This is a genomic window from Amycolatopsis orientalis DSM 43388 (assembly GCF_000411975.1).
Lineage (GTDB): Bacteria > Actinomycetota > Actinomycetes > Mycobacteriales > Pseudonocardiaceae > Amycolatopsis > Amycolatopsis orientalis_D.
In genome coordinates, this window is sequence record NZ_ASXG01000080.1 from 1 (window position 1) to 57,388 (window position 57,388).

The 57,388-nt window shown below is 69.6% G+C and carries 52 protein-coding genes; 30 read left to right on the plus strand and 22 right to left on the minus strand.

Features of this window, described 5'->3' with window-relative positions; translation table 11 throughout:
• Nucleotides 1–122: 122 nt before the first annotated feature.
• Nucleotides 123–893 carry an SGNH/GDSL hydrolase family protein gene (locus L942_RS16445; protein WP_037361137.1) on the minus strand — a complete coding sequence of 257 codons (771 nt, stop codon included), beginning with the start codon at nt 891–893 and terminating at the stop codon, nt 123–125.
• A gap of 195 nt (nt 894–1,088) precedes the next feature.
• Between L942_RS16445 and L942_RS16450 the strand changes: the two genes are divergently transcribed.
• From L942_RS16450 to L942_RS16490, 9 genes are all read left to right on the plus strand, one after another.
• Nucleotides 1,089–1,679, plus strand: coding sequence for an SACE_7040 family transcriptional regulator (locus tag L942_RS16450; protein WP_037361267.1), 591 nt, complete (start codon nt 1,089–1,091; stop codon nt 1,677–1,679).
• 52 nt (nt 1,680–1,731) lie between these two features.
• A complete protein-coding gene (locus tag L942_RS16455) occupies nt 1,732–2,229 on the plus strand; it encodes a hypothetical protein (protein ID WP_106964916.1) in 498 nt (165 codons plus the stop codon).
• Between the two features lie 120 nt (nt 2,230–2,349).
• The gene (locus L942_RS16460) at nt 2,350–3,963 is read left to right on the plus strand and encodes a carboxyl transferase domain-containing protein (RefSeq protein ID WP_037361139.1); all 1,614 of its coding nucleotides are present in this window, start codon (nt 2,350–2,352) and stop codon (nt 3,961–3,963) included.
• A 5-nt stretch (nt 3,964–3,968) separates the two neighbouring features.
• Nucleotides 3,969–5,954, plus strand: a complete 1,986-nt coding sequence (locus L942_RS16465) for an acetyl/propionyl/methylcrotonyl-CoA carboxylase subunit alpha (protein WP_037361271.1) — start codon at nt 3,969–3,971, stop codon at nt 5,952–5,954.
• The gene (locus tag L942_RS16470; protein WP_037361141.1) at nt 5,951–7,108 is read left to right on the plus strand and encodes an acyl-CoA dehydrogenase family protein; all 1,158 of its coding nucleotides are present in this window, start codon (nt 5,951–5,953) and stop codon (nt 7,106–7,108) included. Before L942_RS16465 ends, L942_RS16470 begins: the two co-directional genes overlap by 4 nt.
• A gap of 115 nt (nt 7,109–7,223) precedes the next feature.
• Nucleotides 7,224–7,349: a hypothetical protein gene (locus L942_RS45880; RefSeq protein WP_268745725.1), complete on the plus strand. Its 126-nt coding sequence runs from the start codon at nt 7,224–7,226 to the stop codon at nt 7,347–7,349.
• 60 nt (nt 7,350–7,409) lie between these two features.
• Entirely contained in the window at nt 7,410–8,276 is an 867-nt protein-coding gene (locus L942_RS16480; protein WP_037361143.1) for an SDR family oxidoreductase, read from the plus strand.
• Nucleotides 8,277–8,377: 101 nt separating this feature from the next.
• Entirely contained in the window at nt 8,378–9,433 is a 1,056-nt protein-coding gene (locus L942_RS16485; protein ID WP_037361146.1) for an alpha/beta fold hydrolase, read from the plus strand.
• A gap of 65 nt (nt 9,434–9,498) precedes the next feature.
• Nucleotides 9,499–10,446 (plus strand): NADPH:quinone reductase, encoded by a 948-nt coding sequence (locus L942_RS16490; protein WP_037361148.1) that lies wholly within the window; start codon nt 9,499–9,501, stop codon nt 10,444–10,446.
• Here the strand turns inward: L942_RS16490 and L942_RS16495 are convergent.
• Nucleotides 10,443–11,372, minus strand: a complete 930-nt coding sequence (locus tag L942_RS16495) for an NADP-dependent oxidoreductase (RefSeq protein WP_037361151.1) — start codon at nt 11,370–11,372, stop codon at nt 10,443–10,445. The genes L942_RS16490 and L942_RS16495 overlap by 4 nt on opposite strands.
• 75 nt (nt 11,373–11,447) lie before the next feature.
• Here L942_RS16495 and L942_RS16500 point away from each other — a divergent pair, with 75 nt between their 5' ends.
• A complete protein-coding gene (locus L942_RS16500; protein WP_051166034.1) occupies nt 11,448–11,864 on the plus strand; it encodes a winged helix-turn-helix transcriptional regulator in 417 nt (138 codons plus the stop codon).
• Between the two features lie 119 nt (nt 11,865–11,983).
• Here L942_RS16500 and L942_RS16505 read toward each other — a convergent pair whose 3' ends face one another.
• From L942_RS16505 to L942_RS16520, 4 genes are all read right to left on the minus strand, one after another.
• Entirely contained in the window at nt 11,984–13,198 is a 1,215-nt protein-coding gene (locus L942_RS16505; RefSeq protein ID WP_037361154.1) for an acyl-CoA dehydrogenase family protein, read from the minus strand.
• A 68-nt stretch (nt 13,199–13,266) separates the two neighbouring features.
• Complete coding sequence (locus L942_RS16510) at nt 13,267–14,562, minus strand: acyl-CoA dehydrogenase family protein (protein ID WP_037361156.1); 1,296 nt, start codon at nt 14,560–14,562, stop codon at nt 13,267–13,269.
• A 101-nt stretch (nt 14,563–14,663) separates the two neighbouring features.
• On the minus strand, nt 14,664–15,842 hold the full coding sequence (locus tag L942_RS16515; protein ID WP_037361159.1) for a low temperature requirement protein A: 1,179 nt from the start codon (nt 15,840–15,842) through the stop codon (nt 14,664–14,666).
• Between the two features lie 54 nt (nt 15,843–15,896).
• Entirely contained in the window at nt 15,897–17,078 is a 1,182-nt protein-coding gene (locus tag L942_RS16520; RefSeq protein ID WP_037361161.1) for a TetR/AcrR family transcriptional regulator, read from the minus strand.
• Nucleotides 17,079–17,237: 159 nt separating this feature from the next.
• On the opposite strand from L942_RS16520, the gene L942_RS16525 reads away from it, so the two are divergent.
• The 6 genes from L942_RS16525 to L942_RS16550 all read left to right on the plus strand — a co-directional run bounded on the left by L942_RS16525 (nt 17,238) and on the right by L942_RS16550 (nt 26,242).
• The gene (locus L942_RS16525; protein WP_037361163.1) at nt 17,238–18,449 is read left to right on the plus strand and encodes an acetyl-CoA C-acetyltransferase; all 1,212 of its coding nucleotides are present in this window, start codon (nt 17,238–17,240) and stop codon (nt 18,447–18,449) included.
• 8 nt (nt 18,450–18,457) lie between these two features.
• Nucleotides 18,458–20,629 (plus strand): 3-hydroxyacyl-CoA dehydrogenase NAD-binding domain-containing protein, encoded by a 2,172-nt coding sequence (locus tag L942_RS16530; protein ID WP_037361166.1) that lies wholly within the window; start codon nt 18,458–18,460, stop codon nt 20,627–20,629.
• A 74-nt stretch (nt 20,630–20,703) separates the two neighbouring features.
• Nucleotides 20,704–21,153: a DUF2867 domain-containing protein gene (locus L942_RS16535; RefSeq protein ID WP_037361168.1), complete on the plus strand. Its 450-nt coding sequence runs from the start codon at nt 20,704–20,706 to the stop codon at nt 21,151–21,153.
• A gap of 182 nt (nt 21,154–21,335) precedes the next feature.
• The gene (locus L942_RS16540; protein WP_037361171.1) at nt 21,336–24,149 is read left to right on the plus strand and encodes an ABC transporter substrate-binding protein; all 2,814 of its coding nucleotides are present in this window, start codon (nt 21,336–21,338) and stop codon (nt 24,147–24,149) included.
• Nucleotides 24,150–24,212: 63 nt separating this feature from the next.
• Nucleotides 24,213–24,716, plus strand: a complete 504-nt coding sequence (locus L942_RS16545) for a DUF3761 domain-containing protein (protein WP_037361174.1) — start codon at nt 24,213–24,215, stop codon at nt 24,714–24,716.
• Between the two features lie 119 nt (nt 24,717–24,835).
• The gene (locus L942_RS16550; protein ID WP_037361177.1) at nt 24,836–26,242 is read left to right on the plus strand and encodes an MFS transporter; all 1,407 of its coding nucleotides are present in this window, start codon (nt 24,836–24,838) and stop codon (nt 26,240–26,242) included.
• Here L942_RS16550 and L942_RS16555 read toward each other — a convergent pair.
• The 4 genes from L942_RS16555 to L942_RS16570 all read right to left on the minus strand — a co-directional run bounded on the left by L942_RS16555 (nt 26,239) and on the right by L942_RS16570 (nt 31,736).
• Nucleotides 26,239–27,801, minus strand: a complete 1,563-nt coding sequence (locus tag L942_RS16555) for an acetolactate synthase large subunit (protein WP_037361181.1) — start codon at nt 27,799–27,801, stop codon at nt 26,239–26,241. The two genes, L942_RS16550 and L942_RS16555, sit on opposite strands and share 4 nt — an antisense overlap.
• A gap of 5 nt (nt 27,802–27,806) precedes the next feature.
• On the minus strand, nt 27,807–29,192 hold the full coding sequence (locus tag L942_RS16560) for an FAD-binding oxidoreductase (protein WP_037361183.1): 1,386 nt from the start codon (nt 29,190–29,192) through the stop codon (nt 27,807–27,809).
• Between the two features lie 783 nt (nt 29,193–29,975).
• A complete protein-coding gene (locus tag L942_RS16565) occupies nt 29,976–30,476 on the minus strand; it encodes a DUF3830 family protein (RefSeq protein WP_037361187.1) in 501 nt (166 codons plus the stop codon).
• 3 nt (nt 30,477–30,479) lie between these two features.
• A complete protein-coding gene (locus L942_RS16570) occupies nt 30,480–31,736 on the minus strand; it encodes an aspartate aminotransferase family protein (RefSeq protein WP_037361189.1) in 1,257 nt (418 codons plus the stop codon).
• A 94-nt stretch (nt 31,737–31,830) separates the two neighbouring features.
• On the opposite strand from L942_RS16570, the gene L942_RS16575 reads away from it, so the two are divergent.
• From L942_RS16575 to L942_RS16590, 4 genes are all read left to right on the plus strand, one after another.
• Complete coding sequence (locus L942_RS16575) at nt 31,831–33,294, plus strand: NAD-dependent succinate-semialdehyde dehydrogenase (RefSeq protein WP_037361192.1); 1,464 nt, start codon at nt 31,831–31,833, stop codon at nt 33,292–33,294.
• Nucleotides 33,291–34,346 (plus strand): tartrate dehydrogenase, encoded by a 1,056-nt coding sequence (locus tag L942_RS16580; RefSeq protein ID WP_037361195.1) that lies wholly within the window; start codon nt 33,291–33,293, stop codon nt 34,344–34,346. Before L942_RS16575 ends, L942_RS16580 begins: the two co-directional genes overlap by 4 nt.
• Nucleotides 34,347–34,416: 70 nt before the next feature.
• Complete coding sequence (locus tag L942_RS16585) at nt 34,417–34,884, plus strand: DUF4262 domain-containing protein (protein WP_037361198.1); 468 nt, start codon at nt 34,417–34,419, stop codon at nt 34,882–34,884.
• Between the two features lie 53 nt (nt 34,885–34,937).
• Nucleotides 34,938–35,432, plus strand: a complete 495-nt coding sequence (locus tag L942_RS16590; protein WP_037361202.1) for a GNAT family N-acetyltransferase — start codon at nt 34,938–34,940, stop codon at nt 35,430–35,432.
• Nucleotides 35,433–35,782: 350 nt separating this feature from the next.
• On the opposite strand, the gene L942_RS16595 is transcribed toward L942_RS16590, so the two are convergent.
• The 3 genes from L942_RS16595 to L942_RS16605 are packed head-to-tail and all read right to left on the minus strand — an operon-like array spanning nt 35,783 to nt 37,994.
• Nucleotides 35,783–36,469 (minus strand): GntR family transcriptional regulator, encoded by a 687-nt coding sequence (locus L942_RS16595; RefSeq protein WP_037361204.1) that lies wholly within the window; start codon nt 36,467–36,469, stop codon nt 35,783–35,785.
• Nucleotides 36,470–36,472: 3 nt separating this feature from the next.
• Nucleotides 36,473–37,207, minus strand: a complete 735-nt coding sequence (locus tag L942_RS16600) for a maleate cis-trans isomerase family protein (RefSeq protein WP_037361207.1) — start codon at nt 37,205–37,207, stop codon at nt 36,473–36,475.
• Nucleotides 37,208–37,253: 46 nt separating this feature from the next.
• Nucleotides 37,254–37,994 (minus strand): maleate cis-trans isomerase family protein, encoded by a 741-nt coding sequence (locus L942_RS16605; protein WP_037361210.1) that lies wholly within the window; start codon nt 37,992–37,994, stop codon nt 37,254–37,256.
• 162 nt (nt 37,995–38,156) lie between these two features.
• Here L942_RS16605 and L942_RS16610 point away from each other — a divergent pair, with 162 nt between their 5' ends.
• The 3 genes from L942_RS16610 to L942_RS16620 are packed head-to-tail and all read left to right on the plus strand — an operon-like array spanning nt 38,157 to nt 40,979.
• The gene (locus L942_RS16610) at nt 38,157–39,104 is read left to right on the plus strand and encodes a D-2-hydroxyacid dehydrogenase (RefSeq protein ID WP_051166035.1); all 948 of its coding nucleotides are present in this window, start codon (nt 38,157–38,159) and stop codon (nt 39,102–39,104) included.
• Entirely contained in the window at nt 39,086–40,468 is a 1,383-nt protein-coding gene (locus L942_RS16615; protein ID WP_037361214.1) for an amidase, read from the plus strand. The genes L942_RS16610 and L942_RS16615 overlap by 19 nt, the downstream gene beginning before the upstream one ends.
• Before the next feature lie 34 nt (nt 40,469–40,502).
• A complete protein-coding gene (locus tag L942_RS16620; protein WP_037361217.1) occupies nt 40,503–40,979 on the plus strand; it encodes a MaoC family dehydratase in 477 nt (158 codons plus the stop codon).
• Here the strand turns inward: L942_RS16620 and L942_RS16625 are convergent.
• On the minus strand, nt 40,945–41,718 hold the full coding sequence (locus L942_RS16625) for a hypothetical protein (RefSeq protein ID WP_440201321.1): 774 nt from the start codon (nt 41,716–41,718) through the stop codon (nt 40,945–40,947). The two genes, L942_RS16620 and L942_RS16625, sit on opposite strands and share 35 nt — an antisense overlap.
• 468 nt (nt 41,719–42,186) lie before the next feature.
• Here L942_RS16625 and L942_RS16630 point away from each other — a divergent pair, with 468 nt between their 5' ends.
• The gene (locus L942_RS16630; RefSeq protein ID WP_037361219.1) at nt 42,187–43,137 is read left to right on the plus strand and encodes an aldo/keto reductase; all 951 of its coding nucleotides are present in this window, start codon (nt 42,187–42,189) and stop codon (nt 43,135–43,137) included.
• Between the two features lies 1 nt (nt 43,138).
• Here L942_RS16630 and L942_RS16635 read toward each other — a convergent pair whose 3' ends face one another.
• Complete coding sequence (locus tag L942_RS16635; protein WP_037361222.1) at nt 43,139–44,473, minus strand: WS/DGAT/MGAT family O-acyltransferase; 1,335 nt, start codon at nt 44,471–44,473, stop codon at nt 43,139–43,141.
• 183 nt (nt 44,474–44,656) lie between these two features.
• On the opposite strand from L942_RS16635, the gene L942_RS16640 reads away from it, so the two are divergent.
• From L942_RS16640 to L942_RS16650, 3 genes are all read left to right on the plus strand, one after another.
• Nucleotides 44,657–46,303: a thiamine pyrophosphate-binding protein gene (locus tag L942_RS16640; RefSeq protein ID WP_051166036.1), complete on the plus strand. Its 1,647-nt coding sequence runs from the start codon at nt 44,657–44,659 to the stop codon at nt 46,301–46,303.
• A 160-nt stretch (nt 46,304–46,463) separates the two neighbouring features.
• Nucleotides 46,464–46,832 (plus strand): VOC family protein, encoded by a 369-nt coding sequence (locus tag L942_RS16645; protein WP_037361225.1) that lies wholly within the window; start codon nt 46,464–46,466, stop codon nt 46,830–46,832.
• A gap of 44 nt (nt 46,833–46,876) precedes the next feature.
• Nucleotides 46,877–47,344, plus strand: a complete 468-nt coding sequence (locus L942_RS16650) for an EVE domain-containing protein (protein WP_037361227.1) — start codon at nt 46,877–46,879, stop codon at nt 47,342–47,344.
• Here L942_RS16650 and L942_RS16655 read toward each other — a convergent pair.
• On the minus strand, nt 47,313–47,990 hold the full coding sequence (locus L942_RS16655) for a GntR family transcriptional regulator (protein WP_037361230.1): 678 nt from the start codon (nt 47,988–47,990) through the stop codon (nt 47,313–47,315). The two genes, L942_RS16650 and L942_RS16655, sit on opposite strands and share 32 nt — an antisense overlap.
• Before the next feature lie 237 nt (nt 47,991–48,227).
• On the opposite strand from L942_RS16655, the gene L942_RS16660 reads away from it, so the two are divergent.
• The 3 genes from L942_RS16660 to L942_RS16670 all read left to right on the plus strand — a co-directional run bounded on the left by L942_RS16660 (nt 48,228) and on the right by L942_RS16670 (nt 51,186).
• The gene (locus L942_RS16660) at nt 48,228–49,556 is read left to right on the plus strand and encodes an MFS transporter (protein WP_037361232.1); all 1,329 of its coding nucleotides are present in this window, start codon (nt 48,228–48,230) and stop codon (nt 49,554–49,556) included.
• A gap of 13 nt (nt 49,557–49,569) precedes the next feature.
• Nucleotides 49,570–49,845, plus strand: a complete 276-nt coding sequence (locus L942_RS16665) for a hypothetical protein (RefSeq protein ID WP_037361235.1) — start codon at nt 49,570–49,572, stop codon at nt 49,843–49,845.
• A 69-nt stretch (nt 49,846–49,914) separates the two neighbouring features.
• The gene (locus L942_RS16670) at nt 49,915–51,186 is read left to right on the plus strand and encodes an aminotransferase family protein (protein ID WP_037361238.1); all 1,272 of its coding nucleotides are present in this window, start codon (nt 49,915–49,917) and stop codon (nt 51,184–51,186) included.
• Nucleotides 51,187–51,239: 53 nt separating this feature from the next.
• On the opposite strand, the gene L942_RS16675 is transcribed toward L942_RS16670, so the two are convergent.
• The 6 genes from L942_RS16675 to L942_RS16705 all read right to left on the minus strand — a co-directional run bounded on the left by L942_RS16675 (nt 51,240) and on the right by L942_RS16705 (nt 57,289).
• Entirely contained in the window at nt 51,240–52,217 is a 978-nt protein-coding gene (locus L942_RS16675; protein WP_235079187.1) for an esterase-like activity of phytase family protein, read from the minus strand.
• 700 nt (nt 52,218–52,917) lie between these two features.
• Entirely contained in the window at nt 52,918–53,115 is a 198-nt protein-coding gene (locus tag L942_RS16680; RefSeq protein WP_037361241.1) for a hypothetical protein, read from the minus strand.
• Nucleotides 53,116–53,872: 757 nt separating this feature from the next.
• Nucleotides 53,873–54,373 (minus strand): GNAT family N-acetyltransferase, encoded by a 501-nt coding sequence (locus L942_RS16690; RefSeq protein ID WP_037361245.1) that lies wholly within the window; start codon nt 54,371–54,373, stop codon nt 53,873–53,875.
• 16 nt (nt 54,374–54,389) lie between these two features.
• On the minus strand, nt 54,390–55,094 hold the full coding sequence (locus L942_RS16695; protein ID WP_235079190.1) for an IclR family transcriptional regulator: 705 nt from the start codon (nt 55,092–55,094) through the stop codon (nt 54,390–54,392).
• An 84-nt stretch (nt 55,095–55,178) separates the two neighbouring features.
• Nucleotides 55,179–56,660: a PH domain-containing protein gene (locus L942_RS16700; protein ID WP_200862838.1), complete on the minus strand. Its 1,482-nt coding sequence runs from the start codon at nt 56,658–56,660 to the stop codon at nt 55,179–55,181.
• A gap of 74 nt (nt 56,661–56,734) precedes the next feature.
• Nucleotides 56,735–57,289 (minus strand): PH domain-containing protein, encoded by a 555-nt coding sequence (locus tag L942_RS16705; protein ID WP_037361250.1) that lies wholly within the window; start codon nt 57,287–57,289, stop codon nt 56,735–56,737.
• Between the last annotated feature and the right edge of the window lie 99 nt (nt 57,290–57,388).

Genomic DNA, 57,388 nt, shown 5'->3' on the forward strand with positions numbered 1-57,388 from the left:
ACGACTACTCTCACACCAACAAACACCAGGTGTTGCAACCACCACGTGAATCCGCCGCTCCTTGAGGGAATCAGATTCCCTCAAGGAGCCCTTCACGGACTTCGATCCGGCCCTGCGAAGCGTCAGCCGATCGCCGAGGTCAGCGGCGCGTAGTAGCCGCCCCGCTGCCCGGCGGCAGTCGGGTGGTACGACTCGTCCACCGGCCAGGTCAAGCTGTGCAGATAGTCGCTGGCCGCCGAGCAGATGTTGTGCCCGACGAACGCCTGGCGGACGTCCACGAACTTCCCGCCGGCGGCGGAAACCCGGGACGAAATCACCGAAGCGAGCGTGTCCGCGCCGGAGTTGATCGCCGACCGCTTCGTGTCGCTCAGCCCGACGCTGCACGAACCGGGCACGGTGTAGAAGCGCGGATAGGACAGCACCACCAGCTGCGCCCCCGGGGCCTTGCTCCTGGCCGCCGAGTACACCTTGTCCAGCAGCCCGGGCAGGGTGTTCTGGACGTAGGTCTTGGCGGTGTTGACCCGGTCCACGCAGGTCTGGTCGCTTCCCAGCGTGCAGGTCTTGATCACGTCGGTGAACCCGGCGTCGTTGCCGCCGACGGTGAGCGTGATCAAGGTGGCGTCGGACGGCATCGAGCTGATCTGGGTCAGCACGTCGCTGGTCTTCGCGCCCGAGCAGGCGAGGAAGGTGAAGTTGGTGCCGGAGTGGGCGTTGGCCCACAGCTGGCCGTATGCGTTGGCGCTGCGTTTGCAGCTGCCGGAATCTCCGTAGCTCCCGGCGCCCACCCCGGAGGAGTAGGAGTCGCCGAGCGCGACGTAGTTTTGCGACGCAGCGCTCGCACCGGTGGCGAAGCCGAGCGAGGCAGCGAGAGCGACCCCCAGGGCCGCGCACATCCGAAAGATGCGTCGTGATGGTTGACGGGTGTTTGCAGCCATAGGTCACTCCTGTCGTGACAGCTTGACGCGGTAAAGCTTTACCAGGTGCAATCCCCACGAGACACCCCTGAAATCCGGGTGCGTCCACTTGGCTCAAGCAGGAAGTAGGACCGGAAGTTAGCGCTCGCTAACCGCGGGACCTACTATGTGCGGATGTCGGCGAATTCCCTCCCACTGGTGAACGGCGCGAAGCCGAACAGACGGGAACAGATCCTCTCCGCCGCCGCCGAGCTGTTCGCCCACCACGGTTTCCACGGCGTCGGCATCGACGACATCGGCGCGGCCGTCGGCATCTCCGGTCCCGCGCTGTACCGGCATTTCCGCAGCAAGGACGCGATCCTCGGGGAAATGCTGAACTCGATCAGCCACTACCTGCTCGAAGGCGGCACCGCGCGCGCCGAGGCGGGCGGCTCCCCGGACGAGCTGCTGGCCGCGCTCGTGCGGTTCCACGTCGACTTCGCGCTCGAGCATCCGGCGCTCATCACCGTGCAGGAGCGCAATCTCGCGAACCTCACCGACAGTGACCGGAAACAGGTGCGCGCGCTCCAGCGGCAGTACGTCGAGGTGTGGGTGCGGGCGATTCGCGAAGCTGTGCCCGGCCTCGGCGAACGCCAGGCGCGGTCGGCGGCACACGCCGTGTTCGGCTTGATCAACTCGACGCCCTACAACCGCCATCTCGGTGACGGCGCGCTCGCCGATCTGCTGTGCCGTCTCGCGCTGGGTGCGCTGTCCGCGGCGGGCTGAGGCCGCGATCCGGGGTATCCCGCCGGCCGCCGGTCTGGTGTTTGATAGGCACGTGACCGCGGACCGGAGCGAAGGCGAGCAGCGTCTCGTCGAGAAGGCACAGCGCGCGCTCGTCGCCATCAGCCTTGGCGAGGACACGGAGGCGCTGGAAGAGGTCACGCCCTCGTCCGACGAGCCAGGCGAACGCGACGAGGAAACCAAAGAGCTGATGCTGCTGCTCTTCGGCGAGTGCAGCGCGATGGTCTCCACGCTCGGCGACGGCGGCACCGCTCCGGTCAAGGTGCAGGTTTTCGACGAAGCGGGCGAAGAGGTTTCGATCGACCAGGCCGACCCGCCGGTCCGCACCGCCGTCCGCACGCTGCTCGCCGAGGTGCACGGCAATACCGCCGCCGCGCGCGAGCAGGTCGAGATCGCGTTGGCCAGCGCCGCCCCGAACGAGGTGGACAGCCTTTTGCTGCAGGCGCTGCGCTGGACCATCCGGCTGTCGGTCGAGTGTCTCGAACGGGATCTGCCGGTGGCCGGCTGGATCTCCGACGCCGTCGCGGGCTGAGCGTTTCCCCTTTCCCCCGGTCGCGTGGCCGGGGTGCTTCGTGCTGGGCTGGACACGACGGTTAACGAGCACTAACATCTCCGACGGAGTTAACGACCGCTAACGTCTCGACGGAGAGCCATGGACACGCCGGTATTGCGCAGTTCCGCGGATCCCAGCAGCGACACCTTCGCCCGCAGCGTCACCTCGCACGGAGAACTGGTCGAGGATCTGCACAAGCGGCTCGCCGCCGCCCGGCTCGGCGGGCCGGAGAAGTCGCGCGCCCGCCATGTGGAACGCGGCAAGCTGCTGCCCCGGGACCGGGTGGACACGCTGCTCGACCCCGGATCCCCGTTCCTCGAGCTTTCGCCGCTCGCCGCTAACGGGCTGTACGACGACGAGGCCCCGTCGGCGGGCATCATCACCGGGATCGGGCGGGTGTCCGGCCGCGAATGCGTGATCGTGGCCAACGACGCCACGGTCAAGGGCGGCACGTACTACCCGATGACGGTGAAGAAGCATCTGCGGGCGCAGGAAGTCGCCCTGCACAACAACCTGCCGTGCATTTACCTGGTCGACTCGGGCGGCGCGTTCCTGCCGCGCCAGGACGAGGTCTTCCCGGACCGCGAGCACTTCGGCCGGATCTTCTACAACCAGGCCACCATGTCCGCGCGCGGGATCCCGCAGATCGCCGCGGTGCTCGGCTCGTGCACCGCGGGCGGCGCGTACGTCCCGGCGATGAGCGACGAAGCGGTCATCGTGCGCAATCAGGGCACGATTTTCCTGGGCGGCCCGCCGCTCGTGAAGGCCGCGACCGGCGAGGTCGTCACGGCGGAGGAACTGGGCGGCGGCGACGTGCACGCCCGCCAGTCCGGCGTCACCGACCACCTCGCGGACGACGACGCGCACGCGTTGCGCATCGTCCGCGACATCGTCTCCACGCTCGGCCCGCGCCCGCCGCGGCCGTGGGACGTCCAGGCGATCGAGCCGCCGGCAGTGGACGAACGCGAGTTGTACGGCGTGGTGCCGACGGATTCGCGCACCCCGTACGACGTGCGCGAGGTCATCGCCCGCATCGTCGACGGCAGCCGGTTCGCGGAGTTCAAGAAGGAATACGGCTCGACGCTCGTCACCGGCTTCGCGCACATCCACGGCCACCCGGTCGGCATCATCGCGAACAACGGCGTGCTGTTCGCCGAGTCCGCGATGAAGGGCGCGCACTTCATCGAGCTGTGCGACCGGCGTTCGATCCCGTTGGTGTTCCTGCAGAACATCACCGGCTTCATGGTCGGCCGCGCGTACGAGGCGGGCGGCATCGCCAAGCACGGCGCGAAAATGGTCACCGCGGTGGCCTGCGCGCGGGTGCCGAAGTTCACCGTGATCATCGGCGGTTCCTTCGGCGCGGGCAACTACTCCATGTGCGGCCGGGCGTATTCGCCGCGGTTCCTGTGGATGTGGCCGAACGCGCGGATTTCCGTGATGGGCGGCGAGCAGGCGGCGTCGGTGCTGTCGACGGTCCGCCGAGACGCGATCGAGGGCCGCGGCGGCGAATGGTCCACTGAGGACGAAGAGGCCTTCAAGGACCCGATCCGCGAGCAGTACGAGCAACAGGGCAGCCCGTACTACTCCACGGCGCGGCTGTGGGACGACGGCGTGATCGACCCGGCGGACACCCGCACGGTGCTCGGCCTCGCGCTGTCGGCCGCGGCCAACGCCCCCTTGCCCGAAGTCAACTACGGCGTCTTCCGGATGTGATGAGGGTGTTCGAGACTGTTCTGGTCGCCAACCGCGGCGAGATCGCGGTTCGCGTAATCCGGTCGCTGCGGGCGCTCGGGATCCGTTCGGTCGCGGTGTACAGCGACGCGGACGCCGATGCCCGGCATGTCCGCGAGGCCGACACCGCGGTGCGCCTCGGCCCGGCCGAAGCGGCGAAGAGCTATCTGTCGATCCCAGCGATTGTCGCCGCGGCAACGGAAACCGGCGCGCAGGCGGTGCACCCCGGGTACGGCTTCCTCGCCGAGAACACCGCGTTCGCCAAGGCGTGCGCGGAGGCCGGGCTGGTGTTCATCGGCCCGCCGCCGGAAGCGATCGACAAGATGGGCGACAAGATCCGGGCGAAGGCCACGGTGTCCGCGGCCGGCGTGCCGGTGGTACCCGGCGCGTCCGATGTGGACATTCCGGAAGGCGGTTTCGCCGAAGCGGCCGCAAAGGTCGGCTATCCGCTGCTGCTGAAGCCGTCCGCCGGCGGTGGCGGCAAGGGCATGCGCCTCGTGCACGAAGAGTCCGAACTGGCCGCCGCGGTCGAGTCCGCGCGCCGGGAGGCGAAGAGTTCGTTCGGCGACGACACGCTGCTGATGGAGCGGTTCGTCACCACGCCGCGGCACATCGAGATCCAGGTGCTGGCCGACACTCACGGCACTGTGCTGCACCTCGGCGAGCGCGAGTGCAGCCTGCAGCGGCGGCACCAGAAGATCATCGAGGAAGCGCCGTCGGTGCTGCTGGACGAGGCCACCCGGGCGAAAATGGGCGCGGCGGCCGCGGAAGCGGCGCGGTCGGTCGGGTACGTCGGCGCGGGCACCGTCGAGTTCATCATGTCCGCGCACAACCCGGACGAGTTCTTCTTCATGGAGATGAACACCCGGCTGCAGGTCGAGCACCCGGTCACGGAAATGGTGACCGGCCTCGACCTGGTGTCCTGGCAGGTGCGGGTGGCGGCAGGGGAGCCGCTCGGGCTGACGCAGGACGACGTGCGCCTCGACGGGCACGCGATCGAGGCCCGGGTGTACGCCGAGGACCCGGCGCGCGGGTTCATCCCGACCGGCGGCACGGTGCTGGCCGTGCACGAGCCCTCCGGCGACGGCGTGCGGGTGGACTCGTGGATGTCGGTCGGCGCGGTGGTCGGCTCCAACTACGACCCGATGTTGGCGAAGATCATCGCGCACGGCCCGGACCGCGCGTCGGCGCTGCAGAAGCTGGACCGCGCGCTGGCCGACACCGCGTTGCTCGGGCTCGGCACGAACATCGCGTTCCTGCGCGGCCTGCTCGCCGACGAGGACGTCCGCGCCGGACGGCTGGACACCGAACTGGTGGACCGGCGACTGTCCGAATTGGTCTCCTCGGACGTTCCGCCGGAGTTCTTCGTCGCCGCGGCCATGGACCGGCTGCTCTCGCTGCAGCCGACCGGCGCGATCGTGGACCCGTGGGACATCCCGAACGGATGGCGGCTCAGCGGCCCCGGCGGGATCACTTTCCGGCTGCGGACTGGGGAAAACCAGGCCGTGGTGCGGGTCGAGGGCACTCCGTCGGACGCTTCGGTGCGGGTGGACGACGCCGAACCGGTGCGGGTGTCCGCTCGCCGGGAGGGCGATCTGCTCGAGGTGCGCCGCGCGAACGGCGTGGAGCGGTATCGCTGCGCGGACGGTCCACAACGGACAGTGTGGCTGGCCCGCGAAGGCAAGTCGTTCGCGTTCGCCGACCAGGAAGTGACGCTGTCCGCGCGCGGCGAGGCGGCGGGCGCTGGTCCGGTGAAGAGCCCGATGCCGGGAACGGTGCTGGTGGTGAAGGCCGCCGAAGGCGACGTGGTGAGCGCGGGGACGCCGCTGCTGGTCGTCGAGGCGATGAAGATGGAGCACACCGTGACCGCGCCGATCGACGGTGTGGTGACTGAGCTTTCGGTGCGGGTGGGCCAGCAGGTCGCGCTCGACGAGACGCTGGCCGTGGTGAGCGCAGCAGAGGAGAAGCAGTGATCGACTTCCGGCTGGACGAGGAATACGAATCGCTTCGCAAGACGGTCGAGGACTTCGCGCAGGCGGAGGTCGCTCCGGTGATCGGGCCGCTGTACGAGAGGGAAGAATTCCCGTACGAGCTGGTCGCCAAGATGGGCGAGATGGGCCTGTTCGGCCTGCCGTTCCCGGAGGAATTCGGCGGCATGGGCGGGGACTACTTCGCGCTCTGCCTCGCGCTGGAGGAGCTGGCCCGGGTCGATTCCTCGGTCGCGATCACGCTGGAGGCGGGGGTTTCGCTCGGCGCGATGCCCATCTACCGCTTCGGCACCCAGGAGCAGAAGGAAACCTGGCTGCCCATGCTGACCACGGCCGAGGCGCTCGGCGGATTCGGCCTCACCGAGCCCGGCGGCGGCTCCGACGCCGGCGCCACCCGCACGCGCGCCCGGCTCGACGGCGACGAGTGGGTGATCAACGGCAGCAAGGCGTTCATCACCAACTCCGGCACCGACATCACGAAGCTGGTCACCGTCACCGCGGTCACCGACGTGATGGAGAACGGCCGCAAGGAGATCTCGGCGATCATCGTCCCGTCCGGCACGCCGGGCTTCGCGGTGGCCCCCAAGTACTCGAAGGTCGGCTGGAACTGCTCGGACACGCATGAGCTGTCCTTTTCCGACGTCCGGGTGCCTGCGGAGAACCTGGTCGGCAAGCGGGGCCGCGGCTATGCCCAGTTCCTGTCCATTTTGGACGAAGGCCGGGTGGCGATCGCCGCGCTGAGCGTGGGTCTCGCGCAGGGTTGCGTGGACGAATGCCTGAAGTACGCGAAGGACCGCGTCGCGTTCGGCCACCGGATCGGCGAGTACCAGGCGATCCAGTTCAAGATCGCGGACATGGAGGTGCGCGCGCACACCGCCCGGCTGGCGTACTACCAGGCGGCGTCGAAGATGCTGCGCGGCGAGCCGTTCAAGAAGGAAGCGTCGATCGCGAAACTGGTGGCGTCGAACGCGGCGATGGACAACGCCCGCGACGCCACGCAGATCTTCGGCGGATACGGCTTCATGAACGAGTTCCCGGTCAGCCGCTTCTACCGCGACGCGAAGATCCTGGAAATCGGCGAGGGCACCAGCGAGGTTCAGCGGATGCTCATCGCGCGCCACCTCGGGGTCGGCGCCTGAGACCCAGCGCCGCCGGGGCGTCCGGGCGGAGTCCCGGCGGCGCTGCTTCACCGTCCGGCCTGGGGTCGCTGCCGACGCCGTCGGCTCGCGGCTGCTTGAGCACTCGACGAACGAGGTGAAACGACGGGGGGTCGACGTAGACCTGCCGCGCTGCTACGAAAGCCAGGGCTTCAAGGCGACCGAGCAGTTCACCGTCGACGGCTGGCTCGGCCAGGTCCCCGAACAGCGGGTTGGGGGATAGCGGCCGGTCCGGATCCGGAGGACGATATTGGCTAAGTGTCAATAGACCGAGGAGTCCGCCATGGCCAGGCAGTCGCTCTCCGGAAAGGTCGTTGTCGTCACCGGCGGCGCGCAGGGCATCGGGGCGGCCACCGCCGCCGCGCTGCACCGGCGCGGCGCCCGGCTCGTGCTGGGCGATCTCGACCGGGTCCGGGCCGAGAAAACCGCGGGCGAGCTGGGGCCGGACGTGGTCGCGTCGCCGCTCGACGTCACCGACACGGCCGGCTTCACCGCGTTCCTGGACGACGTCGAACGCACCATCGGGCCGCTCGACGTGCTGATCAACAACGCCGGCATCATGCCGCTTTCGCCGCTGGACGAGGAGGACGACGCGGCCACCCGGCGGATGCTGGAGATCAACGTGCACGCCGTCGTGCACGGCACGCGCGAGGCGGTCAAACGGATGAAGCCGCGCGGGCGCGGGCACATCGTGAACGTGGCGTCGATGGCCGGAAAGTCCGGATTCCCCGGAGCGGCTACGTACTGCGCCACGAAACACGCCGTGGTCGGGCTGTCCGAGGCGGTGCGGCTGGAACTGCGCGGCACCGGCGTCGAGGTGTCGTGCGTGATGCCCGCGGTGGTGCGCACGGAACTCGCGTCCGGGCTGGGCGAGGCGAGGTTCATCAAGTCGGTGGGGCCGGACGACGTCGCGGCGGCGATCGTGGACGCGGTCGAGCGGCCGAAGTTCGACGTGTTCGTCCCGAAATCGCTCGACCTGACCGGCCGGATCACCCGGCTGTTCCCGCGCGCGTTCGGCGAATGGCTGGTGCGCGCGCTCGGCGGCGACCAGCTGCTGGCGTCGGCGGCGCATTCGCCGGAGCGGGCCGAGTACGAGGGCCGGGCGGCCCGGAGCGCGCCGTCGGCCGTCCCGCCTGGTGGGAGCGTCTGAGGCGGACGTGCGCTTGCCGGGTGCTTGCGGGAGTGGCGTGTTGATGCCGCGCCCGCGCGGCGGCAAGATGCCCGGCAACGACGAGTTCCAGGAGGCGCGAGATGGTTTCCCCACCAGCCCGGTTGGCTGCCGCGGCGGCCAATGTCGTGGGCAAGGTGTTCCAGGGTGGGGTCGCCGATCTGCGGCCGATGCCGAGGGTCTTGATCGACCAGGGGCCCAACCGGTCGGTGTACCGGATGACGCACGGCGCGTCCGAGACCTCGGGCCCGCCGGTGCTGCTGGTGCCGCCGCTGGCCGCGCCCGCGCTGTGCTTCGACCTGCGCCGCGGCTGCAGCCTCATCGAGCACCTGGTCGAGGGCGGGCGGCCGACCTACCTCGTGGACTACGGCATGGTCGCGTTCTCCGACCGCCGCCTCGGCATCGAGCACTGGATCGACGAGGTGCTGCCGAGGGCGATCCGGAAGGTCAGCGAGGACGCCGGCGGACAGGGCGTGCACCTGGTGTCGTGGTCGCTCGGCGGGATCTTCTCCATGCTGGTCAGCGCGGACCAGCCGGACCTCCCGATCGAATCGATCACCGCGGTCGGCTCGCCGGTCGACTTCACCGCGATCCCGATCGTCGCGCCGTTCCGCCCGCTCGTGGACCTCACCGGCGGGCATCTGCTGACCCCGGTGTACCGCGTGTTCGGCGGCGCACCGTCCTATTTGGTCACCCGGGTGTTCCGCGCCACAGGGATCTCCAAGGAGATCACCAAACCGCTGGCGATCCTGAAGAACCTCGACGACCGCGACTACCTCGCGCAGATCGAGGCGGTGGACCACTTCATGGACAACATGTACGCCTATCCCGGGCGGACGTTCGGCCAGCTGTATCACCGCTTGTTCCGGACCAACGACCTCGCCGAGGGAACCGTCGACCTGAACGGGCGCAAGATCAGCCTGTCCGACGTGAAGAAGCCGATGCTGGTGGTGGCGGGCGAAAACGACACCATCGCGCCGCGAGCGTCGGTGGAGCGCGTGGTGCAGCTGCTGGAGAACGCCCCGGAGGTCCGCTTCCGCACCGCGCCCGGCGGGCACCTCGGCGTGCTGACCGGACGCCGCGCCCGGGGCACGACCTGGCGGTACCTGGACGAGTTCCTGGACGACCGGGCCGGCTGAGGAGCGGCGGACCGGGCAGCTCTTGCCCGTGCGACACCGGGAAAAACCGGCGGTACCGTGGGCCGGTGATCGCTGCATACGTGACGTCGCTCGGCGACAGTTCCGAGATCAAGGTCGGTCAGCTCCCGGACCCCGAGCCGGGCCCGCGCGAAGTGCTGGTGAAAGTGTCCGCGGTGACGGTGAACCACGTCGACACCTTCATCCGATCGGGCGCTTATCCCACGGCGCTTTCGTATCCGTTCGTCATCGGCCGCGATCTGGTGGGCACTGTTGTCTCCTCGCCAGCAGACCGTTTCGCGCCCGGCGACCGCGTGTGGTGCAACAGCCTCGGCCACGACGGCCGGCAAGGCTCCTTTGCCGAATACTGTGCGGTGCCCGAGGAGCGGCTTTATCCGTTGCCGGATGGGGTTTCCGACGACGCGGTGGCGGTCCTGCACACCGCGGCCACCGCGTATCTGGGCCTCTTCGAACACGCTGGCGCCGGATACGGCGAGACGATCGCGGTGTTCGGCGCGGGCGGCGGAGTCGGCAGCGCGGTCGTCCAACTTGCTTCGACCGCCGGCCTGCGCGTGCTCGCGACCGCCCGCGCCGAGGACGCGGAATGGTGCCGGGAATGCGGTGCCGACGAGGTTTTCGACTATTCCGATCCCGACCTTTACCGCAAGCTCCCGCCGGTGGATCTGTGGTGGGACAACTCCGGAAAACACGATCTGGTGTCGGCGGTGCCGCTGCTGTCCCGCGGCGGCCGCATCGTGGCGATGGCCGGAATGCAGTCGGCCCCGACGCTGCCGATCGGCGAGTTGTACACGCGCGACGCCAGCATCCGCGGGTTCGCCATCAGCAACGCCGGGGTCACCGCGCTGGGTTCCGCTGCCCGCGTCATCAACCGGGCGTTGACCACCGGAATCCTTCGCCCTCGGATCGGGGTTCGCCTGCCTCTCTCCGAAGCCGCCGAGGCGCACCGGTTGCAGGAATCCGGCGAAGCGCGAGGACGGATCGTGCTGACGGTTTAAGCCACCGTGAGGACGAGCTTGCCCTGAAGATGCCCGCCGTCGAGCAGCCGATGTGCGTCGACGATGCGCTCGAACGGGAACGTCTCTTGCACGTGGACCCGAAGCTTGCGCTGCTCCACGAGGGCGACCAGCCCGCGCAGGCCAACCGGATCGGGGTCGACCGCGATGCCGCTGAACCGCATCCCGGCCGCCTCGAACTTGGCGATCAGCTCGGTGTCTTCGTCTGCGACGGCCGTCACCAGCTGCCCGCCGGGACGGAGAACTCCGAGCGACCGTTCGGCGACGTCGCCGCCGAGAGTGTCGAGCACAACGTCGATGTCGCGGACCGCTTCGGCGAAGTCGACCTTCCGGTAGTCGATGACCTCGTCGGCACCGAGCCCCTCGACGAACTTCCGTTTGCTCTCGCCCGCGGTCGTGATCACCTGCGCGCCAAGGGCTTTCGCGAGCTGGATCGCGACGTGCCCGACCCCGCCGCCACCGCCGTGGATCAGCACGCGACTGCCCGCGGTGACGCCGCCGAGGTCCACCAGCCCCTGCCACGCCGTCAACCCGACCACTGGCAACGCCGCTGCCTCGACGTGCGAAAGCTGCTTCGGTTTGCGGATCAGGTGCAGCGCCGGAGCGGCCACCACCTCGGCATACGCGTTGGCCGCGCGGGGAAACAGCGGCATGCCGAACACTTCGTCGCCCGGCCGGAACCGCCAGGTCAACGCCTCCTCGACCACGCCGCTGACGTCCCAGCCGAGCACGAACGGCGGCTGGCCGAGCAACGGAAACTCGCCCTCGCGCAGCCGCGCTTCCAACGGATTGAGCCCGATCGCCTTGACGCGCACGAGGACTTCGGTCGGCACTGCCCGGGGCTCCGGCGCTTCCACGATCGTGAGCACTTCGGGGCCGCCGAGCTTCTCCTGGGTGATGACTCGCATGACTCTCCTGGTTTCTGGAGGGGTACGAAAACCAGGCTAGGATTCCGATAGGTACCAGCGGGTACCTTGGATTCCATGAGCGACTACGGTCCCGGCGGGGTCTTTCTCTCCGATTGCCCGGCACGCTTGGCAGTCGAGGTGATCGCCGACAAGTGGACAGTGGTCGTGCTCGCCGGCCTCAGCAAGGGCCCGGTCCGGCACGGCGACCTGGTCGCGCTGATCGGTGGCATCTCTCGGAAAGTGCTCACCCAGACGCTGCGGCGGCTGGAGGCGCATGGACTCGTCCGCCGCCAGGCCTATGCCGAGGCGCCGCCGCGCGTCGAGTACGAGCTGACCCCGCTGGGAGCGACGCTGATCGAGCCGATCCACACCCTGACGGAGTGGGCACGGGCGAACGGGGACGCGGTTCTGGACGCGCTGGATTCCGCCGCGCAGAACGGCGACGACAAACTGCAACGGCAGGCGGTCGATCACGCTGGAGCTCAGGAGTAATTGCACCGGAAGGTCACTGAGGTCGAGGCGCGGGGATTCGCGCTGATCCGTCGGGAAGCAGCGACCGGACTAACAGGACCGCTCGGCCCGCCTCGGCGAAGCGGGCCGAGCGGTCTCGATCACTTCAGCTCAGCGCTCGTCTTCCCGAGAATCCGGCGAGCCACGATCAGCTGCTGAATCTGCTGCGTCCCCTCGAAGATGTCCAGGATCTTCGCATCCCGGGACCACTTCTCGAGCAGCGATTCCTCGGTGTACCCGTACGCCCCGGCAAGTTCGACGCACTTCAACGTCACGTCGACCACCGTGCGGCCCGCCTTCGCCTTCGCCATCGAGGCCTGCAGCGAGTTCGGCTGGCGGTTGTCCGCCATCCACGCCGACTCCAGCGTCAGCAGGTACGCCGCCTCGTAGTCCGCTTCCAGTTGCAGGAACGTCGCGGCCGCCGCGTGTTGCGTCAATGCTGGGCGGTCGTAGTCGATGACCACTCCGGCTTCGGTCAGGATGCGGCGGGTTTCGTCCAGCGCGGCGCGGGCGACGCCGATCGCCATCGCGGCCACCAGCGGGCGGGTGTTGTCGAAGGTCTGCATGACCCCGGCGAAACCCTTGGCCGTGTCGATGTCCGGCGTGCCGAGGAGGTTTTCGGCGGGGACGCGGCAGTTCTCGAAGCGCAGCACGGCGGTGTCGGACGCGCGGATGCCCAGTTTGTGTTCCACGCGCACGACCTCGAAGCCGGGCGTGCCCTTCTCCACCACGAACGATTTGATCGCGGCGCGCCCCTTCGTGCGGTCGAGCGTCGCCCAGACCACGACGGCGTCGGCGCGCTGGCCGGACGTCACGAAGATCTTCTCGCCGTTCAGGATGTAGTCGTCGCCGTCCTTGGTGGCCGTCGTGGTGATGGCCGCCGAGTCCGAACCGCAGCCGGGTTCGGTGATCGCCATCGCGGCCCACAGGCCCTTGAACCGCTCGAGTTGCTCGTCGGTCGCCACCGAACTGATCGCGGCGTTGCCCAGGCCCTGCCGCGGCATGGACAGCAGCAGGCCCACGTCGCCCCAGCACATTTCGATCGTGCCGAGCACCACGTTCAGGTTGGCGCCATTGCGATTGCCCTTGGGACCGTCGTCGTCCTTTTCGGACCGGCGCACGCCAGCCGCGCCCGCGCCGCCCTCGCCGGAGGAGTTCAGGCCGTCCAGCAGCGCGGCGAACATGTCCAATTCGGACGGATAGGTGTGCTCTGCGCGGTCGTACTTGCGCGAGATCGGCCGGAACACCTCGGCCGCGGCCTGGTACGCCTGGTTGATCAGCGCGCCGGCCTTCTTCGGAGCTTCCAGGTTGATCATGGGGGGTGCCTTTCGGAGGGTGGTCGTGAGTGGCGATGCCGGTTAGAACCGGCGTAAACACTCACGAGTCAGAGGAGGACGGCGCCTTCCATCACGCCGATCGCCCGCAGGTCGCGGTACCAGCGCTCCACCGGGTGCTCCTTCACGAACCCGTGCCCGCCCAGCAACTGCACGCCGGCGTTGCCGATCTGCATGCCCTTTTCCGTCGCGAGCTTGCGGGCGAGCGCCGCTTCCCGCGCGTATTCCTTGCCCTGTTCGGCCCGGGCCGCCGCGCGCAGCGTGACCAGGCGCAGGCCCTCCAGTTCGATCGCGATGTCCGCCACCGAGAACGCGACCGCCTGCCGGTGGCTGATCGGCTCGCCGAACGCGGTGCGCTCGTTCACGTACGGCACCACGTAATCCAGCACGGCCTTGCCGACGCCCGCGGCGAGCGCCGCCCAGCCCAGCCGGGAAAGCCGGACCACCTCGGTGAAAACGTCCGCCTTGCCGCCGCCGAGCAGCGCGCCCGCGGGCAGCGAAACCTTCTCCAGGTGCAGCTTTCCGGTGGCCGCGCCGCGCAGGCCCATCGCGGGCTCGGACTCGATCGTCACGCCCGCGTTGGACGATTCCACCAGGAACAGCGCCGGGCCGCGGCCTTCCAGATCGGCCGAGACGAGGAACAGCTCGGCCTCCGCCGCGCGCGGGACGAGCGACTTCACCCCATCGAGCTGGTAGCCCTTCGGAGTGCGCTTCGCCTTGGTGGCGGGCTTGAACGGGTCGAACAACGGCGTCCGCTCCAGCAGCGCGAGCGCCGCGGCGGGCACCTGCTCGCCGGTGAACGCGGGCACGTAGTCGGCCTGCTGCTGCTCGTCGCCCCACGCGACCAGCGCGGTACTGACCGCCGACGGGGCCAGCACGGCCACCGCCAGTCCGAGGTCTCCGTGCGCGAGCGCCTCGGCGACCAGCGCGTTCGTCACGACCGAACGCTCGGTGCCCGCACCGCCCAGCTCTTCCGGAATCCCGACCAGGCTGACGCCCAGCTCCGCCGCGCGGCTCAGCAAGCCTTCCGGCGCGGCGAGCTTCTCGTCGGCGTCGGCGGCGGCCGGACGCAGCTGTTCGGCGGCGAACTCGCTGACCGTCTCGACGATGAGCTTCTGGTCCTCGTCCGGCGTCAGGTCGAACAGCCCGCGGTCGTCCGGTTTCGCCAGCCGGGCCGGTTTGCCCAGCCGCTGGACCGAGGTGAACGACCGGGTCGCCGCCCCCGCCGCGCGGAAACCGTTGCGGGTCCCGGCTTTGACCAGGTTCTGCACCGGCCCGCGCAGCCCGACCCGGTCGATCGCCTTGCTCCCGGCCAACCGGGTGAGCGCGGCCAGGCCCAGGCCCATCGCGTCTCGTTTCCTTGGCGCAGCCATGCAGCATCTCCCTCGCGTTACCTACTCACGAGTAGGTTAGCGTGGCGATCCGGAATCCGCCAGTGCGGCCCGGCTCACTCGACGACCGGCCGCCGGGCCAGCGAAGTGCGTTCGAAGGCGATGAGCAGCAGGACCGAGGCCGTGACGATCAGCAGCAGCAAGGCCGCGGGCACGTGCGCGAGGAGCGGCGTGAACGCGAGCAGCACCGCCGCGAGCACGAGCCGCTGCCGGTTCCAGCTGCCGAGGTTGCGCCGGCGCAGCGAGCTGAGCGCCACCAGATACAGCGCGAGCCCGCCGGTCAGGGCCCACAGCGCGACGCCGTGCAGCGGCGCCGCGGGGTTGCCGTGCAGGGTCGGGAACGTCCTCTTCAATCCCAGCGCGACCAGCACGATGCCGGCGATCAGCGGCAGGTGCAGATAGGTGTAGGAATCGGTGGCGATCTTGGTCCGCGCGATGCCTTCGGCTCGGGCCAGCCTGCTCTCGGCGACGTGCGCGACCAGGTCGAAGTACGTCCACCACATCCCGGCCGAGAGCGCGATCCCGCAGATCGCCGACCCGGCGACCAGCCGGGTGATCGGCACGTGCCCGATCCCGATGCCGATCGCCACGATCGATTCGCCCAGCGCGATGATCACGATCAGTCCGAAGCGTTCGGCGAAGTGCGCGGGCGAGTGCAGCCGCCAGCCCGCGGGGCCGGACAGGTAGACGTTGAGGTAGTCCACCGCCAGCGCGACCACCCAGAGCGCGGGCTGCCACGGTCCGCCCACGACGGCGGCGACGGCCAGCAAGGCCAGGCTCGGCAGCAGTCCGCGCAGCATTTTCAGCAGCACCAGGCGCAATTCGGCATCATGCCGCGCGGCCCCGAGATAGGCGACGATGTGCAGCACCCGCACGACCGCGTAACAGGCGACGAACAGCAGCGGACCGTCGAGCCCGCCCGGTTCGTTGGTGAGCGCCTGCGGCACCGCGAGCGCGACGAGGAACATCACCGCCATCGCGCCGAACATCGCCAGCCGCGCGATGCCGTGGTCGACGTGGATCATGGTGCCGAGCCACGCGTAACTGCACCAGCACCACCACAGCACCATCAGCACCAGCAGTCCCTCGCCGACGCCGAGCAGGCCCAGCCGCCCGGCCATCAGCTCGGTGGTCTGCGTGATGGCGTAGACGAAGACCAGGTCGAAGAACAGCTCAAGGGTCGTGACGCGGTGGCCTTCGTCCGCGCGAACCAGATGCAACCGTCTCGTGGGCACGGCAGATGTTTACCCGGCCGAGGGGATCGGCGGGGCCAGTTTCGCGGAGAGCGTTCAGCTGAGCCCGAGGACCGCGTGCAGCACCGCCGTCAGCTCGGTCTCCAGATGCGGCCTGTTCTTGATCCGCCCGGTCCGGCTGAGGTCGTTCGCGATCGTCAGCGCGGCATGCACCCGGATCTTCGCCTCGCGCGGCGGCAGGTCCGGAAACACCGCGCACAGCAAGGAAACCCACTGGTCGACGTAGTCGCGCTGGACGCGGCGCAGATCGGCTTTGTCGCGTTCTGGCATGGTCACCCGATCCGCGGTGAAGGACACCAGCAGCTCGGGCGTGCGCAGCAGGATGTGCACGTACGACGCGGCGAGCCGGCGGAGCGCGGATCGTTCGTCCGGAGCCCGCAGTGCCTGTTCGGCGGCCAGCGCGAGCCGGTCGGCCGCCCGGTGTCCGATCGCGACCATCAGCGCGGCCTTGCTGGGGAAGTGCCGGTACACGCTGGGTCCGGCGATGCCCGCCGCCGCGCCGATGTCCTCCATGCTGACGGTGTGGAAACCGCGTTCGGCGAACAGGCCGGTCGCGGCGGTCAGCACCTGCTCGCGGCGGGACGGCGTGCCGAGGCTGCTCGTGACCGGCGGCGCGGGCTCTTCCGGAACGGGAAGCGTGATGTCGAGCACGGTCAGCGCCAGCTCGACCAGCAGCGACACGAAGCGTTTCCGCGCCACCGTCGTGTGGTGCACCGCGACGCTGCCGAACACGGACAGCGCGGCCCAGCACAACAGCTCGGCGTCGTCCGCGGACAGCTCGGGACGCAGGGTGAGCAGGGCTTTCGTCCACGCGTCGAGCACCGCGCCGGACCGGCGGCGGATCTCCCGGCGCTGCTCGCGCGGCAGATGCGGGCCTTCCCACCGCCACAGCGCGGCGATCTCCCGGCGCTCGACCGCCTGTGTCGCGAGGCCGGTGAGCAGGGCGTTCAGCTGCTCCGGAGGCGGTGCGGAATCGGCGAGGGCGGCCGCGGTGGCCGACTCCATGTCGTCGATCCCGGCGAGCACGACGTAGGCCAGGATCGCCTGCTTGTCGGCGAAATGCCGGTACAGCGCGGGGCCGGTGACGCCCGCCGAAGCCGCGATGTCGTTGATCCCGACGCCGTGGAACCCCCGCGCGCGGAACAGCTCGGCCGCGACGGCGGCAAGCTGGGCCTTGCGGTCGCGAGGCCGCGAGCCGCGAGCGGAAGACGTACTCATGGTGAACTGACCATAGCGCGTATCGGAACTAGAGCAACCCATTGACACCATGGGGTTCTCCGGGCTTATGTTAATGGCCATTAGCACCTACCGGCCGGTATAGTCGGCCGCGAGATACACCGCAGTGTCCAACCATGCCGCTTCGCGGAGGAGTGTTCAGTGAGTAGCGAGGCCTACATCTACGAGGCGTTGCGCACGCCCCGGGGCAAGAACAAGGGCGGTGCCCTGCACGGCACCAAGCCGGTCGACCTGGTGGTCGGCCTCATCCAGGAGCTGAAGGTCCGCCACCCGAACCTCGATCCGCAGGCGATCGACGACATCGTGCTCGGCGTCGTGTCCCCGGTGGGCGAGCAGGGCGCGGACATCGCGCGCACCGCCGCGCTCGTCGCGGGCCTGCCGCAGACCGTCGCGGGCGTGCAGCTCAACCGGTTCTGCGCGTCCGGTCTCGAGGCCACGAACGTCGCGGCGCAGAAGGTCCGCTCCGGCTGGGACCAGCTGATCATCGCGGGCGGCGTGGAGTCGATGTCGCGCGTGCCGATGGGTTCCGACGGCGGCGCGCTGTTCATGGACCCGGCCACCGCCTACGACCACTACATCGCCCCGCAGGGCATCGGCGCGGACCTGATCGCGACGATCGAGGGCTTCTCCCGCGAGGACGTCGACGCGTTCGCGGTCCGCTCGCAGGAGAAGGCCGAGGCGGCCTGGTCCGGCGGCTACTTCGCGAAGTCCGTGGTGCCGGTGAAGGACATGAACGGCGTCACGATCCTCGACCACGACGAGCACCGCCGTCCGGGGACCACCCTGGAGGGCCTGGCGAAGCTCAAGCCGGCCTTCACCACGATCGGCGAGATGGGCGGGTTCGACGCCGTCGCGCTCCAGAAGTACCACCAGGTCGAGAAGATCGACCACGTGCACACCGGCGGCAACTCGTCCGGCATCGTCGACGGGTCGGCCATCGTCCTGATCGGCTCCGAGCAGGCGGGCAAGACCTTCGGCCTCACGCCGCGGGCGCGCATCGTCGCCACCGCCTCGATCGGGTCCGAGCCCACGATCATGCTGACCGGCCCGACGCCGGCCACCGAGAAGGTGCTGCAGACCGCGGGCCTGACCCCGGAGGACATCGACCTGTGGGAGCTCAACGAGGCGTTCGCGTCCGTCGTGCTCAAGTGGCAGAAGGACCTGCGCCTTCCGGACGAGAAGGTCAACGTCAACGGCGGCGCGATCGCCATGGGCCACCCGCTCGGCGCCACCGGCGCGATGCTGGTCGGCACCGTGGTCGACGAGCTGGAACGCCGCCAGGCGCGCCGCGCGCTGGTGACCCTGTGCATCGGCGGCGGCATGGGTGTCGCGACCATCATCGAGCGGGTGTGAGGACCGAGATGACCGAGAGCAAGACCATCCGTTGGGACAAGGACTCCGACGGCATCGTCACGCTGACCCTGGACGACCCGGACCAGTCGGCCAACACGATGAACCAGGCCTTCCGCGAGTCGCTCGCCGCGACCGTGGACCGGCTCGAGGCGGAGAAGGACGACATCACCGGTGTCGTGCTCACCTCAGCGAAGAAGACCTTCTTCGCCGGCGGCGACCTGCGCGACCTGATCCAGGCGAAGCCGGAGCACGCGGCCGAGATCACCGCGTCCAGCACCGCGATGAAGGGCCAGATGCGCCGGCTCGAGCAGCTCGGCAAGCCGGTCGTCTCGGCGATCAACGGCGCGGCGCTCGGCGGCGGCCTCGAACTCGCGCTGGCGACGCACCACCGCATCGCGGCCGATGTCAAGGGCAGCCAGATCGGCCTGCCCGAGGTCACCCTGGGCCTGCTGCCCGGCGGTGGCGGCGTGGTCCGCACCGTGCGGCTGCTCGGCATCCAGAGCGCGCTGCTGAACGTCCTGTTGCAGGGCCAGCGGATGAAGCCGCGCAAGGCGCTCGAAGTGGGCCTGGTGCACGAGGTCGTGGACACCGTCGAGGAGCTGGTGCCCGCCGCGAAGGCGTGGATCAAGGCCAACCCCGAGGGCGGCGTGCAGCCGTGGGACGTCAAGGGCTACAAGATCCCGGGCGGCACCCCGTCGAACCCGAGCTTCGCGGCGAACCTGCCCGCGTTCCCGGCGAACCTGCGCAAGCAGCTCAAGGGCGCGCCGATGCCCGCGCCGCGCGCGATCCTCGCCGCCGCGATCGAGGGTTCGCAGGTCGACTTCGACACCGCGATCACCGTCGAGACGCGCTACTTCGTGAGCCTGGCCATCGGGCAGGTCTCGAAGAACATGACCAAGGCGTTCTTCTTCGACCTGCAGACGATCAACTCCGGCGGTTCGCGTCCGGACGGGTTCGAGAAGTACACCGCCAAGAAGGTCGGCGTGCTCGGCGCCGGGATGATGGGCGCCGCGATCGCCTACGTGTCCGCCAAGGCGGGCATCGACGTGGTCCTCAAGGACGTTTCGCTGGAGGCGGCCGAGAAGGGCAAGGGCTACGCGGTCAAGCTCGAGGAGAAGGCGCTCTCGCGCGGCAAGACCACGCAGGAGAAGTCGGACGCGCTGCTGGCGCGGATCAAGCCGACCGCCGACCCGGCCGACTTCGCCGGCGTCGACTTCGTCATCGAGGCCGTGTTCGAGAGCGTCGAGCTGAAGCACAAGGTGTTCGGCGAGATCGAGAACATCGTCAACGCGGACGCGGTGCTGGGTTCCAACACCTCGACGCTGCCGATCACCACCCTCGCCGAGGGCGTGCAGCGGACCGAGGACTTCATCGGGATCCACTTCTTCTCGCCGGTGGACAAGATGCCGCTGGTCGAGATCATCTGCGGCGAGAAGACGTCGCCCGCCACGCTGGCGAAGGTCTTCGACTACACGCTGCAGATCCGCAAGACCCCGATCGTCGTCAACGACAGCCGCGGCTTCTTCACCTCGCGGGTCATCGGCACCTTCATCAACGAAGCGGTCGCCGCGCTGGGCGAAGGCGTCGAGCCGGCGTCGATCGAGCAGGCGGGTTCGCAGGCCGGTTACCCGGCGCCGCCGCTGCAGCTGATGGACGAGCTGACCCTGACGCTGCCGCGCAAGATCCGCGCGGAGACCCGTGCCGCGATCGAGGCCGAGGGCGGCACCTGGACGCCGCACGCGTCCGAGGCCGTCATCGACACGATGATCGACAAGTACGACCGCAAGGGCCGCAGCAGCGGCGCGGGCTTCTACGAGTACGACGAGAACGGCAAGCGCACCGGTCTGTGGCCGGGCCTGCGCGAGGCGTTCAACTCGGGTTCGGCGGACGTGCCGTTCGAGGACCTCAAGGAGCGCATGCTCTTCGCCGAAGCGCTGGAAACGGTGAAATGCTTCGACGAGGGCGTCCTGACCTCGGTCGCGGACGCCAACATCGGGTCCATCTTCGGCATCGGCTTCCCGGCCTGGACCGGTGGCGTGATCCAGTACATCAACCAGTACGAGGGCGGTCTGCAGGGCTTCGTGGACCGCGCCCGCGAGCTGGCCGCGCGCTACGGCAGCCACTTCGAGCCGCCGCAGTCGCTGGTGGAGAAGGCCGCCAAGGGCGAGATCTACGAATAGCAGGTGCGCTTGCGCCGCGGGGCCGTTCCGGGGGATTCCCCTGGGGCGGCCCCGCTTTTTTCGCGGAGGGGACGATGACGGAACAGCAGCTGCCGTTCTTGGACGAGCATCGGGTCGTCGTGCCCGCCGACGCCGAGACCGCGTGGCGTGCGGTCAACCAGGTCGTCGAACGTTTCTCCGGCGCCTTGGCCACCGGATACGCCTGGGCGGTGGGAGCCGCCGACTGGAGGGCGAGCGGCCCCCGTCCCCTCGCCGAGGGTTCGACGGTTCCCGGATTCCGGATCGCCGCCGCCGAACCGCCCCGCCTGCTCGTGCTCGCCGGGCGGCACCGGTTTTCCGAGTACCGCCTCACCTTCCGGATCGAGCCCCAGGCCGAAGGCAAGACCCGGATCCGGGCCGAGAGCCGGGCCCGGTTTCCCGGCATCCTCGGGACTGCCTACCGCATGGTCGTCATCGGGACCGGCGGGCACGTGCTCGGCATGCGGAGGATGCTGCGGACAATCGCGCGCTTCGCGAACAGTTGATTCCCCATTTCTGAAGTGCTGATTCCGCGTTTTTCGCAGTCGTGGCTCAGCGCAACCACGCCGCGCACGAACGGCGGTACCCGGGGCACCCGAATGGCCGCACCCCTCGGGAAACCGGAAAACCGTTGCCGTGTCGGCATAATTCCGGGACCGCTCCCGGCGGGCGCATGGGATCATTCGGTATGGACCAGACGGTGGCCGTCGCGGGGGAGCAGCTCGCGTTCGCTGGGGCGGATCGGCTCGTCAAGCTCATCGGGGCGCTTTATCAGCGGCCCCGGCTCGGCGACCGGCCGCGGGAATTGCGAGACAACGGGGAATGGCAGCCCGGTTACCACCGGGAGCGTGCCGAGCGGCGCGGACTGCCCATGGTGTGCCTCGTCGGCGACGCGCGCGGAGGGGTGCTCGAAGAGCTGGGCTCGCGGTTGCGGAACGCGAAGCCGGCGGGCACCGTGCGTTCGGTCTACCTCTCGCTCGCCGATTGGCCGGACCTGGACGAGCCGGGCAAAGCGACCGAGAACAGCGTCAAGGTGGTGCGCGACATACTCTGGCAGGTCCGCGACACTCTCGTCAGCAACTCCCGCACGCGGGAAAACCGGTTGCGGTTCCGGCTGTTCACGCTGGTCGACCAGCTCATGGCGAAGCAGTTCCCGCCGCGGGAAACCGATCCCGAGCGAGTCCTGCTGCGCGAACTGCAGGAAAACAGCCTGCTGGTCCGTTTCCGCGGGGCCATCGACAGCGTCAGCCGCGAGCTGGTTCCGCAGCATCCGGCATGGCGGTTTCCGTTGCTGCTCCTGCGGTGGCTGACGTTCGGCGTCTTCCGCGTCGCCGTCACCGGGCGCGTGCCGGGGCTGTCCGGGCGGTACCGGTGGTTCCTGCGCCAGCCGCACCTCGCGCCGGAGATGTCCGGCAGCTTCGTGCGCTTCGCGATGCGTCTCACCGACGGCGAATGGCAGAACGAATCGCCCCAGTATGTCGCGCGGCTGCTGGTCAACTCGTTCCTGGAAGACCTGCGCCGCGAGTACCGGCTTCGGCCGTGGCAGTTCTGGCGGCGGCGCCGGATGACGTATCCGGTGCTGCTGCTCGACGAGGTAGGCCCGGCCAACGGCGGCTACCGGCTGCTGGAGCTGATCAACGAGGTCCGCAACCAGGTCGGGCTCTTCGATCCGCTGCTCGTGGTGAGCGCGAGCCAGGGTCCGCCGCCGGACGCCGAGCCGAGCGAGGAGCGGCCGAAGTTCGACGCCGTCGAGGCCGCCCGCGCGTACCAGGTGTGGCAGAACCGGCTCGGCGCCGACCGGCGCGCACGGCGCCCCACCGCGTGGTACCTGCCGATCGGCCTCGACGCGCCGCAGACCGAGAACGAAAAAGCCAAGGTGCGCAAGCGAATGCTGGCCCTCGGCGAGCATTACGACCTGTCCGGCGGACGCGGGCGGGCGGCGTGGTGGACCACTCGCTGGGTGCGGGCCGGCGTGCCCGCGGTGGTGCTCGCGCTGGCCGCCGGGTTCGCCGCCGTGCGCTACCAGTCCGTTTTGGACAGTCACTGCGGCACCTCGAGCGAATGGCTGACCCGGGTGGACGACCAGTGCGTCGGCGTGTCCGACGGCACCTTCACGCTGTTCTCCCCGGTCGACCAGGAGGGGACGATCCAGCAGGTCGAAGCGGTGATCGCGGACCAGAACCGGCGGGCTGAGGAACTGCACCAGCAGTATCCGGAACGGCCGTACATCACGCTGGTCGACCTGGAAGCGCTCACGTCGTCCAACGGCACCGCCGAAGGGCTCACCGCGGAACGGGAATCGCTGGAAGGTTTCGCGGTCGCCCAGTCGCGGCAGCTCGACGCGACCGCCGCGGCCGAACCGATCGTGCGCGTGCTGATCGCCAATGGCGGCAAGGGAATGCTCCAAGGCGCGCAGGTGGCGCACACCTTGCTGGAGATGGCGAAACAGGATCCGAGCATCGTCGGGGTGGTCGGGCTCGACATGAGCAGCGAGCCGACCGCCACCACGATCCGCGCGCTGGGCGACGCGGGCATTCCGGTGGTCGCCGCGACTCTCACCGCGGACCAGCTCGCCGACCAGAATCCGATCTACTTCCAGGTCGCGCCGCAGAACCGCCGGGAAGCCGCGGTGGCGGCGGCGTTCGCTGCACAGCGTCCCGGCCCGCGTTCGCTTCGCGTGTACTACTCCGACGACGACACCGATTTCTACGGTCCCAACCTGCGCGACGATTTGCTGAAAGCGTTCAAGGACAAGGGGTTCTCCGTCGAAGCGCGCGCGTTCGTCCCGGACGAAGGGCAGACGGCCAGGTCCGCGCATCTTTGGTACGGGGACCGGCTCGTGGGCAATGCGGGCGCCGCTGGACGCGACAGTTGTTCCTACGACGGGTACGCGTTCTTCGCTGGCCGAGGCGTCCCCGATTTCGGGGCGTTCCTGAGCGGGGCCGCGCAGTGCGGCAGCACCGCGACGATCATCGGAGACGACGACGTCGCGCGTTTCGTCGCCGATTCCGTTGCGCGAGAGGATCATCGTGCGCTGCCGTACTACTACTTCGCGCTCGCGAGCGCTCCCGCCGCGCCCGCGAAAGGCCTCGCCCGCGATTTCTACGCCACGCTCAACGCCAAGTTCGCCTTCGAGCACACCGAAAAAGGCCGGTCATTCGACGGGCACGCCGCGCTCTCCTACGACGCCGCGCTGGTGATGATCACCGCGACCGCGTATCTGCGCGAGACGTCGTCGAAAATCCCGGTGACGCCCGGCGCGGTGTGGCGTGAGATCGCCGCGATCCACACTTCGCGGCCGGACGCCGACCAGACCAACAAATACATCGAGGGAGTCAGCGGGACGATCGACTACGGCGGAGACATCGGCCGGCACGTACCGCAGGACAAACCGCTCGCGGTGCTGCGCGTCCAAGGCGGGGAGGTCGATCCGGAACCGCAGGGCTTCTGCGGCAAGACGGTCGCCCGGGCGCCGGACTCGTGGTGCCCAGCGGACGGCTGAGCCGTTGTAACAGTTTCCGGTGGTTTGTCGACCTTTTCGCATTGGACTGCGAGGAGGTGCCGCATGCTGCGGAAACTGGGGATGGCCTTGGCTGCCGGCGTTCTGGTCGCCGGATGCGGAGCGGCGCCGGCCGGGAACGCCCCGTCGGCTGTCCCGAGCGAGTATTCAACGCCGACGACGACCTCCAGCGCGCCGGAGACATCGGCGGTGTCGTGGGCGTCAGCGACACCGGAAACGTCGGCAACGCCCACGACGCCGGCGACGTCGATCGCGGTGCCGGTGACCACGCCGCCGGTCGCCCCGCCGACTACGGCGGCCAAGCCCAAGACCCAGACCGCCCCGCGGCTCACGACGCCTAAGGCCGACGTGCCGGACCAGGCCGCGCCGGATCCCGGGCCCGCCGAATGCGGTGCCGACTACTACCGCAACTCCTCCGGAAACTGCGTCCACCGCCCCGATTCGAGCCCGTCCGGCGCGACCGCCCAGTGCAACGACGGCACCTACAGCTACAGCCAGCACCGTTCCGGCACCTGCTCGCACCACGGCGGCGTCAAGCAATGGCTTTGACCCGGCCCGGCGTTGGGCCGAACGGAGCAGCCCGGTAAGTCGGATCGGTCACGAACCGCCCGGTCCGCCCGCCCCGACCGGTAGCGTGCGGATCCGGTACGGCATACGGGACGGGGGACGTGGTGGCGCGGGCGAGTTCGGGGCCGATCATCGTGGTGCTCGCCTCGTGCGGGCTGGTCGCGTCGTTCATGCAGACGCTGGTCATCCCGTTGATCCCGGCGTTCCCGAGATTGCTCAGCACGACGGCGACGGACGCCTCGTGGGTCGTCACCGTCACCCTGCTCGCGGCGGCGGTGTGCACGCCGGTCGCCGGGCGGCTCGGGGATCTCTACGGCAAGCGCCGCGTGCTGCTGGCGAGCCTGGCGGTGCTGATCGCCGGGTCGGTGGTCTCGGCGCTCACCAGCTCGCTCGCGCTGATGATCGTCGGCCGCGGGCTGCAGGGCTGCGCGATGGGCGTCATCCCGCTCGGCATCAGCATCATGCGCGACGAACTGCCGGCAGAACGCGTCAGCGGCGCGATTTCGCTGATGAGCGCGACACTCGGCGTCGGCGGCGCGATCGGGTTGCCGGTCGCGGCGATCGTGGCCCAGCACGCGGACTGGCACGTGCTGTTCTGGGGCGCGGCCGGGCTCGGACTCGGGTGTGCGCTGCTGATCCTGCGCTTCGTGCCGGAATCGCCGCTCCGCACGCCCGCACCGTTCGATTTCCGCGGCACACTCGGGCTGATCGTCGGCCTGACCAGCCTGTTGCTGCCGATCGTGAAGGGCGGCGAGTGGGGCTGGGGCAGCCCGGCGACGCTCGGGTTCGCCGCGACCGCCGTGGTCGTTCTCGCCGCCTGGGGCTGGTATCAGCTGCGCCGCCGGGATCCGCTGGTCGATCTGCGCGTTTCGGCGCGGCGGCCGGTGCTGTTCACCAACCTCGCGTCGATCCTCGTCGGCTTCGCGATGTATGCGATGTCGTTGTCGTTCCCGCAGTTGCTGCAGGCGCCTTCGGCCACCGGTTACGGCCTCGGGCTCAGCATGGTGGAAGCCGGTTTGTGCCTCGCGCCGAACGGCCTGGTGATGATGGCGCTGTCGCCGGTTTCCGCCCGGCTGACCAACCGCTACGGCGCCCGCGTCACGCTCATGACCGGTGCGATCGTGATCGCGGTCGGCTATGTCTTCGCGATTTTCCTGATGGCCAACGCGGTCGAGCTGATCATCGCGTCGGTGATCATCGGGGCGGGCGTCGGCATCGCTTACGCCGCGATGCCCGCGCTGATCATGAGCGCGGTGCCGGTGACCGAAACCGCGTCGGCGAACGGGCTCAACTCGCTCATGCGGTCGGTCGGCACCTCGACGTCCAGTGCGGTGATGGCCACGATGCTCGCCCACCTGACGATCACCGTCGGCTCGTTCACCGTGCCGTCGCTCGCGGGTTTCCGCGCCACGTTCGCGGTCGCCGCGGCGGCGGCGGTCGCCGGGCTGGCGTTGACCGCGGTCGTGCCGCGCCTCCGTGCCGCCAGCCCGGAACTCGCTCGCGTCTAGAGCAGCGGCGGAACGGCCGCGTCGATCAGGTGCGGTCCCGGTTCGGCGACCGCGCGCCGGAACTGCTCGGCCAGCTCCTCCGCGGTCGTCGCGCGCGTCGCCGGAACTCCCATGCCCTCGGCGATCTTCACGAAGTCCAGGTCCGGACGGCCGATGTCCAGCAGGTCCTTCGCCCGCGGCCCGTCCCCGGACGCACCCACGCGCTGCAGTTCCATCCGCAGGATCGCGTACGCGTTGTTGTTGAGCACCACCGTGGTCACGTCGAGGTTTTCGCGGGCTTGCGTCCACAGCGCGGAGATCGTGTACATCGCGCTGCCGTCGGATTCGAGGTTGATCACCGGCCGCTTCGGGGCCGCGATCGCCGCGCCGACCGCCACCGGCATTCCGTAGCCGATCGCGCCGCCGGTCAGGGTCAGCACGTCGTGTCGCGACGCGCCCGCGGTCGCGGCCGGGAGCATCAGGCCGGACGTGTTCGCCTCGTCCACGATGATCGCGTTCTCCGGCAGCAGCGCGCCGACCACGTCGACCCAGTTCTGCACAGTGAGCGGGCCGCTCGGCAGCTCCGGCCGGCCGGCTTCCTGCACGACCGGTTCGGTCTCCGCGGCGACCAAGGCGGCGACTGCGTCCAGTGCGGCCGGGACGTCCTGGCCGACGGTCGCGAGGACGTGGACGTCCGCGCCCTCCGGGGTCAGCTCGCTCGGCATGCCGGGGTAGGCGAAGAACGACACCGGAGCCTTCGTGCCCGCGACGATCAGGTGCTTGATCCCGTCCAGCTGGTATTTGGCCTGCTCGGCGAGATATCCCAGCCGCTCGATGTTCGGCAGGCCAGCGCCGCGCTCCAGCCGCGCCGGGAACGTCTCGACGAACGCCTTCACTCCGGTCGCGGCGGCGATCCGGCTGGTCGCGCGCAAACCGGCTTCGTGGCAAGCGGATCCGCCGATCAGCAACGCCGCCGGTTCGCCGCTGCGCAGCACGTCGGCGATCTTCCGCACGGTTGTCGCGTCGACCGCGTGCGGCACGCGCGGCGGAATCGGCTCGCACGTTTCGCCGCCCTCGCCCCACGACGCGTCGGCGGGGAGGATCAGCGTCGCGACCCGGCCCGGCGCGTCCTGCGCCGCCGCGACCGCCGCCGCGGCGTCCGCGCCGACGTCCTTCGTGTGCCCGGAACGGCGCACCCAGCCTTCGAGCGAGCCCGCGATGGCGTCGATGTCCGACTCCAGCGGAGCGTCGTACTGCTTGTGATAGGTGGCGTGGTCGCCGATCACGTTGACCACCGGCGTGTGCGCGCGCCGCGCGTTGTGCAGGTTCGCCAAGCCGTTCCCGAGTCCCGGGCCGAGGTGCAGCAGCGTCGCGGCGGGTTTGCCGGCGATCCGCGCGTACCCGTCCGCGGCACCGGTCACGACGCCCTCGAACAGCGCGAGCACGCCGCGCATCTCCGGTACCGAATCGAGCGCGGCGACGAAATGCATCTCCGACGTGCCGGGGTTGGAGAAGCACACGTCGACCCCGCTGTCGACGAGCGTGCGGATGAGGGACTGGGCGCCGTTGAGCGTGCTCACTGTGCTCACTTTCCGGTTTGCGCGAACAGAACGCCGGGGTTCAGGATCCCGGCCGGGTCGAAGCTTTCCTTGACGCGGCGCAGCAGATCGAGCTTCGCCGGGTCTTCGAGTTTCGCGTAGTACTTGGTTTTGGTGCGGCCGAGGCCGTGCTCGCCGGAGATCGCGCCGCCCAGCTCGTACGCGTGGCCGAAGATGTCGGTCAGCAGCTGCGATCGCGTGTCCGGGTCCTTGCAGAAGATCGCCAGGTGGACGTTGCCGTCGCCGGCGTGCCCGCAGCCGATCGCGCCGCCGCCGGCGGCCATCGCCAGCTCGCGGGCTTTGGCCAGGAAGGACGGCATCGCGGTGCGCGGAACCACCACGTCGATCACGTCGTCCGCACCCGCGGCTTTGGCGTTCCAGAAGGCTTTTTCGCGGGCTTCGATGAGCTTGCGCGCGGCTCCGCCTTCGAGCACGTACGCGTCGGCGGCACCGAGTTCGACGAGCAGTTCGCCGAGCGCTTCGACGTCCTCGCCGAGCCGGTCGGCCACCCGGTTTTCCAGCGCCACGGCCAGATACGCCTGGGTCCGGTCGCGGATTTCCGCCGGGACGCCCAGCTCGAGCTTGTCGTTGTAGACCATCGCGGCCATCGTCATGTTGTCGATGTACTCGAGGATCTGCGGGGCGAGACCGCTCGCGGCGATCTTCGGCACCGCCGCCATGACCTGCTCGAAATCGTCGAACGGAGCCAGCACGGTCGCGCCGTGCGGCAGCCGGGGCTGCAGTTTCACGATCACCTCGGTCACCAGCGCGAGCGTGCCTTCGGACCCGATGATCAGCTGGGTGAGGTCGTAGCCGCTGGAGATCTTCGACATCCGGCCGCCGACGCGGACGATCTCGCCGGTCGCGAGCACCGCCTGGAGACCGGAGACGTTGCCGCGGGTGATGCCGTAGCGGATCGCGCGCATCCCGCCGGCGTTGGTGCCGACTGTGCCGCCGACGCTCGCGCTCAACTCGCCGGGATAAACCGGGTAGGTGAGGCCGTGCTCGGCGGTCTTCGCGTCGAGTTCGGCGAGCGTGACGCCCGGCTGGACCACGGCGACGTGGTTGCCGGTGTCGATCTCGAGCACCGAGTTCATCCGCTCGAACGAGACGACCAGCCCGCCTTCGACCGGACGCGCCGCCGCGGACAGCCCGCTGCCGGACCCGCGCGCGGTCACCGGGATGCCCTCGGCGGAGGCGATCTTCAGCAGCTCGGAGACTTCTTCGGCAGTGGCCGGCTTCGCGACATACGCCGGTTTCTGGCCGGGCGTGCTGAGCGCCTCGTCGTGCGCGTAGTCGTCGGAAATCGCGTCACCGGTCAGCAGGTTCCCCGCTCCGACGGCCCCTGCCAGCTGTGTAGCGACCTCGCTCATGCCACTCCTTCGTGCGCGCGTGCTTCGTGGCCGAGCCTAGCCGCTCTGGCCCGGAACTGGCCATGAATAGTTTTCACGTTAGCCGACGCGGGCACGAAAAAGGCCACGCCGCGCGCGTGGCCACAGGGGGAGCGAACCCAAGCAGGGACCGGCCCGCGCCAACAGGCCGGCCCCTGGGTTAATCCTCGGTGCCGGTCAGACGAGCCAGCCGAGCACGTGCGCCAGGTGCGCGAGCAGACCCGAGATCAGGTCGTGGCCGTGGTGCACGTGCTGGGTGAACATCTGCATTGAGGGGCTCCTTGTTGGGATTGTTCTTTCTCGGTGCTCTCGCGAGGAGCCATCGCAGATTTCCACCGGCCCGCTCGCGGTGTCAAAGCGCGGTTTTCCCTGTGCTGGCAAGGGATCGGCGGCCGGGGGAATCTTCCCATGTTAAACATGTAAGGCTTTCGGGTTTGTCGCCGGGGGTGCACTGTGGACTCTTCGCCACGGTTCGTAGCGAACGGCGGCTCCGATCACCCTGGGTAGCAGAAACGCGCTGCGGCAACCGGGCGGCGTGGCCCCTCGAACCGGTGAAGGCGAAGCCACGATTGGTGAGTTCCCGAGGTTCACACCGCCGGGTGATCATCTGGCTCGGGTCCCTTGTCCGGCAGCGAATCCCGGGTCGAGTTCATGATCGCGGAGGGTTAGCTCGGCTTCACTCTGGCGGACCGAACCTGCCTGATCGGGGCACGAAAAGGGCCGGTCCCTCCGTGGCGGAGGAACCGGCCCTTGCCGGGTGAGCTGTCAGTCCGCGCGGGCGAACGACAGCGTCTCGCCTTCGACGCCGCGCAACCACAGGTCCTGCGCGGCCGCGGCCATTTCGGCCAGGCCCTCCTCGATCGTCGCGAACACGTTGCCGGGAACCCAGCCCGCGTCGCCGTTGATCAGCAGGTTGTTGCGGCCGTAGAAAATCGCGAGATCCGTGGCACCCTGGTCGCTGTGCGCCTCGCTGCCCTCGTCGTAGCCGTACGCCGGGTTGCCGATTTCCCACGCCTCGAATCCGAAGTAGACAACGTCGCCCGGAATCGGGGTGACGGTCGGATTCTCGCGCCCCGGCTTGGGTTCCGCGAAGGGCGGCACGAGCGTGTAGACCTCGTTGCGCGCGTACTTGGCGTGGTAGGCCGAACCGCTCTGCGGCAGCGCGTCCCACACCGCCTTGCAGGTGCGCGGTGCTTCGTCGTCGAGCAGCCGGGCGCGGCAGGTGACGCCGCGCTTGTCGAGACTGATCGTGATGTAGCGCGCCATGCCTCAGCTCCCCGTGACCGACGCGACGACCTCGCCCCAGATGCGCAGGGCGTCGTCGACCTGTTCCGCATTGACGACCAGCGGCGGCACCATGCGCACGACGTTCGAGTACGCGCCGCAGGTGAGCAGCAGCAGTCCGCTCTTCGTAGCCGCTTGCTGCGCGGCCCGCGCGGTGGCCGTGTCCGGTTCACCGTCTGCGGTAGTGAACTCTGTGCCCACGAGAAGCCCGAGACCGCGTACGTCGCCGATAGCGGGCGTCTTGTCCGCGATGACGCGCGCGCCTTCGAGAAGCTGACGGCCGCGTTCGGCGGCGTTCTCGACCAAGCCTTCGTCCTTGATGACGTCGAGCGTCGCGATCGCTGCCGCGCACGACACCGCGTTGCCGCCGTACGTGCCGCCCTGCGAACCGGGGTACGCCTTCGCCATCAGCTCTTCCGAAGCGGCGATGCCAGACAGCGGGAAGCCGCTCGCGAGGCCCTTCGCGATCAGCACGACGTCCGGGTGGACGTCGAAGTGGTCGTGGCCCCAGAACTTGCCGGTGCGGCCGAACCCGGCCTGGACCTCGTCGAGCACGAGCAGGATGCCGTGCCGGTCGGCGCGCTCGCGCAGCCCGGCCATGAACTCGGTGTTGGCCGGCACGTAGCCGCCCTCGCCGAGCACCGGCTCGATGAAGAACGCGGCCGTCTCGCTCGGCGCGGAGACGGTCTGGAAGAGATAGTCCAGCTCGCGCAGGGCGAACTTCGTCGCCGTCTCCTCGTCCCAGCCGTAGTGGTAGGCGTACGGGAACGGGGCGACGTGCACGCCGGACATCAGCGGCGAGATGCCCGCGCTGAACCGCGTGCCGGAGGTGGTCATGGTCGCCGCGGCGACCGTGCGGCCGTGGAAGCCGCCCTGGAACACGATGACGTTCGGCCGCTTCGTCGCCTGCCGCGAAAGCCGCAGCGCGGCCTCCACGGCCTCGCTGCCGGAGTTCGCGTAGAAGAGCGAATCGAGCCCGGACGGCAGCACGTCGCCGAGCTTGCGGGTCAGTTCGAGCAGCGGCTGGTGCATCACCGTCGTGTACTGGCCGTGCACGAGCTTGCCGATCTGCTCGCGCGCGGCTTCGACCACGCGCGGGTGGCAGTGCCCGGTGCTGGTCACCCCGATGCCCGCGGTGAAATCGAGATGACGTTTCCCGTCCACGTCGTAGAGGTAAACCCCTTCACCGTGGTCTACGACGACGGGCGTTGCCTGCTTGAGCAGCGGGGAAAGCTGGGCCATGCGGCGCCCTCCTGGGATGCGGGTGGAGACGGTTGTCGATTGTTGACAATATCCATAGCATGAGTTCGGGACAACAGGAACAGGAGCGAGCTGGATGAGCGGGATCACCGAGAACGGCGTCGTGGACGCGGTCGGCAAGGAACTCTTCATCGGCGGCAAGTGGGTCTCGGCGCGCAGCGGCAAGACCTTCGACGTGCAGGACCCCTCCACCGGCGAGGTGCTGTGCCAGGTCGCGGACGCCGGACCGGAGGACGGTCTCGCGGCGCTCGACGCGGCGTGCGCGGCACAGGCCGGCTGGGCCGCCGTCGCCCCCCGGGAGCGCGGCGAGATCCTGCGCCGGGCGTACGAGAAGCTCATCGAGCGCCGCGACGAGCTGGCGCTGCTGATGACCCTGGAGATGGGCAAGCCGCTGGCCGAGGCCGCCGGCGAAATCACTTACGCCGCCGAGTTCTTCCGCTGGTTCGCCGAGGAAGCGGTGCGGATCGACGGCGGTTACGCGGTGGCCCCGAACGGCAACGGCCGGTTCCTGATCACGCGCCAGCCGGTCGGCCCGACGCTGCTCATCACGCCGTGGAACTTCCCGATGGCGATGGGCACGCGCAAGATCGGCCCGGCCGTCGCCGCGGGCTGCACGATGGTGATCAAGCCCGCCGCGCAGACGCCGCTGTCGATGCTGGCGCTCACCCAGATCCTCGCGGACGCCGGGCTGCCCGAAGGCGTGCTCAACGTCGTCACCACCAAGGACGCGGGCGGCGTGATGGAGCCGCTGATCCGCGACGGACGCGCGCGCAAGCTGTCCTTCACCGGTTCGACCGCGGTCGGGCGCAAGCTGCTGGAGCAGTGCGCGGAGAAGGTGCTGCGCACGTCGATGGAGCTGGGCGGCAACGCGCCGTTCGTCGTGTTCGACGACGCGGACCTGGACGCCGCGGTCGAGGGCGCGATGCAGGCCAAGATGCGCAACATCGGCGAGGCGTGCACCGCGGCCAACCGGTTCTACGTGCAGCGCGGCGTGGCCGAGGAGTTCTCCCGCCGGCTCACCGAGCGGATGCAGGCGCTGCCGATGGGCCGCGGCACCGACGAAGGCGTCGTGGTCGGTCCGCTGATCGACGAGGCCGCGGTGAAGAAGGTGACCGAACTGGTCAAGGACGCCACGGACAAGGGCGCGCGGGTGCTCACCGGAGGTTCGCGGGTCGACGGCCCCGGGCACTTCTACCCGGCCACCGTGCTCACCGACGTGCCGGTCGACGCCCGCTTGGCCAGCGAGGAAATCTTCGGGCCGGTCGCGCCGATCACGCCGTTCGACACCGAGGACGAGGCGGTCGAGAAGGCCAACGACACCGAATTCGGCCTGGTGTCCTACCTGTTCACCAGCGACCTCAAGCGCGCGCTGCGGGTGTCGGAACGCTTGGAGGCCGGGATGATCGGCCTCAACCAGGGCATCGTGTCCAACCCGGCGGCTCCGTTCGGCGGCGTCAAGCAGTCCGGGCTCGGCCGCGAGGGCGGAACGGTCGGCATCGACGAGTTCCTGGAGACCAAGTACATCGCGGTGAGCCTGTGACACACCGGATCGCCAGCATCCCGGGCGACGGCATCGGGGTCGACGTCACCATCGAAGCGCGCCGGGTCCTCGACGCGGCCGCGGACAAGTACGGCTTTTCCTTGGAGTGGACCGAATTCGACTGGAGCTGCGAGCGGTACACGAAGACCGGCGCGATGATGCCGGAGGACGGCGTCGAGCAGCTGTCGGGCTTCGACGGCATCCTGCTCGGCGCGGTCGGTTTTCCCGGCGTGGCTGACCACGTTTCCTTGTGGGGCCTGCTGATCCCGTTGCGGCGGGCGTTCCAGCAGTACGTCAACCTGCGGCCGGTCCGGCTGCTGCCGGGGACGACCTCGGTGCTGGCCGGGCGGAAGGCCGACGAGCTGGAAATGGTGATCGTCCGGGAGAACTCCGAGGGCGAGTACTCGGCGATCGGCGGACGGCACAATGCCGGGCGGCCGGACGAGTTCGTGCTGCAGGAGTCGGTGTTCACGCGGGTCGGGGTGGAACGGATCATCCGGTACGCCTTCGAACTCGCGCGCACGCGGGCCGGGCACGTCACGTCGGCGACCAAATCCAACGGGCTCATCCACTCGATGCCGTACTGGGACGAGATTTTCGCCGAGGTCGCGGCGCGATACCCGGACGTGCGCGCGGAACAGTGCCATGTGGACGCTCTCGCCGCGCGGATGGTGCAGGCCCCGGACCGGCTCGACGTGGTGGTGGCGTCGAACCTGTTCGGCGACATCCTGAGCGACCTCGCGGCCGCGATCACCGGCGGACTGGGCATGGCTCCGTCGGGAAACATCAACCCATCAGGTGAGTTTCCGTCGATGTTCGAGGCGGTCCACGGGAGTGCTCCGGACATCGCCGGACAGGGCATCGCGAACCCGGTCGCGCAGATCCTCGCCGGGGCGATGCTGCTCGACCACCTCGGGGAAACCGTTGCCGCACAAGCGATCCGCGCCTCGGTCGACGAGGTGCTGACCGCGGGCGAAACGCTCACCCCGGATCTCGGCGGAACCTCTACCACAACCGCGCTCGGCGCCGCGGTGGCCGCTTCGCTCCGCTGATTTTTCGTCGGTGCCGCGCGGTTGACTCTTCCCCGACCCGCCGACGGGTCCCCGAGGGGAGGAGGGCGCGATGTGCCAGAGGTGCCAGGAACCGGACAGACCGGAGGAGCAGTACCTGATCGAGGTGCTCGACGAGATCAGGGAGAACGGGTGGTGCGTCCAGGGCGTGCTGGGAACAGGGTCCCGGCCGTCCTGGGCGTACACCGCGGGACTGACCGTGCAGGGCTTGCCCGAGCTGGTCGTCACCGGATTGCTGCCGCACCAAGCGGTGCCGTTGCTCAACGCAGCGGCCGAACAGTCGCTGCACACCGGTCCGCCGGTGCCGGGGGAACAGTGGCTGCTGCCCCGGTTGCCGCGGCTGGAAATCGTCGAGTTGAGCGCGCCCGCGGCGCACCTGCACATCGCGGTGTGCTGTTACGGCGCGGGAATCGAAGCGAGGCAACTGGTCTACGCGGACGCCGCGGGCTGGTTCCCGTGGTCGCCGCAGTTCAACCTCGGCCGAGGCGGACAGCCCGTGCTGGGGGTGCGCCGTGGCTGAGATTCTCTTGCCGGGCCAGGGTTTTCTTCGCTGGCGGCCGGTAGGATCGAAGCATGCCCGAACTGCTGGCTCCCAGCGTCCGCTTGCACCGCGCCTGGCTGGAAGCGCATCGCGAATGGGGCCCGGGCGCGCACGAGGACGGCTTCGGCCTGTCCGCCTCGGACCAGGTCGATTCCCCGGCTGGCTTCGCCGCCTGGGTCGGCTCGTTGGCGCGAGAGAACGCCGTGCCTCGCTGGATAGTCGAAGACGGACAGGTGCTCGGCGGAATCGCGCTGCGCACTGGACCGGCCGAGTACGTGCGCTGGGCCGGTCACCTAGGCTTCGGCATCCGCCCCTCGGGACGCGGCCGTGGCCTCGCTGCCTGGGCGCTGCGCCAAATGCTGCCCGAGGCTCGGCGGCTGGGCCTGTCCCGAGTGCTCTTGGTGTGCGCGGGGGAGAACCTGGCGTCCGCCAAGACGATCGAACGCGCGGGCGGCGTGCTGGAGGAAGTCCGTCAGACCGGCCGCGGATCGGTGCGGCGGTACTGGATCGCACTGGAATCGCGCTGAGCCGCGCCTGCTGTTCGCCATCGCGGAGCAGTGGGGGCTCGGCCTTGAGCTGCCGAGACCTCAACGAGAACTCGGCCATTCGGTCGTTCCTGCTCGCGGTGGCTGACGGCACTTTCGGTTTGGCGGTCTGTTCCGCAGCGAATGCCAGCCGGAGCGGTCTGCCAGCGGCGCATAGGTTCGCCACCACGGGAGCACGGGGCCAGATCAGGCGCGGAGGCACCCGTCTCGGCGCAGATCAAGCGCGGATTACAGGTGTCCCTGCGGTAATCGGACAGCGCGCCATGAGTTCAGGCGGTGCGCTCCGTACGGTGCGCGAGTCGCGCGGCAGCCGCTCGAAAAACCCGCCCATCTCACTCCGCGGCCGCGACGCTGTCCTTCAAACTCCGTCCCGGAAGCAACCGGCTGATCGCGTCCTCCATGTGCGCGTCCAGCAACTGCAGCGCCGTCTCCTCGTCACCCGAGCGCAGGGCTTCGATGATCCGCGTGTGCTCCTCGAGCCGGTCCTCCACGCCCTGATACGTGCTCTGCAGCAACGTCAGGCACATCCGCGTCTCGATCAGCAGCGTCCGGGCCATGCGCACCAACCGCTTGCTGCCGGACGCGTTGATCAGCGCCTCGTGGAAGCGCAGATCCGCCTCCGACAACGCGGCCGGGTCGTCCGCGGCCGCGGCCATGTCGGCGACGTTCTGTTCCAGCATCGCGGCCACCGCTTCGTGGTCTCCGCGGAACGCGCGCAGCAGGGCGGCTCGTTCCACCGCCGAACGGGCCAGATAGATGTCGAACACGTCCTCCGGTTCGAGGTCGATCACGAACAGGCCCCGGTGGCGTTCGCTGCGCAGCAAACCCTCGGAAACGAGGTGCTGCATCGCTTCCCGCAGCGGGCCGCGCGAGACCTGGAAGCGGGCGGCCAGGTCGGTTTCGCCGAGCTGGGTGCCCGGCGGGAGCGCGCCGGTCATGATCGCGTCGCGCAGCTGGCGCGCGATCACGGCCGCGGTCGATTCCCGGCTCACCGGTTCTATGTCAGGCAGTGCGACCACGGGTCAGCCCTTCGTCCGGAACAACGCGCCCAGCGAACGCACCAGCCGGGTCGTGCCGGTCAGCCGCAGGCCTTCCCACACGGTCACCTGGTTGGCGGTCAGCACCGGCTTGCCGAGCTTCGCCTCGATGGCGGTGATCTCGCCGAGCGTGCGCATCGCGGTGTCCGGCACCAGGACCGCGTCGGCGTCCGGGTGGTCGTGGCTCACCGCCAGATCGACCACGGCCTCGGGCGCGAGCCTGCCGACCTCGGCGGCGGTGTCGATGTCGGCGCTCGACATCGACAGCACCTCGACACCCCCGGCGGCGAGGAAGTCCACGAACAGCCGCGCGACGTCGTCGGGGTAGCTCGCGGCCACCGCGACTCGTCGCACGCCAAGGGCTTTCGCCGCGTGCACGAAGGCGAAGGACGTGCTCGAAGCCGGCACCCCGGCGGCCTTGGCGAGCTGGTCGGCCTGGTTGCGCGCGCCGTCCCAGCCGTACACGAAGCTGCCGGACGTGCACGCCCACACCACCGCTTCCGGCTGGTGCTTCGCGAGCAGCCGGGCGCCTTCGGCGAGGCGGGCTTCGCTGCCGAGGTCGAGCAGCTCCGGCACGGCGTGCAAGTCGGTGCCGTAGATGTGCGCCACCGGCAGGCTGATGTCGCCTTCCGTCGAATCGGAGCCACCGAGAAGCTGTTCCGCGAGCGGGTAGTCGTCCTCGGCCGCGTGGTCGGGGTAGATGAAGCCGATCGTGGTCACGAAACCTCCGGGATGCGCAAATTGTCGACAATATTACCGGGACCGGTCAAGACACCTCCCGCAGCCACTGGCCGGGGCCCACCACGGGCAGCCGCATCCGGCGCAGGCAGGCCCACATGGTCAGCTGGTTGGCGGTCAGCACGGGTTTGCCGAGCGCCTTCTCCAGCGGCTCGATCAGGTCGAACGTGGGGAGGTTGGTGCAGCTGACGAAAATCGCCTCGGCGTCGCGGTGGTCCGCGCCCAGGATCCGCTCGGCGATGGTGCGGTAGCTGACCTTCCAGATGCCGCCGCCGAGTCCGAGGTGGTCGCTGGACACGGTGGTCACGCCGACCTCGGCGAGGAAATCGTGGAGTTTGCCGGTGAGGTCGGCGTCGTACGGCGTGAGCACCGAGATCCGGCGCAGGTCGAGCTGGTGCAGCACCTCGACGAGGGCGCCGGAGGTGGTGACCGCGTCCGGCGCGCCCGCGTCGCAGATCGCCTTGGTGAGGGAGCGTTCGTAGTCGATGCCGTTCACGAAGCTGCCCGAGGTGCACAGGTACGCGACGACCTCCGGCTCCACGTGCAGCACGTCGCGCGTGGCCGCGGCGAGGTGCCTGCTGTCGCTCACCAGCTGCGCCATCTCCATGCTGACCGGGACCGGTTCGTATGGCGTGCGGGCGAGATGCAACGACACCTCCATCGGCACCCAGCGCCACAACTCGCGCTCGAGCGCGAGGTCGAACGGCGCGATCACGCCGATGCCTCGCTGGGCGAGCGGGCCCTCGAACGCGAGGAAGTCCAGATCCAAGGTTCAGCCTCCGGAATACGCCTGTGCCGATGCCCGTCCGGTGCTCCGGGGGTAGTCCTCGGATTGTTGACAATCATACGAGCCACTTTTACCGTGTCAATCGTGATCGCCCCGGAAAACCCCGTACTGGCAGTGCTCTGCGGGGCAGACCATCCACCGGACATGGCCGCTATCGAAGACGCGGCGGTCGTTCGTTACACCGACGAGCGCGGCCTCGCCGGTGCGCTGGCCGGTGCGGACGCCCTGTTTGTCTACGATTTCCTGTCCGGGGCGGTCCCGGGGGCATGGCACGCCGCGGACCGGTTGCAGTGGCTGCACATCGCGAGCGCCGGCGTCGACCCGGTGCTGTTCCCGGGGCTGCGCGAGAGCGACGTCGTGCTCACGAATTCGCGCGGGGTGTTCGACGACGCCATCGCCGAATACGTGCTGGGTGTCGTGCTGTCGTTCGCCAAGGACTTCGCGCGTTCGCTCGACCTGCAGCGCGCCGGCACGTGGAAGCACCGCGAGACCGAGCGGATCGCCGGGCGGGCGGTGCTGGTGGTCGGCACCGGGCCGATCGGCAGGGCCATCGCGCGGATGCTGCGCGCGGCCGGGATGCGCGTGTCCGGAGCGGGGCGCCGGGCCCGCGTCGGGGATCCGGATTTCGGCGTCGTGCACGAATCCGCCCAGCTGCCGCGGTACCTGCCCGAATTCGACTACATCGTCGCGGTCGCGCCCCTCACCGACCAGACCAAAGGCATGTTCGACGCCGCCGCGTTCGCCGCGATGAAGCCGTCCGCGCGGTTCGTCAACGTCGGCCGCGGCGAGCTGGTGGTCACCTCCGACCTGATCGCCGCGCTTCAGGCCGGGGAGATCGCCGGTGCCGCGCTCGACGTCTTCGAAACCGAGCCGCTGCCCCCTGAGAGTCCACTGTGGACTATGCCGGACGTCCTGCTGTCGCCGCACATGTCGGGTGATTTCCTCGGCTGGCGGAGGACACTGGTCGAGGTGTTCGCGGGGAACTTCCGGCGCTGGCTCGCCGGGGAACCGCTGTGGAACGTCGTGGACAAACGGCTCGGCTACGTGCCGTCCGAATCGCAGGGAGGCGCCGGATGGGCGACCGGGAACTGACCGCCAGCGAACTCGTCGCCGCCTACGCCACCGGCGAGCTGTCGCCGGTCGAGGCGACGAAGAGCGCCCTGCAGAACATCGAGGACCGAGACGGCGAGATCAACGCCTACTGCCTCGTCGACGCCGAGCGCGCGCTCGACCAGGCGAAGGCGGCCGAGGCCCGGTGGCGCGACGGGAATCCGATCGGCGCGCTCGACGGCGTCCCGGCGTCGATCAAGGACATCTTCCTCACCCAGGGCTGGCCGACGCTGCGCGGTTCCACGAGCATCCCGGTCGACCAGCCGTGGGAGGTCGACAGCCCGGTGATGGCGCGGATGCGCGAGGCGGGTCTCGTCGTGCTCGGCAAGACGACCACGCCGGAGATCGCGTGGAAGGGCGTCACCGACAGCGCGCTGTCGGGCATCACGCGCAATCCGGTGAACCCGCGGATGACGGCGGGCGGGTCCAGCGGCGGCAGCGCGGCCGCGGTCGCGGCGGCGATGGGCGAGTTGTCCGTCGGCACCGACGGCGGCGGCTCGATCCGGATTCCCGCGTCCTTCTGCGGAATCGTCGGCATGAAGCCGACGCACGGCCGGGTCCCGCTGTTCCCGGCGAGCCCGTTCGGGCCGCTCGCGCACGCCGGGCCGATGGCGCGCAGCGTGGACGACACGGCGTTGCTGCTGGACGTCCTCGCGCTCCCGGACCACCGCGACCCGACCGGCCTGGAGCCGCCGATCAGCGCGTACCGCGAGGCAGCGCGACGGGACGTGCGCGGGCTCATCGCGGCCTTCTCGCCCACGCTCGGTTTCGTCGACGTGGACCCGGAAGTCGCGACGATCGTCCAGTCGGCCGTGCAGTCGCTCGCCGACGCCGGACTGCAGGTGGAGCAGGCCGATCCCGGGTTCGCCGATCCGAAGCCCGCCTTCGACGTGCTGTGGTCGGCCGGTGCGGCGAAGTCGCTCGAAGCGTTCCCGCCGGGCAGCGAACAGCGAGTCGATCCGGGCCTGCGCCGCGTGTGGGAAAAGGGCCGCACCTACTCGGCGAGCGATTACCTCGACGCCACCGCGGAACGCGCCGCACTCGGCATCCTGATGGGCGAGTTCCACACCCGCTACGACGTGCTGCTCACCCCGACCGTCCCGATCCCGCCGTTCGAGGCGGGCCACGACGTGCCGCCGGGCAGCGGGATGACCGAATGGCCGGAGTGGACCCCGTTCACCTATCCGTTCAACATGACGCAGCAGCCGGCGATCAGCGTCCCGGCCGGGCGCACCGAATCGGGCCTTCCGGTCGGCCTGCAGATCGTCGGCCCGCGCCATTCCGACGACCTGGTGCTGGCAGTGGCGAAACTGCTGGAGGAGGTCCGGCCCTGGGCCGCTCCGTGACGTCCGCGCACCCGGCTGTGGCAGGCTGTCGCGCATGACCGAGTTCACCGCGCCCATCGACGACCGCTGGTTCGAGGACTATCCCGAAGGCGCGGTGTACGAGTTCGGCGACACGACCGTCACCGAGGCGGAGATCATCGAGTTCGCCGAGAAGTACGACCCGCAGAGCTTCCACGTCGACCCGGCAGCGGCGAAGGAAGGCCCGTTCGGCGGCTTGATCGCGAGCGGCTGGCACACGTCGAGCCTGATGATGCGGATGTTCGCCGACCACTACCTGTCGTCGGTCGCGAGCCTCGGCAGCCCGGGCGTCGACGAACTGCGCTGGCCGCGCCCGGTGCGGCCGGGAGACCGGCTGCGGATGCGGGCGACGGTCCTCGAAGCACGACTGTCGAAGTCGAAGCCCGACCGCGGTCTCGTGCGCACCCGGATGGAGCTGTTCAACGGCGACGACGAGCTGGTGTTCAGCGCCAGCGCAGTCAACTTCCTGTCGGTACGGCCGACCGGTTCGTGAGCTGCCGGACCTCGCGGCTGCACAGCGCGAGCCCGGTCGCGACGAGGCTCAGCACTCCGCACGCGACGAGCACCGGCTCGCGGCCGAAATGCGGCACGAGGGGACCCGCCGCGATCTGCCCGAGCGGCATCGCGGCGATCGGCCCTGGGATGTCGTAGGAGTACCCGCGCGCGAGCCGGTCGGCGGGATGTGTTCCTGCAGCGAAACGTCCCACGCGACGCTGAACTGCTCCATCGCCCAGCATCGCGACCAGCAGCGGGACGAGCGACGGACACCAGCCGAGCGTCAGCACCGGCAGCGCGTCCATCGCCACCAGGGCCACCACGAGGAACAAGGCGTGCCGCGGTTGCCACTGCGCGGCGATGATCCCGCCCAGGAGCGCGCCCGCGGTCTGCGCCGCCAGTGCCAGCCCCCATCCGGAACGCCCGAATGTCTCGCCCGCGACGACCGGTTCGATGACCACGAGCGTGCCGATCCCGGCAGCGTTGACGAAGCCGAACTGCGCCACCACCGCCCACACCCAGGTGCGGGACCGGAACTCGTGCCACCCGGCGACCAGGTCGGCGAGCGGCCTGCTGCCCGACGCTCGTTCGGCGCGCGGCAGCCGGACCGCGTGGTAGGCGAGTGCGGCGGCGAAGAACAGCAGCGCGTTCACCGCCAGGGCCCAGCCGGACCCGGCCGCTGCCACCGTGACCCCCGCCGCGGCGATGCGGTCGCCGTTGACCAGCAGCCGCAGCAACGCATTCGATGGAGCAAGCTGCTCTCACGGCACCGTCTGCGGAGTGATCGCTCCCGCGCCCCGTTGACCGCGCTCAGCGAGACGAGAAACGGCATCGACGAGAATCCACAAAGGACACTCGCGGCGATCAGCGCCTGGCCGCGATCTCGGTACCCTGCGATCACCGGGCGCGGCTGCTTTTCGGCGAGCACCCCGCCGAAAAGCAGCAACAGCACGGTCGCCAGCGACCGCGCCCTGACGACCAGTCCGAGGTCGACCGCCGACCCGGTGCGGTCGAGCACCGCCAGCGCGACCGGAGCGACCGCATTGCCGAAGGTGCCGAGCGTCCGCCCGGCTGCGAGAGCACGGAAACTGCGGTGCCGCAACGGCTCCAGGAGGCTCACCGGCCAAGCTTCCTGCGGTTGTCAACTGGATAATCAGCAGCTGGGAGCGCTCGCGCCGGGCCGGCCGCGATGCTGTCCTCGGCTCATGCGGACGACGACCCTTGGCCGCAGCGGCCTCGAAGTGTCCCGGATCGCCTTCGGCACCGGCGGGTTCGGCGGACAGTGGGGCAGTTTCGACGAGGGCACCGCGATCGCGGCGATCCGGCGCGCGCACGAACTGGGCATCACCCTGTTCGATACCGCTCGCGCTTACGGGACCGCCGAATCTCTCCTGGGCAAAGCGCTGCGCAGCGAGCTGGACCATCGCCGCGACAGCGTCGTCATCGCGACGAAGGGCGGGACTCATCCCGGCTCCGCACGCATCCGCGATTCCCGTCGCGAATGGCTCGCCAAGGGGGTGGACGACAGCCTGCGCGCGCTCGGCGTCGATCACCTCGACCTGTACCAGATCCACTGGCCGGACTCGCGGACTCCGGCCGACGAGGTCGCCGGAACGCTGCGGAAGTTCGTGGACGCCGGCAAGGTCCGCCATGTCGGAGTGTCGAACTACGACGCCGCGCAGCTCCGCGCGTTGAACGAGACGGTGGAAACCGTGCAGGTGCCGTATCACCTCTTCCGCCGCGGCGCGGAAGCCGATCCGCTCCCGTATGCCCGCGCGCACCACATCGGCGTGCTCGCCTACAGCGCGCTCGGCAGCGGCCTCCTCACTGGCTCGCTGACCGCGTCGACGGTCTTCGACGCCTCGGATTGGCGGTCACGTTCGTCCGCGTTCCGCGGAGAATCGTTGCGGCGCAACCTGAAGATCGTCGACCAGCTCTCTTCTTTCGCCGGCGAACGAGGCGCGACGGTGAGCCAGCTGGCCATCGCGTGGACGCTGGCGAAGGTCGATGTAGCCATCGTCGGCGCCCGCCGTCCGGCCAGCATCGAAAAGAGCGCGACCGACTTCGCGCTCACCGCGGCCGACCTCGCCGAAATCGACCGGATCGTCGCGGACGCGGCGCCGGTCGGCGGGGCCAGCCCGGAAGGCATCGACTGAGCTAACCCCGCGTCGCGAACTCCAGCTCGGCGAGCGCCGTGTCCAGGTGGGTCAGGATCCGCTGGAGGTGCGGGACACTGCGCCGGCACCCGGTGACGCCGAAGTCGAGATTGTCTCCGTTGCTGGTCAGCGTGATGTTCAGGGCCTGGCCGTCGAGCAGCACGGACGCGGGGTAGATGCCGTCGAGCGCCGCGCCGTTCCAGTACATCTGCTTGCGCGGGCCGGGGACGTTCGAGATCACCAGGTTGAACGGCGGCCGCGTGTTGCTGACGACGCCGGGGATCGGCGACGCGCCCAGCTGCGCCACGTTGATCCCGGACAGCAGCAGCGTCTGCAGCGGCGACAGCTGCGAAAACAGCTTCTTGCCGTTCGACATCGACTCGGAGATCGCGGCCAGCCGCTGCGCCGGGTCGGTCAGATCGGTGGCTAGGTTGCACAGCAGCGCACCGATGTTGTTGCCGGTCGCGTCGCCGGAGTCGCGACGGCGCAGCGAGACCGGGACCATCGCGACCAGCGGCGCGTCCGGCAGGGCGCTCTGCTCGATCAGGTAGTCGCGCAGCGCACCGGAGCACATGGCGAGCACGACGTCGTTGCGGGACACTCCCGCGGCGGTCGCGACCTCGCGCACCCGATCGAGCGGCCAGGACTGCGCGGCGAACCGGCGCGCGCCGCCGATCGGCACGTTCAGCATGGTCTTCGGTGCCTGCATCGGCAGCGTGAGCCGGTGCTCGCGGAACGCCTCGCGCGCCACCTTCGCCGCCGCCGGCGCGATCCCCGCGATCTGCTCGAACGTCTTGCCCACCAGGGCGAACGGCGACGCCGGGGCACGGCCGTTGCGGTCCGAGGCGGGTTTGTCGCGCGAACCCCACGGCGGCGGGCAGTCCAGGTCAGCCGGGTCGTCGGACAGCGTGCCCTGCAGATGCCGCAGCGCCGAAACGCCGTCCATCAGCGCGTGGTGGATCTTCGAGTACACCGCGAACCGGCCGTCGCGCAGTCCTTCGATGAGGTGGGTTTCCCACAACGGCCGGTGCCGGTCGAGCAGCTCGCGGATCCGGCCCGGCTGCGGCAGCGCGGAATGCCGGAAGTGGTAGTCGAGTTCCAGCTCGGCGTCGCGCGACCAGCGCACGTGCCCGACGGTGTTCACCGGGCGGCTCGGCCGCATCCGGAACACGCTGCGCATGTTGTCCGATTCCAGCAGCGAGCGGCGCAGATCGCGCAGATAGTCCTCTCCGGCGCCGTCGGGTTTGCGGAACAGCTGGAGCCCTCCGACGTGCATCGGGTGCTCGCGGGTCTCGACCATCAGGAACATCGAGTCGGTCACCGGCATCAACGGCATCGCGCCACCCCTTTCCGCCGCGCCGGGCACCTCGGCGTGCCCGGCACCCGGAGTGTACGCACGAAAAAGGCCGCGTTTCAGATCTCGCGGCCACCTGGGGGACAACCGGGCCGCGCGGCGATGACAAACCCTGTCCGGTGACGTGTCTGCAGCTGCTTACGCGAGGCGGATACCATCGCGGTCGTGGCAGGACGGACTGGAGCTCAGCAGCTGGGGGACGCGCTCACGGCTCTCGGGACCGAGGTGGTGTTCGGCCTGCCGGGAGTCCACAACCTGCCGCTGTGGGAGGCGTTGGCGGACACCGGGATCCGGCTCGTCAACGTCCGGCACGAACAGACCGCGGGTTATGCCGCCGACGGTTATGCGCGCAGGACGGGAAAACTCGGTGTCGCGCTCGTGACCACCGGCCCCGGCGCGGCGAACACACTCGGCGCGGTCGGCGAAGCGATGGCGTCCGCGGCTCCGGTGCTCGTGATCGCCACGGACATTCCGTCGACGTTGCGCCGTCCGGGGGTCGTGCGCGGCGTGCTGCACGAAACTTCCGACCAGCAGGCGATGTTCGCGCCGGTCACCAAGGCCGGGTTCACCGTGCACCGCGCGGACCAGATCGCCGCGACGCTGCACCGGGCCGCGCGGCTCGCGCTGATGCCGCAAAGCGGTCCGGTGTATTTGGGCATTCCGACCGATTTTCTCCGCGAGACCATGCCGCCGCGCGAACCTCCCGCACCGCCGGCCGAGCGAGTGCTCGACTTGCCGGACCTGCCGCGCGCGGCGGAGCTGCTGGCGGCTGCCCGCCGTCCGCTGATCTGGGCGGGCGGCGGCGCGTTGCGGTCCGACGCCGGGGAAGCGATCGGGAATCTCGCGCGGCGGCTGGCCGCTCCGGTGCTCACCACGTTCGGCGCGCGCGGCCTGCTTCCGCTCGATCATCCTTGCCTGGCACCGAATCCGGTGCACGCGCCGGAGGTCGGGCAGCTGTGGGACGAGGCCGACGTGGTGCTCGCGATCGGCACCGACTTCGACGGCCTGATGACGCAGAACTGGCAGATGCCCGCGCCGCCGAAGCTGATCGCGATCAACGTCGACGCGGCCGACGCGGCGAAGAACTACCGGCCGGACGTGACCCTGGTCGGCGACGCCCGCCGCGTCGTCGAATCCCTGCACCCGGAATCGCGGCCCGGCCTGGACGAGCTGACCGCGCGGCTGGCCGGCATCGGCCGCCGGGTGCGCAGGCGGATCCGCGACGAGGAACCGCAGGCCGCCGACTTTCTGTCCACTTTGGAGGAAGTGCTTCCGGAGGACGGGACGATCGTCGCCGACATGTGCGTCGCCGGGTACTGGATCGGCGGCTTCCACCGGGTCCGCGCGCCGCGGCGGCTGGCGTATCCGATGGGCTGGGGCACGCTCGGTTACGGCTTCCCGGCGTCGCTCGGCGCGGGCGCGGCGGCCGAGGCGGCCGGCGGCGGACGCGTCCTGTGCGTCACCGGCGACGGCGGTTTCCTTTACGCGGTAGGGGATTTGGCGACACTGGCGGAGGAACAGCTGCCGGTGACGGTCGTGGTCGTGGACGACGGCGGCTACGGCATGCTGCGCTTCGACCAGGACCAGGAAGGCCTGCCGCACCGCGGAGTCGACTGGGACAGCCCGGATTTCGTCGGACTGGCCCGTTCGTTCGGCGTGCACGCGGACCGGGTGTCCGGCTTCGGCCGTGCGTTTCGCCGGCTGCTGAGCGAGTTCGTGGAATCGGACGAGCCGAATGTGCTGGTGGTGCGCGCGAAGCTCAAGCCGCCGCTGAACACTTCGCCGCGGTGGTACCGGAAACCGCGCGCCTGAGCTGAATTTCACGGTCCGTGAGGGGAACCCGGAGGGAAGCTGCTCCTTCCGGGTTCCCCTCACTCGCGTCTGCGCAAGGCAGCCGTGCTTGCTCTTGTCAGGTTCCTGACATACAGTGATTCATGTCAGGAACCTGACACTGAACGGAAGGAGCAGCACCATGCCCGCCATCGGCCCCGATTTCCTCTCGCTCCAGGCGCGTGACCTGGACGCTTCGCAGGCGTTCTACGAGCGCTACCTCGGCCTCGCCCGCTCGCCGGCCGGACCGCCGCACGCCGTCGTCTTCGAAACGAAGCCGATCGCGTTCGCGCTCCGTGAGGTCATTCCCGGCACTGACCTCGCCTCCGCCGCCCAGCCCGGCATCGGTGCCGCGATCTGGTTGCTCGCCACCGACGTCCAGGCGATTCACGACGCGCTGGTCGCCGACGGGCACCGCATCGTCTCCGCGCCGATCGACGGTCCCTTCGGCCGCACGTTCACCTTCGCCGACCCCGACGGCTACCACGTCACCCTCCATGACCGTGGCTGACGCGAACGCGACACGGCGCTCGCGCCAGGGGAGGTGACGCCACGGTGAACGACAGTCCTTCCGGCCAGCGATTCTGGATCAACACCGTCACTCTGGATCACGTGGAAGCGGCCATCGAGGGCGGTTTCACGCAAGCGGAGCACGGTGCGGGCAACCGTCTTCGCCAGCCCCGCCCGGGCGACGAGATGATTTTCTACTCCCCGCGCACCAGCTTGCGCGGCGGCAAGCCCGTCCGGCAGTTCACCGCGTGGGCCACCATTACCGGCGAAAAGCCTTACCAGGCCTACGTCAGCGACGACTTCCGGCCGTGGCGGCTCGCGGCTTCCTTCCACGAGTGCGCGCGGGTCGACGCGAAGCCGTTAGTCGGCCAGCTGTCCTTTGTCCCCGACCCGACGAATTGGGGACTGCCGTTTCGGCGCGGCTTGTTTTCCGTTCCGCCGCGGGATTTCGCGACGATCCTCGCGCGGATGACGGCGGTCCTCAGCCGTGGCGGGAGTCCGCTTCCCAGCTGAGGAACGCGTCCAGCGTCGCTGACCGGTGCGCCCGTGCGCAGTGCTCGATCCATTCCGCGCCGGAACCGGAGCGGATCAGGTCCAGCAGCTGGTCGTGTTCGGCGACTGAGGCGAGCGCGCGGGAGGGCACGAACGAGAACGTCGAATCGCGGATCGCGGCGAGCTGTGCCCAGCCCTTCTTGACCAGGTCGACCAGGCTCGGGTTGGGGCAGCGGGTGTAGAGCACCTCGTGGAACTCGTGGTTGAGCCGGGTGAATTCGACCGGCTCCAGGCGGTCGAGGCCGGCGCGCATCCGGTTGTTGAGTTCGGCCGCCTCGGCGAGGTCGTCGGGCGTCAGGTGCGGCGCGGCGAGTGCGGTCGCCGCGCTTTCCACGATCGCCAGCATCTGCATCGTGTGCTCGTAGCCGACCGGGTCGATCGCCGCGACGGTCGCGCCGACGTTGCGCTCGAAGTGCACCAGGCCCTCGGCCTGCAGCAGCCGCACCGCCTCCCGGACCGGGACCGTGCTCACGTCGAATTCCTTGGCCAGCGCACCGAGGACCAGCCGGTGCCCGGCCGGGTACTCGCCGGCGGTGATCCGGGATTTCAGCACCTGGTAGGTGTGCTGGCTCTTGCTGAGCCCGGCCTGTTCGTGCGTTGTGGACATCCCTGTCGCCTCCCCTTCGCAACCCGCCGGGGCGGGGTGTCCAGGCCACGGTAGCCGGTCCGTTCGTTGCGCTAAATAATATACTATCTGACCCCCTCGGCTGCTGGCTGGAATCCGGCAGTTCAAGCCATGGCGGCCAAAAGCCTGATCAGTTACCACATTGAGGCTTGCTGGGATGGCGACTGATTATATACGATCTGGCCGGTCTGGAGCACCGTCCGCAGCAGGGGAGGCGCAATGCCGCGCACGACCGGGATCAGCAGAGAGCACCGCCGCGTCGTGCTGGCGGCCATGGTCGGCACGACTATCGAATGGTTCGACTTCTTCATCTACGCGATCTGCGCCGGGCTGGTCTTCGCGACGCAGTATTTCGCGGTACTCGGCAAGGACGCGCTGATCGTTTCGTTCGCGACGGTTGGCATCAGCTTCTTCTTCCGCCCGATCGGCGCGGTGATCGCCGGGCATCTGGGCGACCGCCTCGGCAGGCGCGCGATGCTGATCCTCACCCTGCTGCTGATGGGGATCTCGACAGTGCTGATCGGCCTCGTGCCGAACACCGCGTCGATCGGGGTCTGGGCACCGATCGTCCTGGTGCTGTTGCGCATCGTGCAGGGCCTGTCGGCCGGCGGCGAATGGGGCGGTGCCGCGCTGCTCGCGGTCGAGCACGCGCCCGCGGACCGACGCGGGTTGTACGGCGCGTTCCCGCAGATCGGGGTGCCGATCGGGTTGCTGCTGGCCAACGGCGTCCTCGCGCTGGTCACCGGGCTCACCTCCCCGGAACAGTTCCTGGCTTGGGGCTGGCGGATCCCGTTCCTGCTGAGCGTGGTGCTGATCGTCGCCGGGCTGCTGATCCGGTCCCGGGTCGCGGAAAGCCCGGTGTTCGAGGAGGTCCGCGAGAAGAAGGCGCGGTCGAGCATGCCGCTGGTGCAGTTGTTCCGGCACCACTGGAAGCTCGTCGTCGCGGGCGCGCTGCTGTTCGCGGCCAACAACGCCGTCGGATACATGACCACCGGCGGATACGTGCAGTCGTACGCGACCAAATCGCTGCACCTGGACCGTTCGACGGTGCTGATCGCGGTGATGATTTCCGCCGTCGCGTGGTTGGTGAGCACGCTCGTCGGCGGTTGGCTCGCCGACCGGATCGGCCGCCTGCGCACGTATCAGGCCGGGTTCGTGCTGCAGCTGGTGTGGATGTTCCCGTTCTTCGCGCTGGTCAACACGGGAAGCGTCGGGCTGCTCGTGCTTTCGCTGGTGGTGTTCTCGATCGGGCTCGGGTTCACCTACGGCCCGCAGTCGGCGCTGTACGCGGAGATGTACCCGACCTCGGTCCGCTATAGCGGCGCGGCGATCTCGTACGCGATCGGCGCGGTGCTCGGCGGGGCGTTCGCGCCGACGATCGCCGAAGCACTGCAGACCCGCACCGGCACGGTCTACGCGGTCGGCGGCTACCTCGCCGTGATGACCGTGATCGGCCTGGTCACCAGCTTCTTCGTGAAGGACCGGAAGGGCGCGTCGCTCAGTTCCGCGCCCTCGAACGCACCGGAAACGACCGTCGAAAACGTCTGAGCGGGGGCGCGCGATGCGGACCCAGACCCGAAGCGACTACTGCGCGTGGCTCGACGCGGCCGCCCGGGACGCGCACGACGCGATCAACCGGATCCACGTCGAGGCCTACGCCGATCTGGTCCGCACCGCCGAGCTGTACCGGGGAGAGCTGGCGTGCCGCCGTCCGGCGCGGCGGTCCGCGTCCGGTCTGCCCGGCCGGGGACAACGCCATCGGACGCCCGGGCTGCGGAGTTCCGCGATGGCGCGCGCCGAGGGGTCGCGGTTCGCCGATCCCCGGCCGGGCGGGTAGAAAGGGCGGCGGCGGCCGGTCGCCGCTCCCCGCGGCGCCGGCCGGTTGAGCCGACCCCGAGGAGGAGCAATGCCGGACCAGCAGCCGAACCCGCTGTGGCACCCGTTCGCGGACATGGGCGCGGTCGACGGGAACCGGTTCGTGGTGACCCGCGGCGAGGGGTCCTATGTGTGGGACGACGCGGGCCGTCGCTACTTCGACGCATCCGCCTCGCTGTGGTACTCGAACCTCGGCCACGGCCGTCCCGAGATCACCCGCGCGGTGACCGAGCAGCTGGAGAAGCTCGACGCGTACAACCTGTTCGGCGGCGTCGCGAACGAGCCGGCGCTGAAGCTGGCGGCACGGCTGTCCGAACTGGCTCCGGTGCCGGGGTCGAAGGTGTTCCTCGGCTCGGGCGGCGGCGACATGGTGGACACCGCGGTGAAGATCGCCCGGTCCTACTTCGTCCACACCGGACGCCCGGACAAGACCCACGTCATCAGCCGCACCCAGGGCTACCACGGCACGCACGGATTCGGCACCGCCGCGGCCGGGATCCCGGCGAACGCGGAGGGCTGGGGCCCGCCGGCCGCGGATTTCTCGCAGGTGCCCTACGACAACGCGGCGGCCCTGGAGGAGGAAATCCTTCGGGTGGGCCCGGAGCGGGTGGCCGCGTTCTTCTGTGAACCCGTCATCGGCGCGGGCGGCGTGCTGTTGCCGCCGGACGGGTACATCGAGGAAGTGGCGGCGATCTGCCGCAAGCACGAGGTGCTGTTCGTCGCGGACTGCGTGATCTGCGCGTGGGGCCGGCTCGGCACCTGGTACGGCATCGACCGCTGGTCGGTGCGGCCGGACCTGGTGACCACGGCGAAGGGCGTGACGAGCGGGACGATTCCGCTGGGCGTCCTGCTGGTCGCGCCGCACGTGGCCGAGCCGTTCTTCACCGGCCGCGCGGGCGCGCCGATCCTGCGCCACGGCGCGACGTACGCCGGGCACCCGGTCGCCTGTGCCGCGGCGAACGCGACGCTGGACATCTACGAGCGCGACGACATCATCCCGCGCGGCAAGGCACTGGAGAAGCCGCTCGCGGACGCGCTTTCCGGAGCGGTCGGGCACCCGGCGGTGGCGGAAGTGCGGGCCGGGCTGGGTTTCCTGGCCGCGGTGGAACTCGCGCCGGACTTGCTGGCCGCGGACCCGGGCGCGCCCGGCCGGTTGCACAAGTTCCTGCTTGAGGAGGGCGTGATCGTGCGCTCGCTCGGCAAGGGGATGGCGGTGTCGCCGCCGCTGGTCGCCGAAGAAGCCGAGCTGGATCTGCTGGCGGCGGCCGTTCCGCGGGCGTTGGATCGGTTGCTGAAGAACTGACGACACTGCGGCGGCGCCGGGTTTTCGGTGCCGCCGCAGTCTGTCCGCGCGGGCTACTTACAGGCGAGCGTTCCGGTGCGCAGCGCGTGGTTGTCGTCGTTGTCGTCGTCGGACCACGCGACCTGCTTGGTCCCGTTCGCGCACGTCGGCGCGATCGCGAAGCCCTCGTTGTTGTAGTTCGCCATCCCGGACGGGCGGTCGTACTGCGCGGTGACCGCGAACGCGCCGGCGGAGTTGACGTCGAGCGTGGTGGTGCGGCCCTTGCACGTGTTGTCGCATTCCGCCCACAGGTGCCCAGTCGATGGCTCGTATTCGAGGTCCATCACCGTCGGGAACCCGCTGTCGATGGTCGCGACGCGCGTGTACTTGCCGCCGGTTTGGTCGAGCGCGTACGCGTAGATCTTCCCGTTGGCCTCGAGCCCGACGAAGTACAGGCCGGTCCCGTGGTTCGGGTAGCTCGCCGGGTTGTAGGCGGTTTTCGTGTGCTCGTCCCGGAATTTGTGCGCGGTGAGCGCCGAGTCCGGAACCCAGGAGATGGCCTCGAGGCCCTTGTTGGGCTCGACCGACGGGAGGTCCGAGGTGAGATCCCATTCCCCGGTCGCTTTCAGGGATGTGCTCGTTCCGGACGTCGAGTACCGGAGCACGGCGGGCTTGCTCGTGTTGCCGTCGTCGTTGTCCCGCTCGGTCGAGGTGAAGACGCCGTCCGGGGTGACGACGACCCCTTCGGCGTCCGGGTCGCCGCTGCCGTCGGGATAGTGCATGGCCTTGCCCTCGGACCAGCCGTTGGCGGTGTCCGGCCGCCACTTGGTGCCGTCTTGGACGAGCCGGTACAGGGTGCTCGGACCGTTCTTCACCGCCCACAGCACGGTGGGCGATTCGTACGACAGGCCGCTGAGGTTGCTGCCGAAAAACCCGGCGTCGTCGGCGATGGCCACCTTCGACCCGCCAGGCCACGCCGTAGCCTTCGGGGCGGCGGCGGGCGCCGCGTGGGCCGTGCCGGCCCCGACCGCGAGCGCGAGGACCGACAACAAGACGGTGCCCCGGATTTTTCCACGCCGATGTGTTCCACGCTGGTGCGCAAGCAAAGGAGCCGCTCCTTCTGTCCGTCTGGCACGGTGCAGGTTCGTGCCGAGGTGGTCTCTGCTGACAAGCGGCGGTCCCGCGTCGCGGGACTTACAGCAGTGGGTGATCAACAGTGGAGCACACGGCGTGGCCGGTAAGCAACAAGACGTTGTCCCGATGATCGGTACGGTCGTTTCTCAGCGGGCCGAGCGCCGTGCGGTCAACGGGCAAACGGTCCTCGTTGGCCTGCGATCGGGTGCCCTGTTAGCTTGGCCCGCTTGCCGATCGGGTGACGGCTTCGGCGGCCGCCGAGCGGACGTTGCTAGGCGGGCGGTCGCCAGAAGACGGTCCGCGAGCACACCGGGGCGGCAGACGAGCGGCCACCGGGAATGCCGCCACCACGCGATCGCCGGGCCACCGGCGACAGCCGCCGGGCGAGTGTGCCTAGCGGCTGTCGCCGTGCGGGAGCCGGGTCGCGGTTGCTGGAGACGGCCGCCGCCCGCGGCGCGAACCGTCATCGGGCGAGTCCGCCTAGCAGCTGTCGCCAAGCGGAGCCGATCACCGGAGACAGCCGCCGCCCTCCGGGCGAACCGCAACTGCAGGAGGCCCCTAGCGGCTGTCGCTGAGCGAAATGCCAGTGATCATCGACGACAGCCGCCGGGCGAAGCGTCACCGGGCGGCAGTCCGCCACACCGGCACGTTGACGACCGCCGCGGGCATTCCGGGGGCACCGCTGTCCCCGGGGACGATCGTGAATCGCCATTTGTCGACTCCGCCGCCCATGATCTCGGCATACCGGCGGGCGCCGTCCGCGTTCGCGAAGCGGACCTGCTGACCACTGGCGAGATGGGTGATCTTGACCGCCACACTGCCTCCTGGGGATCGATCGACGGACGGATGCCGGCCCGCGGAGCTTCCCCCTCCGGGGCCGGCCCCACCAGTAGAACACGTGTTCGATTACCCGGGCAATCCAGGTCCCCCTCCCGAGCGACCCGCGTCCGGGCCCGCTGGCGAGGCCGCGGCGGAAGGCAGTTCCCGGACGGGGGTTCGAGGCGGTGAGACTGCCGCCCATGGAGCGGGAAATTCCCCGCGATGTCGCCGAGTTGGCCGACGGGATGCACCACGGCCGGCGAGTCACGTTCCTGTTTTTCTGGGGCCGCCGGCCGGAGCGCGACGGAAGCATCGGACGAGGCTGCTTGAGTCAATGGTGGCCTGCGTAGTTCACCGCGGACGGCCGGACCTTCGCCAAGGACGAGCATTACCTGAGGTGGCGGAAGGCCGTGCTGTTCGATAACGAACGGACTGCCGGAGGCCAGGCATCCGCGGCAGGCGTCGTGGGCTTCGACCAGGACCAGCGGGAGGCCGCCGCGGCGAGATCGTGCTCGCCGGCAGCATCGCCAAAGTCGGGCAGCACACGGATCTGCTGCGTTTTCTGCTGGGCACGGGCAAGCGGGTGCTGGTGGAGGCGAGTGGGGCGTCGGGCTGGCCACGGACGACCCGGACGCGGAAAACCCGGCACGGTGGCGCGGCCGGAACCTGCTGGGCTTCGCGTTGACGCAGGCGCGCGAGATCCTGGCGGAATCAGCCTGAACCGCTTAGGCCGCAACGAAAACGCGAAAAAACCTCACCGCGCCCGCATCATCGCCACCCGGGGCCACCGGTCCAGCCCTCGCGCGATCTCCGCCCGCCGGATTTGCCGCAGATCCGGACCTTGCTCCTCGTCGGCCAGCACGCGGAACCCGAGCCGCTCGTAATACGGCGCGTTCCACGGCACCTCAGCGAACGTCGTCAGCGTCAGCCCGGGCAATCCGCGTTCGGCGGCCCACCCGTCGACTGTCTCGATCAGCGCTCGGCCAATTCCTCGGCGGGCGTGGCTCGGCAGCAGGGAAACCTGTTCCACGTGACCGAAACCGTCGACCTCTTCGGCGAGTACGTACGCGGCGATCGTCCCGTCGTCGTCCCACACCCAGCAGCGGCCCGCGGACTGGAATGCCGCGAGGTCTTCGACCGAAGGCGGTGCGTCGTCGGCGATTTCGGCCATGCCGACGGCCCGGAACGGTTCTCCGGCAGCACGTTCGAGGCCAGGCAGCACAGAAAGATCGGCGGGGGCGGCGAGACGGATCACTGCCCTGATTTTACGGCTACACGGAGTACTCGGAAATCGCTTTTCCGATCTGCTCAGCGTAAGCGCGCAAGGCCGTGATGGCCCGCTCGCGCTCCGCGTCGCCGATACGGGTGGCCGGTCCGACGAAGGTCAGTACGCTCGGCCGGTGCCGGTCGACCTCCACCGGCACGGAGCAGCACCACACGCCGTCCTCGATCTCGCCCCAGCTTTGCATGTAGCGATTGGCCAGCGCGAGCTTGAGGTCGTCGCGCACCTCGGCACCGCGTTCCCGGGAGATCCGGGCGACCTGGCGTTCGCGTTCGCCGTCGGGCAGCAGGGCGAGCAGCATCTTCCCGGTCGCGCCGACGCCGAGCGGGATCGAATGCCCCGGCTGGAACGTGAACCGCATCGGACGGTCGCATTCGACCCGGTCGCTGCACACCGCGACGTCACCGAAGTGCTGGAACAGCAGGACGGTCTCGCCGAGTTCGCGCACCGCCTCCTCCATCACCGGCAGCGCCACCCTGGCCAGGTCGTTCGCGAGCCGGGCGGCGCGCGCGAGCGGCATGACGCGGCTGGTGACGTGGTAGCGCCCGGACCGCGACTCTTCCAGCAGTTGCAGTTCCTTCAGCAGCTGCACGTAGCGGTATGCGGTGGCGACCGGGCTGCCGATCGCTTCGGCGAGTTCGGCCACGCTGGCCTCCCAGCGCTGTTCGGTGAACGACAACAGCAACTGGAGCACTTTCCGGGAACTGTTGGCACCGGCCGTGCGACGTAGTCCGGGTTCAGACATCCTGAGACCTCTTCCGGAGAGCGCCGAATTCAGTCACGAACGCGTCGGTAAATTACCACAGGTCCCGGTTTTTCCGCCCCCGGCGAGAAACGGCGTCAGCAATCCGGGGACCGCGGCGTCGGCGAGCGCGAGCCCGGCGCTCTCCTCGACGTCCAGCACGCGGTAGTGCCCCCGCCCGGCGGCGACCGGCGCGATGACGGTGACCAGCCCGGCCCGCCGCTGGAACAGCGACCGGTGCACGACGATCCCGGTGAGCCGGTCCCGCCGGACGGCGACCGTCGCCCTGGCCAGCGACCCGGAACGGGTCACGAGGTACCGGCCGGTGATCGCGTGGCCGAGCGAGCGGTACCGGTCGAAGCCGACGAGGACCGCGAACGGCAACAGCACGAGCGCGGCCTGCCACGGCCATTCCGGCAGCACATTGAGCCGGGCCAGGCCGAACAGCGCGGCCGACAGTGCCAGTACGGCGAAGACAGCGCGGGTGATCCGGCGGGTCAGCGCGCGCCGCGAATGCCGCACGAGGGGGACCTTCGCGAAGTCTTCGCCGAGCACCTCGCTCGTGATCTCGCGGGCTTTCCCCGCCGGAGCCGGCGGCAGCAGGAGGCTGCCGCCGCGGTCCGCGCCCTTGCCCTCGCGCAGCCCGGCCGCGACCGCGACGCATTTCGCGCCGCCGACCATCCGCAGCGGCAACGGTTCCTTGATCTCGACGCCGCGCAACCGGTCTTCCTCGATCGAGACCGACCGCGTCGTGATCAGCCCGCGCCGGATGTGCAGCGTGCCGCCCGGTTCGCGGGTGAGCCGGAAGTTCCAGAACGACAACACGTATCCGCCGACCGAGAGCACCGACACGAGCACGAGCAGTCCGGCCGCCGCCAGCACCACGGTGAGCCACACCGGTTGTTCGAGCGCGCGGGCGGTGAGGTCGCGGAGCGGCCCGAAGCTCGTCGGATCGAAGTGCAGTTCGTGCGCGAAGTGGTACACCGTGCCGAGGATCGCGGCGACCACCGCGAGCCCGGACAAGGTGAACGGCGCGTACCGCACCCAGCGCTTGTCGACCTCGGCGACGAGCGACTCCGGCGGTTGCGGCGCTCGCGCTTCCGCCGGTTTCCGGTGCAGCAGCAGCGTGCGCAGCCGCTGGGCCTCCGCGCCGGTGACCGCGTCGAGCACCAGCTGGTCCTTGCCCGGCCCTTTGCCGTGATCGTGCCGTCCGGTACCGATTCGTACCGCGGAAAGCGAGAAAAGCCGATGTTTCGGTTCCGAAAGCACGTCTACGGTACGGATTCGATCGCGGGGAATCGCGCGTTGCTTGCGCAGCAGCAACCCGGTGTGCCATTCGAGCTGGGTCGCGGTGACGCGGTAGCGCGACGTGAGGCAATGCGAAATGCCGACGCCGATCGTCACCGCCGTGGCGGCGAGACCGATCCACTGCCACTGATTCCCGTGCCCGAGCACCAGTGCGCCAACGAGCACCGGCAGCGACTTCACCAGGTCGAGAACCGGGCGGATCAACAACATCCGGCGGTCGAGGCGATGCCAGGGCGCGTCTTCGGTGCCTTCGGCGGCGACCGGCGCCGACGGTGCGGTCGCGTTCACGTCGCGTCCCCGCGAACGGCCTGCGTGGTGTGGGTCAGCTCGTCGGCCAGCGCGACCGCGACTTCGCGATCGAGCCCGGAGATGCGCAGCGGCCCGGCGGCGGAGGCGGTGGTGACGGTGAGCCGGGCCAGCCCGAACAACTGCTCCAGCGGGCCGCGTTCGACGTCGACCGTCTGGATCCGCGAGACCGGCGCGATCCGCCACTCCTGCTTCAGCCAGCCGGACTGGGTGTAGACGGCCTCGCCGGTGACTTCCCAGCGATGCACGCGGTAGCGCCACTGCGGCATGACGAGCAGGTGCAGCGGGGCGAGCACACAGGAGAGCAGCAGCGTCACCGTGAGCCACGACGGCGGATCGTCCGCGGTCGCGACCACCACTGCCTGCACCGCGACCACGACCAGCCAGCCGGCCCCCGCCGACGCCGCCCAGTGTCCCATCGCCCGGCGGCTCACCCGGTGTTCCGGCGGGCGCAACCGCAGTTCAAGCGTGGTCGATTTCTCGGTGTTCACCTGCTCAGAGTGCCCGACCGCGGGGTTCGCTGCCCACGACAAGTGTCACGATGCCCCGATCCGGGTGGCTGCTGAGTGCGGGGCGTTACCAATCCGGCCAAAGGTAGGCCGACCCCCAACTCGGCACGTAACGGTTGCTAC

What these genes read in the sequence shown, in the direction of transcription:
- L942_RS16610 (WP_051166035.1), top strand. Translation starts at nt 38,157, where the DNA reads ATGGCCGCTATCGAAGACGCGGCGGTCGTTCGTTACACCGACGAGCGC.
- L942_RS16665 (WP_037361235.1), top strand. Translation starts at nt 49,570, where the DNA reads ATGCGGACCCAGACCCGAAGCGACTACTGCGCGTGGCTCGACGCGGCC.
- L942_RS16480 (WP_037361143.1), top strand. Translation starts at nt 7,410, where the DNA reads ATGGCCAGGCAGTCGCTCTCCGGAAAGGTCGTTGTCGTCACCGGCGGC.
- L942_RS16630 (WP_037361219.1), top strand. Translation starts at nt 42,187, where the DNA reads ATGCGGACGACGACCCTTGGCCGCAGCGGCCTCGAAGTGTCCCGGATC.
- L942_RS16615 (WP_037361214.1), top strand. Translation starts at nt 39,086, where the DNA reads ATGGGCGACCGGGAACTGACCGCCAGCGAACTCGTCGCCGCCTACGCC.
- L942_RS16530 (WP_037361166.1), top strand. Translation starts at nt 18,458, where the DNA reads ATGACCGAGAGCAAGACCATCCGTTGGGACAAGGACTCCGACGGCATC.
- L942_RS16505 (WP_037361154.1), bottom strand. Translation starts at nt 13,198, where the DNA reads ATGATCAACCTGGAAGCTCCGAAGAAGGCCGGCGCGCTGATCAACCAG.
- L942_RS16460 (WP_037361139.1), top strand. Translation starts at nt 2,350, where the DNA reads ATGGACACGCCGGTATTGCGCAGTTCCGCGGATCCCAGCAGCGACACC.
- L942_RS16535 (WP_037361168.1), top strand. Translation starts at nt 20,704, where the DNA reads ATGACGGAACAGCAGCTGCCGTTCTTGGACGAGCATCGGGTCGTCGTG.
- L942_RS16540 (WP_037361171.1), top strand. Translation starts at nt 21,336, where the DNA reads ATGGACCAGACGGTGGCCGTCGCGGGGGAGCAGCTCGCGTTCGCTGGG.
- L942_RS16520 (WP_037361161.1), bottom strand. Translation starts at nt 17,078, where the DNA reads ATGAGTACGTCTTCCGCTCGCGGCTCGCGGCCTCGCGACCGCAAGGCC.
- L942_RS16585 (WP_037361198.1), top strand. Translation starts at nt 34,417, where the DNA reads ATGTGCCAGAGGTGCCAGGAACCGGACAGACCGGAGGAGCAGTACCTG.
- L942_RS16700 (WP_200862838.1), bottom strand. Translation starts at nt 56,660, where the DNA reads ATGTTGTTGATCCGCCCGGTTCTCGACCTGGTGAAGTCGCTGCCGGTG.
- L942_RS16570 (WP_037361189.1), bottom strand. Translation starts at nt 31,736, where the DNA reads ATGGCCCAGCTTTCCCCGCTGCTCAAGCAGGCAACGCCCGTCGTCGTA.
- L942_RS16545 (WP_037361174.1), top strand. Translation starts at nt 24,213, where the DNA reads ATGCTGCGGAAACTGGGGATGGCCTTGGCTGCCGGCGTTCTGGTCGCC.
- L942_RS16670 (WP_037361238.1), top strand. Translation starts at nt 49,915, where the DNA reads ATGCCGGACCAGCAGCCGAACCCGCTGTGGCACCCGTTCGCGGACATG.
- L942_RS16560 (WP_037361183.1), bottom strand. Translation starts at nt 29,192, where the DNA reads ATGAGCGAGGTCGCTACACAGCTGGCAGGGGCCGTCGGAGCGGGGAAC.
- L942_RS16565 (WP_037361187.1), bottom strand. Translation starts at nt 30,476, where the DNA reads ATGGCGCGCTACATCACGATCAGTCTCGACAAGCGCGGCGTCACCTGC.
- L942_RS16575 (WP_037361192.1), top strand. Translation starts at nt 31,831, where the DNA reads ATGAGCGGGATCACCGAGAACGGCGTCGTGGACGCGGTCGGCAAGGAA.
- L942_RS16445 (WP_037361137.1), bottom strand. Translation starts at nt 893, where the DNA reads ATGTGCGCGGCCCTGGGGGTCGCTCTCGCTGCCTCGCTCGGCTTCGCC.
- L942_RS16655 (WP_037361230.1), bottom strand. Translation starts at nt 47,990, where the DNA reads ATGTCCACAACGCACGAACAGGCCGGGCTCAGCAAGAGCCAGCACACC.
- L942_RS16485 (WP_037361146.1), top strand. Translation starts at nt 8,378, where the DNA reads ATGGTTTCCCCACCAGCCCGGTTGGCTGCCGCGGCGGCCAATGTCGTG.
- L942_RS16500 (WP_051166034.1), top strand. Translation starts at nt 11,448, where the DNA reads ATGAGCGACTACGGTCCCGGCGGGGTCTTTCTCTCCGATTGCCCGGCA.
- L942_RS16635 (WP_037361222.1), bottom strand. Translation starts at nt 44,473, where the DNA reads ATGCCGTTGATGCCGGTGACCGACTCGATGTTCCTGATGGTCGAGACC.
- L942_RS16590 (WP_037361202.1), top strand. Translation starts at nt 34,938, where the DNA reads ATGCCCGAACTGCTGGCTCCCAGCGTCCGCTTGCACCGCGCCTGGCTG.
- L942_RS16645 (WP_037361225.1), top strand. Translation starts at nt 46,464, where the DNA reads ATGCCCGCCATCGGCCCCGATTTCCTCTCGCTCCAGGCGCGTGACCTG.
- L942_RS16660 (WP_037361232.1), top strand. Translation starts at nt 48,228, where the DNA reads ATGCCGCGCACGACCGGGATCAGCAGAGAGCACCGCCGCGTCGTGCTG.
- L942_RS16495 (WP_037361151.1), bottom strand. Translation starts at nt 11,372, where the DNA reads ATGCGAGTCATCACCCAGGAGAAGCTCGGCGGCCCCGAAGTGCTCACG.
- L942_RS16620 (WP_037361217.1), top strand. Translation starts at nt 40,503, where the DNA reads ATGACCGAGTTCACCGCGCCCATCGACGACCGCTGGTTCGAGGACTAT.
- L942_RS16450 (WP_037361267.1), top strand. Translation starts at nt 1,089, where the DNA reads ATGTCGGCGAATTCCCTCCCACTGGTGAACGGCGCGAAGCCGAACAGA.
- L942_RS16510 (WP_037361156.1), bottom strand. Translation starts at nt 14,562, where the DNA reads ATGGGCCTGGGCCTGGCCGCGCTCACCCGGTTGGCCGGGAGCAAGGCG.